Origin of the sequence: Pseudoxanthomonas sp. Soil82, from assembly GCF_040446535.1 — a bacterium.
In the GTDB taxonomy this organism is placed as follows: Bacteria; Pseudomonadota; Gammaproteobacteria; order Xanthomonadales; family Xanthomonadaceae; genus Pseudoxanthomonas; species Pseudoxanthomonas kaohsiungensis.
Map to the genome: position 1 here is coordinate 169,635 of NZ_JBEAAK010000002.1, position 56,040 is coordinate 225,674.

At 70.3% G+C, this 56,040-nt stretch carries 51 protein-coding genes and 1 pseudogene (1 of these 52 cut by a window edge); 27 read left to right on the plus strand and 25 right to left on the minus strand.

Annotated features, from left to right (window positions below; all coding sequences use genetic code 11):
- Positions 1-1,409: the 5' portion of a DNA internalization-related competence protein ComEC/Rec2 gene (locus ABKA19_RS06235; RefSeq protein ID WP_353688178.1), read on the minus strand. 961 nt of this gene lie to the left of the window's left edge; the window shows 1,409 of its 2,370 coding nt (coding positions 1-1,409); the start codon lies at positions 1,407-1,409; the stop codon falls past the left edge of the window.
- Between the two features lie 344 nt (positions 1,410-1,753).
- Between ABKA19_RS06235 and ABKA19_RS06240 the strand changes: the two genes are divergently transcribed.
- Together ABKA19_RS06240 and ABKA19_RS06245 are read left to right on the plus strand one after the other, a co-directional pair.
- On the plus strand, positions 1,754-2,041 hold the full coding sequence (locus ABKA19_RS06240) for an Rdx family protein (protein ID WP_353688179.1): 288 nt from the start codon (positions 1,754-1,756) through the stop codon (positions 2,039-2,041).
- Between the two features lie 131 nt (positions 2,042-2,172).
- Positions 2,173-2,403: a PspC domain-containing protein gene (locus tag ABKA19_RS06245; RefSeq protein WP_353688180.1), complete on the plus strand. Its 231-nt coding sequence runs from the start codon at positions 2,173-2,175 to the stop codon at positions 2,401-2,403.
- A 174-nt stretch (positions 2,404-2,577) separates the two neighbouring features.
- On the opposite strand, the gene lolD is transcribed toward ABKA19_RS06245, so the two are convergent.
- The 5 genes from lolD to ABKA19_RS06270 form a co-directional block, all read right to left on the minus strand.
- The gene (lolD, locus tag ABKA19_RS06250) at positions 2,578-3,324 is read right to left on the minus strand and encodes a lipoprotein-releasing ABC transporter ATP-binding protein LolD (RefSeq protein ID WP_353688181.1); all 747 of its coding nucleotides are present in this window, start codon (positions 3,322-3,324) and stop codon (positions 2,578-2,580) included.
- Positions 3,317-4,558 (minus strand): lipoprotein-releasing ABC transporter permease subunit, encoded by a 1,242-nt coding sequence (locus tag ABKA19_RS06255; RefSeq protein ID WP_353688182.1) that lies wholly within the window; start codon positions 4,556-4,558, stop codon positions 3,317-3,319. The genes lolD and ABKA19_RS06255 overlap by 8 nt, the downstream gene beginning before the upstream one ends.
- Positions 4,559-4,604: 46 nt before the next feature.
- Positions 4,605-5,027 carry a hypothetical protein gene (locus ABKA19_RS06260; protein WP_353688183.1) on the minus strand — a complete coding sequence of 141 codons (423 nt, stop codon included), beginning with the start codon at positions 5,025-5,027 and terminating at the stop codon, positions 4,605-4,607.
- Positions 5,011-5,280: an FAD assembly factor SdhE gene (locus ABKA19_RS06265; RefSeq protein WP_502945728.1), complete on the minus strand. Its 270-nt coding sequence runs from the start codon at positions 5,278-5,280 to the stop codon at positions 5,011-5,013. The genes ABKA19_RS06260 and ABKA19_RS06265 overlap by 17 nt, the downstream gene beginning before the upstream one ends.
- A 276-nt stretch (positions 5,281-5,556) precedes the next feature.
- A complete protein-coding gene (locus ABKA19_RS06270) occupies positions 5,557-6,900 on the minus strand; it encodes an MFS transporter (RefSeq protein ID WP_353688184.1) in 1,344 nt (447 codons plus the stop codon).
- A gap of 198 nt (positions 6,901-7,098) precedes the next feature.
- On the opposite strand from ABKA19_RS06270, the gene cyoA reads away from it, so the two are divergent.
- From cyoA to ABKA19_RS06305, 7 genes are read left to right on the plus strand one after another with little or no spacing between them, the layout of a single operon-like run.
- The gene (gene cyoA, locus ABKA19_RS06275) at positions 7,099-8,154 is read left to right on the plus strand and encodes a ubiquinol oxidase subunit II (RefSeq protein ID WP_353688185.1); all 1,056 of its coding nucleotides are present in this window, start codon (positions 7,099-7,101) and stop codon (positions 8,152-8,154) included.
- A 58-nt stretch (positions 8,155-8,212) separates the two neighbouring features.
- On the plus strand, positions 8,213-10,225 hold the full coding sequence (gene cyoB / locus ABKA19_RS06280) for a cytochrome o ubiquinol oxidase subunit I (RefSeq protein ID WP_353688186.1): 2,013 nt from the start codon (positions 8,213-8,215) through the stop codon (positions 10,223-10,225).
- On the plus strand, positions 10,218-10,862 hold the full coding sequence (gene cyoC, locus ABKA19_RS06285; RefSeq protein WP_353688187.1) for a cytochrome o ubiquinol oxidase subunit III: 645 nt from the start codon (positions 10,218-10,220) through the stop codon (positions 10,860-10,862). Before cyoB ends, cyoC begins: the two co-directional genes overlap by 8 nt.
- Positions 10,862-11,284 (plus strand): cytochrome o ubiquinol oxidase subunit IV, encoded by a 423-nt coding sequence (gene cyoD, locus ABKA19_RS06290; protein WP_353688188.1) that lies wholly within the window; start codon positions 10,862-10,864, stop codon positions 11,282-11,284. The genes cyoC and cyoD overlap by 1 nt, the downstream gene beginning before the upstream one ends.
- Before the next feature lie 29 nt (positions 11,285-11,313).
- Positions 11,314-12,135, plus strand: a complete 822-nt coding sequence (locus ABKA19_RS06295) for an SURF1 family protein (protein WP_353688189.1) — start codon at positions 11,314-11,316, stop codon at positions 12,133-12,135.
- Complete coding sequence (locus tag ABKA19_RS06300; RefSeq protein ID WP_353688190.1) at positions 12,125-13,465, plus strand: ATP-binding protein; 1,341 nt, start codon at positions 12,125-12,127, stop codon at positions 13,463-13,465. The genes ABKA19_RS06295 and ABKA19_RS06300 overlap by 11 nt, the downstream gene beginning before the upstream one ends.
- On the plus strand, positions 13,458-14,003 hold the full coding sequence (locus ABKA19_RS06305) for a response regulator transcription factor (RefSeq protein WP_353688191.1): 546 nt from the start codon (positions 13,458-13,460) through the stop codon (positions 14,001-14,003). The genes ABKA19_RS06300 and ABKA19_RS06305 overlap by 8 nt, the downstream gene beginning before the upstream one ends.
- A 787-nt stretch (positions 14,004-14,790) precedes the next feature.
- Here the strand turns inward: ABKA19_RS06305 and ABKA19_RS06310 are convergent.
- From ABKA19_RS06310 to ABKA19_RS06330, 5 genes are all read right to left on the minus strand, one after another.
- Positions 14,791-15,573: a succinate dehydrogenase iron-sulfur subunit gene (locus ABKA19_RS06310; RefSeq protein ID WP_162375707.1), complete on the minus strand. Its 783-nt coding sequence runs from the start codon at positions 15,571-15,573 to the stop codon at positions 14,791-14,793.
- Positions 15,574-15,671: 98 nt separating this feature from the next.
- The gene (gene sdhA, locus ABKA19_RS06315) at positions 15,672-17,462 is read right to left on the minus strand and encodes a succinate dehydrogenase flavoprotein subunit (protein WP_353688192.1); all 1,791 of its coding nucleotides are present in this window, start codon (positions 17,460-17,462) and stop codon (positions 15,672-15,674) included.
- Positions 17,463-17,486: 24 nt separating this feature from the next.
- Complete coding sequence (gene sdhD / locus ABKA19_RS06320) at positions 17,487-17,879, minus strand: succinate dehydrogenase, hydrophobic membrane anchor protein (protein ID WP_353688193.1); 393 nt, start codon at positions 17,877-17,879, stop codon at positions 17,487-17,489.
- Complete coding sequence (gene sdhC, locus ABKA19_RS06325) at positions 17,876-18,268, minus strand: succinate dehydrogenase, cytochrome b556 subunit (RefSeq protein ID WP_353688194.1); 393 nt, start codon at positions 18,266-18,268, stop codon at positions 17,876-17,878. The genes sdhD and sdhC overlap by 4 nt, the downstream gene beginning before the upstream one ends.
- Positions 18,269-18,322: 54 nt before the next feature.
- Positions 18,323-18,499 (minus strand): DUF1674 domain-containing protein, encoded by a 177-nt coding sequence (locus tag ABKA19_RS06330; protein ID WP_353688195.1) that lies wholly within the window; start codon positions 18,497-18,499, stop codon positions 18,323-18,325.
- A 41-nt stretch (positions 18,500-18,540) separates the two neighbouring features.
- Between ABKA19_RS06330 and ygfZ the strand changes: the two genes are divergently transcribed.
- A complete protein-coding gene (gene ygfZ, locus ABKA19_RS06335) occupies positions 18,541-19,419 on the plus strand; it encodes a CAF17-like 4Fe-4S cluster assembly/insertion protein YgfZ (protein ID WP_502945729.1) in 879 nt (292 codons plus the stop codon).
- 100 nt (positions 19,420-19,519) lie between these two features.
- Here ygfZ and ABKA19_RS06340 read toward each other — a convergent pair whose 3' ends face one another.
- On the minus strand, positions 19,520-20,599 hold the full coding sequence (locus ABKA19_RS06340; protein WP_353688197.1) for an ABC transporter ATP-binding protein: 1,080 nt from the start codon (positions 20,597-20,599) through the stop codon (positions 19,520-19,522).
- Between the two features lie 412 nt (positions 20,600-21,011).
- Between ABKA19_RS06340 and zwf the strand changes: the two genes are divergently transcribed.
- The 5 genes from zwf to eda all read left to right on the plus strand — a co-directional run bounded on the left by zwf (position 21,012) and on the right by eda (position 27,027).
- Positions 21,012-22,457 (plus strand): glucose-6-phosphate dehydrogenase, encoded by a 1,446-nt coding sequence (gene zwf, locus ABKA19_RS06345; RefSeq protein ID WP_353688198.1) that lies wholly within the window; start codon positions 21,012-21,014, stop codon positions 22,455-22,457.
- A 2-nt stretch (positions 22,458-22,459) separates the two neighbouring features.
- Positions 22,460-23,449, plus strand: coding sequence for a glucokinase (glk, locus tag ABKA19_RS06350; protein WP_162375715.1), 990 nt, complete (start codon positions 22,460-22,462; stop codon positions 23,447-23,449).
- Complete coding sequence (gene pgl / locus ABKA19_RS06355) at positions 23,446-24,174, plus strand: 6-phosphogluconolactonase (RefSeq protein ID WP_353688199.1); 729 nt, start codon at positions 23,446-23,448, stop codon at positions 24,172-24,174. The genes glk and pgl overlap by 4 nt, the downstream gene beginning before the upstream one ends.
- A 4-nt stretch (positions 24,175-24,178) precedes the next feature.
- Positions 24,179-26,092 carry a phosphogluconate dehydratase gene (edd, locus tag ABKA19_RS06360; protein ID WP_353688200.1) on the plus strand — a complete coding sequence of 638 codons (1,914 nt, stop codon included), beginning with the start codon at positions 24,179-24,181 and terminating at the stop codon, positions 26,090-26,092.
- Positions 26,093-26,367: 275 nt separating this feature from the next.
- The gene (eda, locus tag ABKA19_RS06365; RefSeq protein WP_353688201.1) at positions 26,368-27,027 is read left to right on the plus strand and encodes a bifunctional 4-hydroxy-2-oxoglutarate aldolase/2-dehydro-3-deoxy-phosphogluconate aldolase; all 660 of its coding nucleotides are present in this window, start codon (positions 26,368-26,370) and stop codon (positions 27,025-27,027) included.
- An 82-nt stretch (positions 27,028-27,109) separates the two neighbouring features.
- Here the strand turns inward: eda and ABKA19_RS06370 are convergent, their stop codons facing one another.
- The 8 genes from ABKA19_RS06370 to ABKA19_RS06405 form a co-directional block, all read right to left on the minus strand.
- Positions 27,110-27,790 carry a hypothetical protein gene (locus ABKA19_RS06370; protein WP_353688202.1) on the minus strand — a complete coding sequence of 227 codons (681 nt, stop codon included), beginning with the start codon at positions 27,788-27,790 and terminating at the stop codon, positions 27,110-27,112.
- Positions 27,791-27,873: 83 nt separating this feature from the next.
- Positions 27,874-30,960: a discoidin domain-containing protein gene (locus tag ABKA19_RS06375; RefSeq protein ID WP_353688203.1), complete on the minus strand. Its 3,087-nt coding sequence runs from the start codon at positions 30,958-30,960 to the stop codon at positions 27,874-27,876.
- Between the two features lie 478 nt (positions 30,961-31,438).
- A complete protein-coding gene (locus tag ABKA19_RS06380; RefSeq protein ID WP_353688204.1) occupies positions 31,439-32,275 on the minus strand; it encodes a carbohydrate ABC transporter permease in 837 nt (278 codons plus the stop codon).
- A 25-nt stretch (positions 32,276-32,300) separates the two neighbouring features.
- The gene (locus ABKA19_RS06385) at positions 32,301-33,179 is read right to left on the minus strand and encodes a carbohydrate ABC transporter permease (protein ID WP_162375722.1); all 879 of its coding nucleotides are present in this window, start codon (positions 33,177-33,179) and stop codon (positions 32,301-32,303) included.
- Positions 33,176-34,426 carry a sugar ABC transporter substrate-binding protein gene (locus tag ABKA19_RS06390; protein ID WP_353688597.1) on the minus strand — a complete coding sequence of 417 codons (1,251 nt, stop codon included), beginning with the start codon at positions 34,424-34,426 and terminating at the stop codon, positions 33,176-33,178. Before ABKA19_RS06390 ends, ABKA19_RS06385 begins: the two co-directional genes overlap by 4 nt.
- Positions 34,427-34,473: 47 nt before the next feature.
- Positions 34,474-36,105: a glucoamylase family protein gene (locus tag ABKA19_RS06395; protein WP_374321013.1), complete on the minus strand. Its 1,632-nt coding sequence runs from the start codon at positions 36,103-36,105 to the stop codon at positions 34,474-34,476.
- 133 nt (positions 36,106-36,238) lie between these two features.
- The gene (locus tag ABKA19_RS06400) at positions 36,239-39,220 is read right to left on the minus strand and encodes a TonB-dependent receptor (RefSeq protein WP_353688205.1); all 2,982 of its coding nucleotides are present in this window, start codon (positions 39,218-39,220) and stop codon (positions 36,239-36,241) included.
- Between the two features lie 57 nt (positions 39,221-39,277).
- Complete coding sequence (locus tag ABKA19_RS06405) at positions 39,278-40,321, minus strand: LacI family DNA-binding transcriptional regulator (protein ID WP_353688206.1); 1,044 nt, start codon at positions 40,319-40,321, stop codon at positions 39,278-39,280.
- 632 nt (positions 40,322-40,953) lie between these two features.
- Here ABKA19_RS06405 and ABKA19_RS06410 point away from each other — a divergent pair.
- From ABKA19_RS06410 to ABKA19_RS06420, 3 genes and pseudogenes are all read left to right on the plus strand, one after another.
- Entirely contained in the window at positions 40,954-41,868 is a 915-nt protein-coding gene (locus tag ABKA19_RS06410; protein ID WP_162375725.1) for a segregation and condensation protein A, read from the plus strand.
- A 37-nt stretch (positions 41,869-41,905) separates the two neighbouring features.
- Positions 41,906-42,581 (plus strand): annotated as a pseudogene (gene scpB, locus ABKA19_RS06415) (SMC-Scp complex subunit ScpB); the annotation flags it as partial.
- Between the two features lie 187 nt (positions 42,582-42,768).
- Entirely contained in the window at positions 42,769-44,334 is a 1,566-nt protein-coding gene (locus ABKA19_RS06420) for a pseudouridine synthase (RefSeq protein ID WP_353688207.1), read from the plus strand.
- 252 nt (positions 44,335-44,586) lie between these two features.
- Here ABKA19_RS06420 and ABKA19_RS06425 read toward each other — a convergent pair whose 3' ends face one another.
- The 5 genes from ABKA19_RS06425 to ABKA19_RS06445 form a co-directional block, all read right to left on the minus strand.
- Complete coding sequence (locus ABKA19_RS06425; RefSeq protein WP_162375728.1) at positions 44,587-45,033, minus strand: hypothetical protein; 447 nt, start codon at positions 45,031-45,033, stop codon at positions 44,587-44,589.
- An 86-nt stretch (positions 45,034-45,119) separates the two neighbouring features.
- Positions 45,120-45,620 carry an OsmC family protein gene (locus tag ABKA19_RS06430; protein WP_353688208.1) on the minus strand — a complete coding sequence of 167 codons (501 nt, stop codon included), beginning with the start codon at positions 45,618-45,620 and terminating at the stop codon, positions 45,120-45,122.
- A gap of 17 nt (positions 45,621-45,637) precedes the next feature.
- Positions 45,638-46,084: a thioredoxin TrxC gene (trxC, locus tag ABKA19_RS06435; protein WP_353688209.1), complete on the minus strand. Its 447-nt coding sequence runs from the start codon at positions 46,082-46,084 to the stop codon at positions 45,638-45,640.
- Between the two features lie 177 nt (positions 46,085-46,261).
- A complete protein-coding gene (locus ABKA19_RS06440; RefSeq protein ID WP_353688210.1) occupies positions 46,262-47,062 on the minus strand; it encodes an amidohydrolase in 801 nt (266 codons plus the stop codon).
- Between the two features lie 83 nt (positions 47,063-47,145).
- Positions 47,146-48,303, minus strand: a complete 1,158-nt coding sequence (locus tag ABKA19_RS06445) for a pyridoxal phosphate-dependent aminotransferase (RefSeq protein ID WP_353688211.1) — start codon at positions 48,301-48,303, stop codon at positions 47,146-47,148.
- Positions 48,304-48,377: 74 nt separating this feature from the next.
- On the opposite strand from ABKA19_RS06445, the gene ABKA19_RS06450 reads away from it, so the two are divergent.
- From ABKA19_RS06450 to ABKA19_RS06490, 9 genes are all read left to right on the plus strand, one after another.
- Positions 48,378-48,944: a DUF3293 domain-containing protein gene (locus ABKA19_RS06450; RefSeq protein WP_353688212.1), complete on the plus strand. Its 567-nt coding sequence runs from the start codon at positions 48,378-48,380 to the stop codon at positions 48,942-48,944.
- Positions 48,945-49,595: 651 nt separating this feature from the next.
- Positions 49,596-50,048: a helix-turn-helix domain-containing protein gene (locus ABKA19_RS06455; RefSeq protein WP_353688213.1), complete on the plus strand. Its 453-nt coding sequence runs from the start codon at positions 49,596-49,598 to the stop codon at positions 50,046-50,048.
- 168 nt (positions 50,049-50,216) lie between these two features.
- Positions 50,217-50,855 carry a heme ABC exporter ATP-binding protein CcmA gene (ccmA, locus tag ABKA19_RS06460; protein ID WP_353688214.1) on the plus strand — a complete coding sequence of 213 codons (639 nt, stop codon included), beginning with the start codon at positions 50,217-50,219 and terminating at the stop codon, positions 50,853-50,855.
- Positions 50,852-51,556 carry a heme exporter protein CcmB gene (gene ccmB, locus ABKA19_RS06465; RefSeq protein WP_353688215.1) on the plus strand — a complete coding sequence of 235 codons (705 nt, stop codon included), beginning with the start codon at positions 50,852-50,854 and terminating at the stop codon, positions 51,554-51,556. Before ccmA ends, ccmB begins: the two co-directional genes overlap by 4 nt.
- A 388-nt stretch (positions 51,557-51,944) precedes the next feature.
- Positions 51,945-52,694 carry a heme ABC transporter permease gene (locus tag ABKA19_RS06470; protein WP_353688216.1) on the plus strand — a complete coding sequence of 250 codons (750 nt, stop codon included), beginning with the start codon at positions 51,945-51,947 and terminating at the stop codon, positions 52,692-52,694.
- Complete coding sequence (ccmD, locus tag ABKA19_RS06475) at positions 52,691-52,867, plus strand: heme exporter protein CcmD (RefSeq protein ID WP_353688217.1); 177 nt, start codon at positions 52,691-52,693, stop codon at positions 52,865-52,867. The genes ABKA19_RS06470 and ccmD overlap by 4 nt, the downstream gene beginning before the upstream one ends.
- Positions 52,864-53,343 carry a cytochrome c maturation protein CcmE gene (ccmE, locus tag ABKA19_RS06480; RefSeq protein WP_353688218.1) on the plus strand — a complete coding sequence of 160 codons (480 nt, stop codon included), beginning with the start codon at positions 52,864-52,866 and terminating at the stop codon, positions 53,341-53,343. Before ccmD ends, ccmE begins: the two co-directional genes overlap by 4 nt.
- A gap of 99 nt (positions 53,344-53,442) precedes the next feature.
- A complete protein-coding gene (locus ABKA19_RS06485) occupies positions 53,443-55,365 on the plus strand; it encodes a heme lyase CcmF/NrfE family subunit (RefSeq protein ID WP_353688219.1) in 1,923 nt (640 codons plus the stop codon).
- A gap of 10 nt (positions 55,366-55,375) precedes the next feature.
- Positions 55,376-55,966, plus strand: a complete 591-nt coding sequence (locus tag ABKA19_RS06490; RefSeq protein WP_353688220.1) for a DsbE family thiol:disulfide interchange protein — start codon at positions 55,376-55,378, stop codon at positions 55,964-55,966.
- Positions 55,967-56,040: the final 74 nt, after the last annotated feature.

The following is a 56,040-nucleotide window of genomic DNA, read 5'->3' on the forward strand; positions in this document are numbered from 1 at the left end:
CAGCTCGGAGCGAAGCACGCGCCGGCCGCGCGCCAGGCCCATGCTCCCGCGCCGTCATGGACGGCTTCCAGCGCCGTGCCCAGCAGCGACAGTGGCACCACCACCAGGCTCCACCACGGCACCGCGAGCAGGTTGGCCAGCGGTCCGGCTAGCGACGCCTGCAGGAACAGCACTGCCCCCAGCGGCAACAGGCCGAGTGTGGCCACGCCCTGCGCCGAGAGGAAATCGCGCAGCCAGCGGCGGCCGCCTTCGGTGGGCAGGCACCAGACCAGCCAGGCCACTCCGGCGAAGCTGAGCCAGAAGCCCGCCTGCAGCACGGCCAGCGGATCGAACAGCAGGATTGCTAGCAGCGCCAGGGCGAGCGCCTGCCAGGCACCCAGCGGCCGGCGCGCCAGGCGCGCGCCGGCCACCACCGCGATCATCAGCGCGGTACGCACGGTCGGCAGGGCGAAACCGGCGACCGCCGCGTAGCCGGCGGCACCGGCCATCGCGGCCAGCGCCGCGGCATGCGGGCGCGGCAGGAACAGGCCCAGCCGCGGCCACAGCCACCACCCGGCCATCGCCAGCCAGGCGCAGAACCCGGCGACCAGGCCGACATGGAAACCGGAGATCGCGACCAGGTGGGTGAGCCCGACCGCGCGCAGCGTTTCCCAGTCGCCGTCATCCAGGCCGCGGGTATCGCCCAGCGCCAGCGCGCGCACGAATCGCGACGAGGCCGCTGGCACCTGCGCGTCGATCCGGGAGGCGATGCGCGCACGCCAGGCATCCAGCCCCGTTGCCGGCGCCAGTTCGCGCGCCAGTTGCGGGTTGCGCACGTAGCCGGTGCCGGCGATGCGCTGGGCCAGGGCGTGGCGACCGGCGTCGGCGCCCCCGGGATTGGCCAGTCCGTGCGGCGCGCGGAGCTTGAGCGGGAAGCTCCAGCGCGCGCCCGGCTCCAGGGCAAGCCGCGGTCCCGGACCGGTCGCGCCGAAGTCGTCGTACCAGGCCAGACGGACCCGCCGTCCCGCGACCGGGGCGGGTGCGTCCCCGTCGATCCGGAACTCGAAGCGGGTCCGCCGGGCCTCGTGCGATGGCAGGCCCAGTACCTGCCCGGTTACTTTCAACTCGCGTCCCTCCCAGGCGGGCGGCAGCCAGCTGCCCAATGCCCAGCCGGCGTGCAGCGCCACCCAGCCGGCACCCGCCAATCCCGCGGCCAACGCGCGTCCGCGCCAGCGCGCCGCCCAGCCGGCCAGGCCGGCGAGCAGCAGGAGCCCACCGGCTGCCGCAGGTACCAGCCAGGGGAGGAACAGGCAGGTCACCGTTCCGGCGAGCAGGCCGCACACGCAGGCCGGGCCCAGGGCGGGCGGCACCGTGGCGGCCGCGGTAGCGTGATCGCCCGATCCATGGTCGAGCGAGCCATCGGCGCTCACGACCAACCTCCGGCATCCCGCGCGCCCCCCGCCTGCGGCCGCCTGGTGCGTGCCCGCGGCGCACGGACCGGCAGGCGCCGGCCGCAGCCATCGCCCAACCACGGCCACACGCCCGCACTCCTGCCCGCGCCCGGATCGTTCATCGCCGCTTCGTCCCTGAAGCCGTCGTGTTCCATCGTGCCGCCGCCGGCCAGGCGCCGGCGATCGGACAAGCCTGTGCCGACGGCTCGGACTTCTCCGCGGGCTTCCCACTGGACGCGCTGGCGGGCCCGCGGCGACCATCGGGCGCGGCCGTGGGTCGCAGGCGCCGACGGGCCGCCGACGCCTCCCGAGGACCCGACCTGATGCACCGGATCGAGATCGTCTATTGCACCCGTTGCCGCTGGCTGTTGCGCGCGGCGTGGATGGCGCAGGAACTGCTGACCACCTTCGAGCGGGAGATCGCTTCGCTCTCGTTATGCCCTGGCGACGGCGGCATCTTCGAAGTACGGGTCGACGGCGCGGCGGTCTGGTCGCGGGCAGCCGACGGCGGCTTCCCGGACATCGCCGAACTCAAGCGGCGCGTGCGCGACCGGGTGGCACCCGGGCGGCTACTGGGCCACCTGGATCGCCCGGACGCGGGCCCGGGCTGACGCGTGCGCGGCGGTCGGCACGCCGATGCGCCGTTTCCTACGCCGCGTCGCGGCATCGTCCGACGGCGGGCGGCCGCGCGAGCGGCCACGCTGTCTGCGGACCGGCGCCACGCCGCCGGCGGGAGGCGGCGATGGAGTGGAATTTCAGGGACCTGCAGCGCTCGCGACGCGACGCATGGTTCGGCGGCGTGTGCGGCGGCTTGGGCGAACACACGCCCGTGCCTTCCTGGTTGTGGCGGGTGGCATTCATCGCCACCACTGTGGGCCTGGGCTGTGGCCTGGTGGCTTACGTGGCGTTGTGGATCCTGATGCCACGCGCGCCCGTGGCGCCGGTGGTGGTGGCGGACGAGCCGGCCCCCTAGCGATGCCGGCGCAGGCCGCCTGCTCCCCGGCTAGCAGGATTCCGGCGGACGCGGTGGGAGCGTCGTGCGACTTCGGGCCAGGCCACGCGCGATGGCCCCCTCGCAGCGCGGGCTCCTGGCAAGCGGACTGCCGCCGAAGCGTTCCACCCCGGCATCGGGGCGCCGCCCGGACAGTCAGGCGGCCTGCAGGTCGTGCGGCGACAGCTCGCGCAGTTTGCCCTCGTGCAGCTCCAGCACCCGGTCGAGCCGGCGCGCCAGGCGCCGGTCGTGGGTGACCAGGACCAGGCTGGTGCGCTGGGCGCGGTTGAGCTCGAGCATCAGCTCGAACACCGTGGCCGCGGTCTTCTCGTCGAGGTTGCCGGTCGGCTCGTCGCCGAGCACGCAGGCCGGACGGTTGACCAGCGCGCGCGCCACCGCCGCACGCTGCCGCTCGCCGCCGGACAACTCGCCGGGCTTGTGGCCGAGGCGATGCCCCAGGCCCACCGCCTCGAGCAGCGAGCCGGCGCGCGCGCGCGCATCGTCGACTTCGCCGCCGGCCAGCAGCACCGGCATCATCACGTTCTCCAGCGCGGTGAACTCCGGCAGCAGGTGGTGAAACTGGTAGACGAATCCCAGCGCGCGGTTGCGCAGTCGGCCGCGCTGCGCGTCCGACAGCGTCGACATCTTCTGCCCGGCCACGTAGACCTCGCCGGCGCTGGGCGTGTCCAGGCCCCCGAGCAGGTGCAGCAGGGTGCTCTTGCCGACGCCCGAGGCGCCGACGATCGCCACGGTCTCGCCCGCGTTCACATGCAGGTCCAGGCCGTCGAACACGTGGGTCTTCATCCTGCCTTCGGCGTAGGTCTTGCCCAGGCCTTCGGCGCGCAGAGCCTCGCTGGATTCGTGCACGGTGCCCGCTCCGGTGGCGTTGGGGTTCTCACTCATAGCGCAGCGCCTCCGCCGGCTGGGTGCGCGCGGCGCGCCAAGCCGGGTACAGGGTGGCGAGGAAGCTCATCACCAGCGCCACCACCAGGGTCAGGACCACGTCGTTGGTCTGCATGTCGGTCGGCAGGCCGGTGATGTAGTACACGTCCTCCGGCAGCAGGGTCACGTTGAACAGCGCTTCGATGCCGTCGAGGATCCGTTCCAGGTTCCAGGTCAGGGTCACGCCGCCGATGAAGCCCAGCACCGTGCCGATGATGCCGATCAGCGTGCCCTGGACCATGAACACCTGCATCACGCCGCCCGGGGTCAGGCCGAGCGTGCGCAGGATCGCGATGTCGGCCTGCTTGTCGGTGACCAGCATGACCTGCGAGTTCACCAGGGTGAAGGCGCCCATCAGGATGATCAGCGACAGCAGGATGCCCATCACCGTCTTTTCCATCTTCAGCGACTGGTAGAGGTTGGCGTTCTCGCGGGTCCAGTCGCTGACCCGGTAGTAACCCGGCAACTTCAGCGCCAGGTCGCGCGCCACCTCGTAGGCCTGGTTCATGTCGTGCAGCATCAAGCGCACGCCGCTGGCGCCGTCCATGCGCAGCACCCGCTGCAGGTCGGCCATGTGGACCACGGCCAGGCCGCGGTCGATGTCGTTGTAGCCTGCCTCGAACACGCCACTGACGGTAAAGCGCTTGTAGCGTGGCATCGCCCCGATCGGCGAGCCCTGGAACTCCGGCAGCATCACCGTGACCTGGTCGCCCAAGTCCACGCCCAGCCACAGCGCCAGTTCCTGGCCCAGGAGGATGTTGTAGCTGCCGTCGGCCAGGGTATCGGCCGAGCCGCGCTTCATCTTCTCCGCCAGCACCGACACCTGGTCTTCCAGCGCCGGCACGATGCCGCGGACCATCGCCGGCTGCTTGCGCGGGCCCGACAGCAGCGCCTCGGTCTCGATGAACGGCGCCGCGCCGGCCACGCGCGGGTCCGCGGCCGCCACGTCCAGCGCGTGCTGCCAGTCCTGCATCGGCACCCCGTCGGCGACCACGGTCGCGTGGGCGGCGAACTGCAGCAGGCGGTCGCGGATCTCCTTCTGGAACCCGCTCATCACCGCCATGGTGGTGATCAGCACGGTGACGCCCAGGGCGATGCCGAGGATCGAGGCCAGCGAGATGAAGGAGATGAAGCCGTTGCGGCGCTTGGCCCGCAGGTAGCGCAGGCCAATGGCCACGGGGACGGGTTTGAACATGGGCCGAGGGTGTCCGTTGCCGGCTCACCCCGGCGGTCGATGGCCGCTATGGTGCCATCGGCCGGTCGCCGCGCGAAGCGTCGCGCGCGGCGACGGCCAGCCGCAGTTCACGCCGCAGCGGCGGCGGCAGCGTGTCCGGCCACCACACCAGGCGCGCGTGGTGGCCATCGGCTTGCACGGCATGGACGAACGCCAGCGGTCCTCGCCACCGCACCCGGCAGTCGTGCAGGTGCTCGCCGTCCAGGCTGTCCGCCCCCCCTGCATGGCCGGCGAGGACCAACCGGCGATGGGGCCTGGCCGCTTCGCGCCGCAGCAGCCACAAGCCCCGGCACGCCGCAGCGGCGGCCAGCGGCCAGGCCCAAGCACCCGGCAGGTCCGATCCGAGTATCGCCGCCGGTGCCAGGCCGGAGATCAGCGCCAGCAACGCCAGCAGCCAGCACGAAGGGCGCCATTCAAGCCGGCAGGGCACGGATCCGGGCGATGAGGTCGGCGAGTTCGACATCCGGACAGGCCTCGTAGCCCATGAACCAGCGCCACAGCCTATCGTCCTCGCAATCGAGCAGCCTCAGGAAAACACCCCGCTGGGCGTCGGTCGCAGCCGGATAGGCGTGTACGAGCCAGCGCTCGAACAGCTGGTCCAGCTCGCGCATCCCGCGCCGGCAGCGCCAGCGGATGCGGCGCAGGTCGGCGGCGGGATCGATGTCGGGCGGAAGGTCGGTCATCGGAGCAGCGTTGCAAGCGAGCCACCATTGTGCCGGCGGCACCGCCGTTTTGTGTAGGCGCCCGCCTTCATGGGCGACACGTTGACGCCGAGCCCGCATTCGCCCACTTCATCATTGCGGGTGGCGACTCGCAGGCACGTGCGCGTCGCGCGCCGGCAAGCAACAGGCGCGAGCCTGCGCCCACCCGCGGCCGGCATCGACACCGGCGCGACGGCGCCTCGTACCACCACGAATGGCCACGTCACCGCTGGTCCGGCGCTTAGGCCTCGCCCGCGATCAGCCCTGCGCCGCCTCGCGCTGCTTGAGCCGGCGGTTGACCACCAGCGCCGCCAGCGTCGCCAGCGCACCCGACAGCAGGTACAGGCCCACGTACGGCAGGCCGAATTCGGCCGCCAGCACCAGCGCCACCAGCGGCGCGAACGCCGCGCCGATCAGCCACGCCAGGTCGGTGGTCAGCGCCGCCCCGGTGTAGCGGTAGCGCGAACCGAAATTGCGGGTCACCGCACCGGAGGCCTGCCCGTAGGACAGCCCGAGCAGGACGAAGCCGATCAGCATGAACAGCTGCTGCGCACCCGGACCGCCACCCAGCAGGGTCGGGGCGAAGCCGCTGAACACCGCGATCGCCACCGCTGTGGCGGCCAGGGTCTGCACCCGGCCCACCCGGTCGGCGATCACGCCGGAGGCCAGCACGCCGCCCATCGCCAGGAACCCGCCCACCACCTGCACCATCAGGAAGCGGCTGATGTTCTGCTCGGTGTACAGCTGGATCCACGACAGCGGGAAGATCGTGACGACATGGAAGATGGCGTAACTGGCCAGCGCGGCGAACGCACCGATGACCACGTGCCGGCCCTTGACCCGGAACAGCTCCGACACCGGCACCGGCTCGAGCTCGCGCTCGCCCATCTGCTGCTCGTACTCGTGGGTGACCACGATGCGCAGGCGCGAGAACAGCGCCACGACGTTGATCGCGAAGGCGGCGAAGAACGGATAGCGCCAGCCCCAGTCGTAGAAGTCGGCGTTGGACAGGCTCGAATACAGGAACGCGAACAGCGCGGCGGCGACGATGAAGCCGGCCGGCGCGCCGAGCTGGCCGAGCATGGCGTACCAGCCACGGCGGTGCTTGGGCGCGTTGAGCGCCAGCAACGACGGCAGGCCGTCCCAGGAACCGCCCAGGGCCACGCCCTGGCTGGTGCGGAACAGGATCAGCAGGACGATGGCCAGTGCACCCACCTTCTCGTAGCCGGGCACGAAGGCGATGCCGGCGGTGCTGGTACCGAGCAGGAACAGCGCGGCGGTCAGCTTGGTGCCGCGGCTCCAGCGGTCCTGGATCCACAGGAACAGTACCGTGCCGAGCGGCCGCGAGACGAACGCCAGGGCGAACACCATGAACGAATACAGCGTGGCCTGCAGCGGCTCGGCGAACGGGAAGAACACCTTCGGGAACACCAGCGCCGAGGCAATGCCGTATACGAAGAAGTCGAAGTATTCGGAGATGCGGCCGATGACCACGCCCACGGCGATCTCGCCGGGGGCGACCTGGGCATGGGACGCCGGATCCTGTCCGTGGACGGAAACCGTGGGAGAGGCGGCGGGGCTGGACGCGGGAATGGAGGACATCGCGATGGGAGTGTGCTGTGCCTGCGGGGGGAGGCTACACCGGGTTGCGTGGCGGAGGCGTGCGCCACCGGGCCGGGGCCGGCGGCACAGGTTCCCACCGATGGCCCGCCGCGACCATAGGACAAAACGCCCAATCGTCGTGTTAACGCGGCAGGAGTAAAGTGGCGGCCGCTGAGACCCCCACCAGCCCCTATTCAGATGTCCACCATCATGCACCTGCGCCGGCTCCTGCTGGCAGCCGGACTGGTCGCTCCGTTGGCCGGCTGCAACACCATCCTGCTCAACGCGCCCGGCGACATCGCCCGGCAGCAGGGCGACCTGATCATCGTCGCTACGCTGCTGATGCTGATCATCATCGTCCCGGTGATCGCCCTGACCCTGTTCTTCGCCTGGCGCTACCGGGCCTCGAACAAGGCCGCCACCTACAAGCCGGACTGGGACCACTCGCTGCAGCTGGAGCTGGTGATCTGGGCCGCGCCGCTGCTGATCATCATCGCCCTGGGCGCGATCACCTGGATCAGCACCCATACCCTGGATCCGTACCGCCCGCTGGACCGCATCGCCGAGGGCCGCCCGCTGCCGGAAGGCACCGAGCCGCTGGTGGTGGAGGTGGTGGCGCTGGACTGGAAGTGGCTGTTCCTCTATCCCGAACAGGGCATCGCCACGGTCAACGAGCTGGCCGCGCCGGTGGACCGGCCGATCCAGTTCAAGCTCACCTCGTCCACGGTGATGAACGCGTTCTACGTGCCGGCGCTGGCCGGCATGATCTACACCATGCCGGGCATGCAGACCGAATTGAACGCGGTCATGAACTCGCCCGGCGAGTACGAAGGCTTCTCGGCCAACTACAGCGGCGCCGGTTTCTCGGGCATGCGCTTCCGCTTCCATGCGCTGGACGGCGCCGGCTTCGACGAGTGGGTGGCCCGCGCGCGCGCCGGCGGCAAGCTCGACCGCGAGGCCTACCTGGCGCTGGAAAAGCCCAGCGAGCGCGAGCCGGTTCGGCACTTCGGCAGCGTCGAGGACGGCATGTTCGACGCCATCCTCAACCGCTGCGTCGACCCGCGCCGGATGTGCATGCACGAGATGATGGCGATCGACGCCGGCAACGGCCCCGGCCGCACCGGGATCGAAGGCCTGGAGGCGCGCCGCACCGGCGACCTGCGCGGCCGCCGCTACGTGCAGTCGGCCATGTGCGCCTCCACCGACGCCCCGGCCGCCGGCCTGAACACCTCCCTTTCCCGCCTCGCTCCCTGAGCGGACCACGCCGCCGCCCGCGCCCGCGCCGGCGGCCTGACGACGGAAACTGCAAGCGATGTCCTCCCCCCACTCCACTTCCGCGCCCTACAACCCGCTGACCGGCTACCTGGGCTGGGAATCGTTCCCGCTGCACGACCCGGTGATCCTGTCGGCGTTCATCGGCACGATGCTGGCCGGCATCGCGGTGCTGGCGCTGATCACCCGTTACAAGCTGTGGGGCACGCTGTGGCGCGACTGGTTCACCAGCATCGACCACAAGAAGATCGGCATCATGTACATGGTGCTGGGCCTGGTGATGCTGCTGCGCGGCTTCGCCGATGCGCTGATGATGCGCCTGCAGCAGGCGATGGCGTTCGGCGACAACCTGGGCTACCTGCCGCCGCACCACTACGACCAGGTGTTCACCGCCCACGGCGTGATCATGATCTTCTTCGTGGCCATGCCGCTGGTCACCGGCCTGATGAACTACCTGGTGCCGCTGCAGATCGGCACCCGCGACGTCGCCTTCCCGTTCCTCAACAACTTCAGCTTCTGGATGACCACCGCCGGCGCGGTGCTGGTCATGCTGTCGCTGTTCGTGGGCGAGTTCGCCAAGACCGGCTGGCTGGCCTACCCGCCGCTGTCGGGCATCGACTACAGCCCCGACGTGGGCGTGGACTACTACATCTGGGCGCTGCAGATAGCGGGCCTGGGCACGTTGTTGTCGGGCGTCAACCTGATCGTGACCATCGTCAAGATGCGCGCGCCGGGCATGACCCTGATGCGCATGCCGGTCTTCACCTGGACGGCGCTGTGCACCAACGTGCTGATCGTGGTCAGCTTCCCGGTGCTGACCGCGGTGCTGGCGCTGCTGGCGCTGGACCGTTACGTGGGGACCAACTTCTTCACGAACGACCTCGGCGGCAACCCGATGATGTACGTGAACCTGATCTGGATCTGGGGCCACCCGGAGGTATACATCCTGATCCTGCCGTTGTTCGGCGTGTTCTCCGAGATCGTGGCCACCTATTCGGGCAAGCGCCTGTTCGGCTACAGCTCGATGGTCTACGCCACGGTGGTGATTACCGTGCTGTCCTACCTGGTGTGGCTGCACCACTTCTTCACCATGGGCTCTGGCGCCAGCGTCAACTCGTTCTTCGGCATCACCACGATGATCATCTCGATCCCCACGGGCGCGAAGATCTTCAACTGGCTGTTCACCATGTACCGCGGCCGCATCCGCTTCGAGGTGCCGATGCTCTGGACCATGGGCTTCATGGTCACCTTCGTCGTCGGCGGCATGACGGGCGTGCTGCTGGCGGTGCCGCCGGCCGACTTCGTCCTGCACAACAGCCTGTTCCTGGTCGCCCACTTCCACAACGTGATCATCGGCGGCGTGGTGTTCGGCCTGTTCGCCGGCATGACCTTCTGGTTCCCGAAGGCGTTCGGCTTCAAGCTCGACGACTTCTGGGGGAAGATGTCGTTCTGGTTCTGGCTGGCCGGCTACTGGTTCGCCTTCACCCCGCTGTACGTGCTCGGCCTGATGGGCGTGACCCGCCGGGTCAGCCACTTCACCGATCCCTCGCTGCAGATCTGGTTCCAGATCGCCGCCTTCGGCGCGGTGCTGGTGGCCATCGGCATCGCCTGCTTCCTGATCTGCATCTTCGTCAGCTTCCGCAAGCGCGAGCAGCTGCGCGACGTCACCGGCGACCCGTGGGACGCGCGCAGCCTGGAGTGGTCCACCTCCTCGCCGCCGCCGGAGTACAACTTCGCCTTCACCCCGGTGGTGCACGACAACGATGCGTGGTGGGACATGAAGCAACGCGGCGCCAGGCGCCCGCTGTCCGGCTTCCTGCCGATCCACATGCCCAGGAACACCGCCGCCGGCGTGGTCCTGGCCGGACTGAGCACCGTGCTCGGCTTCGCCCTGGTCTGGCACATCTGGTGGCTGGTGATCGCCTCGTTCGCCGCCACCCTGGTCGCCACGATCGTGCACACCTTCAACTACAAGCGCGACTACCACATCCCGGCCGAAACGGTGGCCCGGACCGAGGAGCAGCGCACCGCCCTGCTGAACGCCCATGTCTGACGCGATCGCCCTGACCACCGCCGACGCCGTGCCGCCGGCCAGCCCACCGGTCCAGTACTACGACCTGTCCGGCGAACACCACCCGCAGCAGGGCACCCTGCTCGGCTTCTGGCTTTACCTGATGAGCGACCTGCTCATCTTCGCCTGCCTGTTCGCGGTCTACGGCGTGCTCGGCCGCAGCTACGCCGCCGGCCCGACCGGGGCGGACCTGTTCGACCTCCCGCTGATCGCGGTCAACACGGCGATGCTGCTGTTCTCCTCGATCACCTACGGCTTCGCCATGCTGTCGATGCAACGCCGCAACATCCCCGGCGTGCTGGCCTGGCTGGCGATCACCGGCCTGTTCGGCCTGGCCTTCCTCGGGATCGAGCTGTACGAGTTCTCGCACCTGATCCACCAGGGCGCCGGGCCCCAGCGCAGCGCGTTCCTGTCCTCGTTCTTCGCCCTGGTCGGCACCCACGGCCTGCACGTGACCTTCGGCATCGTCTGGCTGGTGGTGCTGATGGTGCAGGTGCAGCGCTACGGCCTGCACGCGGCCAACCAGCGCCGGCTGCTGTGCCTGTCCATGTTCTGGCACTTCCTGGACGTGGTCTGGATCGGCGTGTTCACCTTCGTCTACCTGATGGGAGTGCTGTGATGAGCCGTCCCGACGACCCGCACGCGCACGACGGCCACGGCCATGCCGGGCAAGCGCACGGCGACCATGGCCACGACGACCATGTCGAGGCCGCGCACGGCACGATGCGCGATTACGTCACCGGCTTCGTCCTGTCGGTGATCCTCACCGCGATCCCGTTCTGGCTGGTGATGAACGGGGTCATCGCCAGCGCGGGCATGACCGCCGCGGTGATCCTCGGCTTCGCCGCGGTCCAGATCGTCGTCCACATGGTGTACTTCCTGCACATGAACGCCCGTTCCGAGGGTGGCTGGAACATGCTCGCGCTGATCTTCACCGTGGTGCTGGTGGTGATCGTGCTATCGGGCTCGCTGTGGGTCATGTACCACCTCAACGCGAACATGATGCCGATGTCGCCGCACGAGGCGCGGGTCCAGCCCTGAACCGCGGCCTCGCCCTCGGACCGGCCCCGATGCCCGGGACGGGACAGCGCGGCGACGACGTGCCGCGCTCGCCGCGCGGCCCGTTCGCGCTGGCCCTGCTCGCCATCGCCTTCGCCTGCGGGCTGGCCCTGTTCGCCTCGCTCGGCGCCTGGCAGGTGCAACGGCTCCACTGGAAGCAGGACTTGATCGCCCGCGTGGACGCCCGCGTCCACGCCGAGCCGGTGGCCGCCCCCGATGCGGCGCGCTGGGCGGCCACGCCCGCCCGGGACCACGAATACCGGCGCGTGCGCCTGCGCGGCGAATGGATCGCCGGCGCGGACACCCGCGTGCAGGCGGTGACCGAAGCCGGCGCCGGGCGCTGGCTGTTGCGGCCGCTGCGGCGCGACGACGGCAGCGTGGTCCTGGTCAACCTGGGCTACGTGCCCGAAGACTGGCAGGCGCCCGCACCGGCGAACGGTCCGGTCGAAGTCACCGGGCTGCTGCGCCTGACCGAACCGGGGGGTGGCTTCCTGCGCGACAATGTGCCGGCGCAGGAACGCTGGTATTCCCGCGACGTGGCGGCGATCGCCGCCCATCGAGGCCTGGCCGGTGCGGCGCCCTACTTCGTCGATGCGGACGCGGCCTCGGCGGCGCAGGCCGGCTCGCCCTGGCCGCGCGGCGGCCTGACGGTGGTACGGTTCCGCGACAACCACCTGGGCTACGCGCTGACCTGGTTCGCGCTGGCCCTGCTGGTGGCCGGCGGCGCGTGGCGTTTCGCGCTCGAGGAGGTGCGCATCCGCCGGCGCTGGCGCTCGAACCGGGCCACGGAGGCCAACGATGCGGCGGACGGCGACAACCCGCGTGCCCGATAAACGCCAGGCGATCGAGTCGGCCCGCACCGATACCGCCCGTGGCGCCGGCGTGCGCAACATGCAGCAGCTGATCCAGTTGCGCTGGATCGCGCTGGTCGGGCAGCTGGCCACCATCCTGTTCGTCCATTTCGTGCTTGGGATCGCCCTGCCACTGGCGACGATGCTCGGCGTCGCCGCCTGCCTGGCCGCCTTCAACCTGGCCAGCCTGCTCTACTGGCGCCCGCGCCAGGACGTGGGCGATGCGGCACTGCTGGCGGCACTGCTGGTCGACGTGGCGGCCTTGACCGCGCAGCTGTACCTGAGCGGCGGCATCACCAATCCGTTCGTGTTCCTGTTCCTGCTGCAGGTGGCGGTCGGCGCGGTGCTGCTGCCGGGCTGGGCCGCCTGGGTGGTGGTGGCGGCCAGTTGCGCCGGGGTGCTCGGGCTGGTGGTCTTTCCCGGCCCGGTCACCATCGCCGCCAATCCCGAACAGGGCATCGGCGATGCCTACGTCCAGGGCCTGCTGGCCTGCTTCCTGCTCACCGCGGTGCTGGCCGGGCTGTTCATCGGCCGCATCGCCCGGATCCTGCGCGTGCGCGATGCGCGCCTGGCCGACCTGCGCCAGCAGGCGGCCGAGGAGGAACACATCGTGCGCATGGGCCTGCTGGCCTCCGGGGCCGCGCACGAACTGGGCACGCCGCTGGCCACGCTCTCGGTGCTGCTCGGCGACTGGCGGCGCATGGCCCCGTTCACCGAACACCCCGAGCTGCAGCAGGACCTGGACGAGATGCAGACCCAGCTGGCGCGCTGCAAGGCGATCGTCACCGGCATCCTGCTGTCGGCTGGCGACACCCGCGGAGAGGCGCCGGCACAGACCACCCTGGCGGTGTTCCTGGACGAGCTGGTCAGCGAATGGAGCGCCACGCGCCCGGTCGGCGTGCTCGACTACCGCCGCCACCTCGACCAGGACCTGCCGATCGTCTCCGATTCCGGGCTCAAGCAGATGATCGGCAACATCCTGGACAACGCGCTGGAGGCCTCGCCGGACTGGGTCGGGTTGGAGGTCAGCCGCCAGGGCGAGGACGGCGAGACGCTGCGCCTGAAGGTGAGCGATGCCGGAACGGGCTTCACCGCCGAGACCCTGGCCAACTTCGGCAAGCCCTACAATTCGAGCAAAGGGCGCCCGGGCGGCGGCCTGGGCCTGTTCCTCTCGCTCAATGTCGCCCGCAGCTTCGGCGGCCGCCTGTATGCGGCCAACCGCGTCCCGCGCGGCGCCGAGGTGGTGCTGGAACTGCCACTGTCCGCGCTGGCCCTGCCCCCGGAACAACTGGACGGATCGATCGATGGCTGAAGACACCACGCCGCGCCGCCTGCTGGTCGTCGAGGACGACGAAGCGTTCGCCCGCACCCTGATCCGTTCCTTCGAACGGCGTGGCTACGAAGTCCGCCACGCCACCGGCCAGGCCGAACTGGAGCAGGCGCTGCTCGACTTCGCCCCGGGCTACGCCGTGGTCGACCTGAAGCTGGCGGGCGGCAGCTCCGGGCTGAGCTGCGTGCAGGCGCTGCATGCGCACGATCCGGCGATGCTGATCGTGGTGCTCACCGGCTATGCCAGCATCGCCACCGCGGTGGAGGCAATCAAGCTCGGCGCGTGCCACTACCTGGCCAAGCCGTCCAACACCGACGACATCGAAGCCGCGTTCGGTCGCGCCGAGGGCAACGCCCAGGTCGGCCTGGGCGAGCGCCCCACGTCGATCAAGACCCTGGAGTGGGAGCGCATCCACGAGGTGCTGGCCGAGACCGGCTTCAACGTCTCGGAAACCGCCCGCCGCCTCGGCATGCACCGGCGCACGCTGGCGCGCAAGCTGGGCAAGCAGCAGGTCAAGTAGGCGCCCGATCGTCGCGGCGCCGCGCCGCTCGAAATCGTGGCGAATCCCCTGCCTCCGGTTAACGGCGCGTCGTCCGACTGGGCAGCTCGCATGAGTCAACGACGGAAGGCATAGGCTGTTCCATTCGGTGCAAGACGGTGCATGCGCCCTTTGTGGGTAGCTGGGCCAAGAGCAGCGGCGGGGTCGGCTCCGGAGGGGGCCGCCGCTCTGCCGCCATGGGGGTCGTCGCTCGCACCGGCGTCCCTGCCTCAGCTCGCGACCGCGGCACATCCCTGTGCCGCTCGACCCCCACGGCGACAGAACGGCGTCCTTTCGGCGCGTCAGGGACGTGGCTTCGATCATTGCAACGCTTCGAGCGATCAGGCTTTTCGCGAAGAATGAAGCAAACGGCAATGCGCTGTCGCTGACCAAAGTCACTCCATGAATCGAAGCCACGACCCCGAAGATCCCCGAGGACGCCGTGTCCTGGGGAGAGGGTCCAAGTGGCACATGGATGTGCCACGACCCGAGTAAAGACAGGATGTCGTCCCGAGGGATGGGCCCTCTCCCCAGGGCGCGGCGGCCCCTTCCGAAGCCGACGCTTCAACCAGCCAGCGCCAAAAGCCGCTACTCCGAGCAGCCCTCCAACGCCGGCGTTCGTTCGTTCAGGTCATGCGCCAAGGCTCCAGCCAGGCAACCAACAGCCCCGCGCTTCCAGCGTCGCCCGCCCGACACGCGGCCCGGAACAAGGCCCAAAAAAAAGCCCGGCGATGCCGGGCTTTTCCCAGTAGCTCGAATCAACCGCGCATCAGGCGCGGCGCGCCATCATCAGCTTCTTGATCTCGGCGATTGCCAGCGCCGGGTTGAGGCCCTTCGGGCAGGTCCGCGCGCAGTTCATGATGGTGTGGCAGCGGTAGAGCTTGAACGGATCTTCCAGGTCGTCCAGGCGCGCACCGGTGTCCTCGTCGCGCGAATCGATGATCCAGCGGTAGGCCTGCAGCAGGATCGCCGGGCCCAGGTAACGCTCGCCGTTCCACCAGTAGCTGGGGCAGCTGGTCGAGCAGCAGGCGCACAGGATGCACTCGTACAGGCCGTCCAGTTTCTTGCGGTCCTCCGGCGACTGCAGCCGCTCGCGATCCGGCGGCGCCGGCGTCTGCGTGCGGATCCACGGCTTGATCGAAGCGTACTGCGCGTAGAAATGGGTCAGGTCCGGGACCAGGTCCTTGACCACGCTCATGTGCGGCAGCGGGTAGATCGGCACCTCGGCCTTGCCGCAGTCGGCGATCGCCTTGGTGCAGGCCAGCGTGTTGGTGCCGTCGATGTTCATCGCGCACGAACCGCAGATGCCCTCGCGGCAGGACCGGCGGAAGGTCAGGGTCGGGTCGATCTCGTTCTTGATCTTGATCAGCGCGTCCAGGACCATCGGCCCGCACGCGGCCAGGTCGACCTCGTACGTGTCGGTGCGCGGATTGGCGCCGTCGTCCGGGCTCCAGCGGTAGACCTTGAAGGTGCGCGGGTTCTTCGCGCCCTTGGCCGGGAAGTGCTTGCCCTTCCGGACCGTGGAATTCTTCGGGAGACTGAACTCTGCCATGGCTGATCTCGTTGGCTCAGGCGGCCCGCGGTGCGAGCGTGGCGCGCGCGGTGCCGCGTGCGTCGTGGAGGGTGGCGGTCTGGCGCTGCATCGCGGCCTCAGTACACGCGCGGCTTCGGCGGCACCACGGCCACGTCGTCGCTGAGCGTGTACATGTGCACCGGCCGGTAGTCGAAGCTGCAGCCGCCCTTGTCGTCGACGGTGACCAGCGTGTGCTTCTGCCAGTTGGCGTCGTCGCGCTCGGGGTAGTCCTCGTGCGCGTGCGCGCCGCGGCTCTCGTGGCGCTGCTCGGCCGAGTTGATCGTGGCCACCGCATTGAGCAGCAGGTTGTGCAGCTCGTAGGTCTCGATCAGGTCGGAGTTCCAGACCAGCGAGCGGTCGGAGACCTTCACGTCCTCGAAGCTGGCGAAGATGTCCTTCATCTTCGCGCAGCCCTCGGCCAGGGTCTTGCTGGTGCGGAACACCGCCGCGTCGGACTGCATGGTCCGCTGCATCCGGTCGCGGATCACCGCGGTGGGGGTATCACCGTCGGCATGGCGCAGCTTGTCCAGGTGCGAGAGCGCCTTGTCGCAGGCGTCCGGGGCCAGCGGCTTGTGCGGGGCGCCCTTCCTGATCGTCTCGGCGCAGCGGTTGGCCACAGCGCGGCCGAACACGACCAGGTCCAGCAGCGAGTTGGAGCCCAGACGGTTGGCGCCGTGCACCGACACGCAGGCCGCCTCGCCGATCGCGTACAGGCCCGGCACCACCGCGTCGGGGTTGTCGCCGACCTTGCGTACCACCTCGCCGTGGTAGTTGGTCGGGATGCCGCCCATGTTGTAGTGCACGGTCGGGATCACCGGGATCGGCTGCTTGGTCACGTCCACGCCGGCGAAGATGTGCGCGCTCTCGGCGATGCCCGGGAGCTTCTCGTTGATCACTTCCGGGCCCAGGTGGGTCAGGTCGAGCAGGATGTGGTCCTTGTGCTCGCCCACGCCGCGGCCTTCGCGGATCTCGATGGTCATCGAACGGCTGACCACGTCGCGCGAGGCCAGGTCCTTGTAGTGCGGCGCGTAGCGTTCCATGAAGCGCTCGCCGCTGGAGTTGCGCAGGATGCCGCCTTCGCCGCGCACGCCTTCGGTGATCAGGCAACCGGCGCCGTAGATGCCCGTGGGGTGGAACTGCACGAATTCCATGTCCTGCATCGGCAGGCCGGCGCGCATCACCAGGCCACCGCCGTCGCCGGTGCAGGTATGCGCCGAGGTGGCGCTGAAGTACGCGCGGCCGTAACCGCCGGTCGCCAGCACCACGCCCTGGGCGCGGAACAGGTGCAGCGAGCCTTCGGCCATGTCCAGCGCCAGCACGCCGCGGCAGGCGCCCTCTTCGTCGAAGATCAGGTCCAGCGCGAAGTACTCGATCATGAAGCGCGCGTCGTGCGCCAGCGACTGCTGGTACAGCGTGTGCAGCATGGCGTGTCCGGTGCGGTCCGCGGCCGCGCAGGTGCGCTGCGCCGGCGGGCCCTCGCCGAAGCGCGTGGTCATGCCGCCGAACGGGCGCTGGTAGATCTTGCCTTCCTCGGTGCGCGAGAACGGCACGCCGTAGTGCTCCAGCTCGATGATCGCAGGGATCGCCTCGCGGCACATGTACTCGATCGCGTCCTGGTCGCCCAGCCAGTCCGAACCCTTGATGGTGTCGAAGAAATGGTAGCGCCAGTCGTCCTCGCCCATGTTGCCCAGCGCGGCGGAGATGCCGCCCTGCGCGGCGACGGTGTGCGAGCGGGTCGGGAAGACCTTGGTCAGGCACACCGTCTGCAGGCCCTTCTGGGCCAGGCCGAAGGTGGCGCGCAGGCCGGCGCCACCGGCGCCGACGACGACCATGTCGTACTTGTGTTCGGTGATCTTGTAGGCGGACATCGGGTCTGTATTCCTTTGCGCGGCTCAGCCGGCCAGCGCGATGCGGGCGACGGCGAAGATGCTGACGATCGCGCCGAGCACCGCGATGAACTTCACGCCGGTCTGCAGGACCAGGGCGAGCAGCGAATGGTGGATGTAGTCCTCGAGGATCACCTGGAGGCCGAGCTGCGCGTGCCAGAACATCGCCACCAGGAAGCCGACCAGCAGCACGGCATTCCACGGCCGCGACACCTCGTCGGCCGCGGTCAGGTAGTCGCTGCCGACCAGGCCGATGACGAACCAGACGAACCACAGGCCCAGCAGCGCCAGTGCGGTAGCGGTCAGGCGCTGGCGGATGAAATGCTCGGTGCCGGTCTTGGCCGACCCCAGCCCGCGCACGTCCTTCAGCGGCGTGCGGAACCTGTTGCCCGTACTCATGCGGCACCTCCATTCAGCGCAAGGGTCCAGATCGCGGCGGTGATCGCCAGGCTGCCGACCACCGACATCCAGCTGCTGCGGATGAAGGCCGGGATGCTGAAGCCGATGGCGAAGTCCTGCACGACGTGGCGGACACCGTTGCAGATGTGGTAGCTGAAAGCCCAGCTCCAGCCGAACAGGAACACCTTGCCGTACCAGGCGCCGGCCACGCCGGTGAAGCAGGCCCAGGCATCGGGGCCGAGCATCAGGGACAGCAGGCCTGCAGCGATGACCAGGGCACCGACGGCCAGAACCATGCCGGTGGCGCGGTGCAGGATCGAGGTCACCATCTGGATCTGCCAGCGGTACACCTGCAGGTGCGGTGACAGGGGGCGTTCGCGGCTGCTCATCGGCAGGTTCGTCTCGGCTGTGCGGCATCGGGCCGCGTGGCTGTTGGCGCGGCGTCAGAAGTCGACGCAGCGTCCGTTCTTTTCCCAATCACCGTAGCGGGTCGGCTCCGGTCCGTCGCGCCCGCCGAACTCCCGCGGCCTGGACTTGCCCGCGTCGCGGTCGGCGGGCGGCAGTGTTCCATCCTCCGGCGCGCCGGCAGGCTCGGGAACCGCGGGGCTTTGACCTATCATGGGACTCCTTGCAACGCACAAAATTTTAAGCCCCGGTCAACGTGCCTGACAACCAGCCTTTCGTATCCCCCTTGAATCCGCCGGGTTTTTTCCCGCTCGACGACCATTCGGTGCTCGCGCTGGAGGGCCCGGAGGCGATCGCGTTCGCCCACGCGCAGTTTTCCAGCGACGTGGCCGCGCTCGCCGTCGGGCACTGGCAATGGAGCACCTGGCTCACCGCCAAGGGACGGGTCCTGGCCGTATTCGCGCTGCTGCGCACCGGCGAGCATGCGTTGCGGCTGGTGCTGCCGGACGTCGATGCGGCGGAGCTGGCCGATGCGCTTCGTCGCTACGTGTTCCGGCGCAAGGTCACGCTCGCCGCCCGGCCCGACCTGCGCGTGGCCGGCGCCTTCGCCGCGCCCGCGCAGGCGCGCGGACCGCTGCTGGCCGGCGACGAAGCCAACGGCCTGGAGCTGGACTACGGCACGGCCGCGCTGCCGCGTACGCTGCGCCTGGCGGGCGGACCTGGCGCCACCGAACCAGCGTCGACCGAGGCCTGGTCGGTCGCCGACCTGCGCCTGGGCCTGCCGCGCCTGCCGCCGTCGCAGCGCGAACAATGGACCCCGCAGCAGCTGGCCCTAGACCGGCTGGCGGCCTTCAGCGTGAAGAAGGGTTGCTATCCGGGCCAGGAGATCGTCGCCCGCACCCATTTCCTGGGGCGGGCCAAGCGTGAGCTGCTGTTGCTGCAGGTGGCCGACGCCGCCGAGCCGGGCGCCGCGGTGGTCCAGGCCGGCCAGGCGATCGGAAGCCTGGCCAGCGCGGCGGGCCGGTCGCCCCGCTACGCCCTGGCGGTGGTGCCGCTGGAGCGCGCAGACGTCCCGCTGCAGGTGGGCGATGCGGAAGCGCGTGTGGAACCGTTCGTGGAAGGGCTGGCGCGCTGAGCGACCCGGAGCGGCGGGCCTGCCCCGCCGGTCGCGGGCAGCGGGCCGTGCCCACCGCATGACGTTCGGATGCAGGCCGCCTGGCGCGGCGAGAAGACGCTCAGGCCGCCAGGCGCAGGCCGCTGCCCGGATCGAAGAAGTGCAGGTGCGCCGGATCGGCGCGCAGGCTCAACCGGGTGCCGGGTTCGGGCAGGCCCTGGGGCGGCAGGCGCGAGACCAGCGCGCGGCCGGCGAAATCCAGGTGCAGGAAGGCCTCGCTGCCGACCGGCTCGACCACGTCCACCCGCGCCTGCAGTCCCTCCCCGGCCGCCGGCAGCAGGTGCTCCGGGCGCACGCCCAGGGTCACGCGCCGACCGAGCCAGGCGCCGGGGACCTCCGCGCCCGGCAGCGGCACGTCGCCCTGCCCGTCCAGCACCAGTCGCAGGCCGTCGGCCGCGCGCAGCTCGCCCTCGAGCACGTTCATCGCCGGGCTGCCGAGGAAGCCGGCCACGAACAGGTTGGCCGGCCGCTCGTACAGCGCCATCGGCGTATCGATCTGCTGGATGCGGCCCGCGTCCAGGACCACGATCCGCTGGCCGAGGGTCATCGCCTCGACCTGGTCATGGGTGACGTAGACCATGGTGGTGCCCAGGCGCTGGTGCAGCCGCGCGATCTCGGTGCGGGTGGAATGGCGCAGCTTGGCGTCGAGGTTGGACAGCGGCTCGTCCAGCAGGAACACCGACGGCTCGCGCACCAGCGCCCGGCCCAGCGCCACGCGCTGGCGCTGGCCGCCGGACATTTCCCGCGGGCGCTTGCCGAGCATGTCCTGCAGGCCCAGCATCGCCGCCGCGTCGGCTACCCGCCGGTCCAGCTCGGCGCGCGGGGTGCCGCGCAGCTTCAGGCCGAAGGCGAGGTTCTCGGCGACGGTCATGTGCGGATACAGCGCATAGCTCTGGAAGACCATGGCGATGTCGCGATCCTTCGGCTCCACGTCGTTGACCACCCGCTCACCGATGCGCAGGGTGCCCGACGTGATCTCCTCCAGCCCGGCGATCATCCGCAGCAGCGTCGACTTGCCGCAGCCGGACGGACCGACCAGCACCATCAGTTCGCCATCGGCGATCTCGAAGGTGGCGCCGTGCACCGCCACCTGGCCGTTGCCGTAGACCTTGCGGACCTGGTCCAGCTGAAGACCCGCCATCGTGACCTCCCGGGAATACGTATGCATGGCCCGCGCGCGCGACCTCCGCCCGGCCGCTCCGATGATGTCACGCGGCAGCATCCGCTGGCGACCGGACGCACCTGGCAGCGCAATGGCGAGCTACCGCCGCTGGCCCGCGCGACAACGCCTGCGCATCGACGACCCATCCCTGCGGCGGCGCGCTACGGGCCCGCGAAGGACCTCGGCGACCATGCGCGGCAGGATGTTGGCTACCGTTTCCGTGGACACGGTTTTGACCACTGGACAAGAAGCGCGGCGGACCGCCATATTTCCCAAGTTAAGGCACGGCCGCACGGAGCACCCGGACGCCCCGCCACCACGCCCGTCCCCGGGCACGCCCCCACCGAAAGAAGCCACGGAACCGATGCCACACGCCACGGAAGCCCACCGGATGCATGACACCCTGCTGCTGTTCGGCGCCACCGGCGACCTGGCGCAGCGCTACCTGTTCCCCTCGCTGCTGCGCCTGCAGGGCGACGGGCTGCTGCCGGAGGACTTCCGCGTGCGTGCGCTGGCGCTGTCGCCGCACGACACCGGCAAGTTCCGCGAGATCCTGCGCGAGCGCTTCGCCAACCTGGCCCACTACTCGCCCAGCGACGATCAGGTCGAGCAGTTCCTGGCGCGCGTGGACTACCGCTCGGTCGACATGCGCACGCCCGAATCGGTGGCCGACGCGGTGCGCGACATGGTCGACCGTCCCTGCGTGAGCTACCTGTCGATCCCGCCGGGCCTGTACATCAGCACCTGCGAAGGCCTGGCCCTGGGCGGCGCGTTCAAGGCGCCGAACCGGCTGATGCTGGAGAAGCCGATCGGGCACGACCTGGATTCGGCGCGCGAGATCAATGCCACCATCGGCCGGCTGATCGACGAGGACCGGATCTTCCGCATCGACCACTACCTGGGCAAGGCGGCGGTGCAGAACCTGCTGGCGCTGCGCTTCGGCAACACGCTGCTGGAAGCGGTGTGGAACCGCAACTACATCGACTCGGTCAACATCCTGGTCTCCGAGACCGAGGGCGTGGACGGCCGCAACTCGTACTACGCACGCTCCGGCGCGCTGCGCGACATGGTCCAGAGCCACATCCTGCAGCTGCTGTGCCTGGTGGCGATGGAGCCGCCGGCCTCGCTGGGCGCCGACCGGATCCGCGACGAGAAGGTCAAGGTGCTGCGCGCGATGCGTCCGTTCAGCGCCGCCGAAGCGCAGCGCCACAGCGTGCGCGGCCGCTACATCGCCGGCACGATCGATGGCGCCCCGGTGCAGGCCTACACGCCTCCGGATGACAGCGATGTCGAAACATTCGTCGGCGTCACCGCCCACATCGACAACTGGCGCTGGGCCGGGGTGCCGTTCCACCTGGTCACCGGCAAGCGCATGGCCGAGCGGTCGACCGTGGTCACGGTGACGCTCAAGCCGGTCACCCACTGGCTGTTCGAGCGTCCCGACGGCGCCCATGCCGCGCCCAACCGCCTGACCTTCCGCCTGCAGCCGCAGGAGGACATCGAGCTGGGCCTGATGAGCAGCCTGGCCGGCCCCGAATGGGGCACGCTGGAGCTGCATCCGCTGGAGCTGGAGCTGTCCTCGCAGCCGGGCCACAACCGCCGCATCGCCTACGAGCGCCTGTTCCTGGACGCACTGCACGGCAGCCACGCCCTGTTCGTGCGCAACGACGAGGTCGAGGCGGCCTGGGCCTGGACCGACAGCGTGGTCGACGCCTGGAAGAGCGGCCACGTGCCCATGCAGTACTACCCCGCCGGCACCTGGGGCCCGCACGACGCCAACGCCTACCTGCCGGCCGAGTTCGACGCGGTCGGGCGCCCGGCCAGCCGCGGGACCTGACCATGTCCGCCACGCTGCTGATCGCCGACATCGGCGGTACCAATGCCCGCTTCGCCCTGGCCGACCCGCACGCGGCGACGCCGCTGCTCGACGACAGCGTGCGCGAGTTCGCGGTCGCCGACTTCCCGTCGCTGGCGGACGCCGCGCGCCACTACCTGGACCAGGCCGGCGCGCACGCCGACCGCGGCGTGTTCGCGGTCGCCGGCCGCGTCGATGGCGACGAGGCCCGCATCACCAACCATCCCTGGGTGATCTCGCGCAGCCGCACCCGCGAGATGCTCGGCTTCGACCAGGTGCACCTGCTCAACGACTTCGCCGCGCAGGCGATGGCCATCAGCCTGTACCGGCCCGAAGACCTGGTCGCCATCGGCGGCGTGGCCTGGAACCCGGCGCCGGCCGACCAGCCACGCACCTATGCGGTGCTGGGCCCGGGCACCGGCCTGGGCGTGGGCGGCCTGGTGGTCCGCGACGGCCGCTGCTACCCGCTTGAGACCGAAGGCGGCCACGTGAGCTTCCCGCCGGGCACGCCGGAGGAGATCCGGATCCTGGAGATCCTGTCGGCGCAATTCGGCCGTGTGTCCAACGAGCGGCTGATCTGCGGTCCGGGCCTGGTCAACATCCACCGCGCCCTGTGCGAGCTCGCCGGCCTCGACCCGGGCCTGCTGGAGCCCAAGGACATCACCGCACGCGCCGCCCAGGGCGATGCCCTGGGGATGCGCGCGGTCGACGTGTTCTGCGCGGTGTTCGGCGCCATCGCCGGCGACCTGGTGCTCACCCTGGGCGCCTGGGATGGCGTGTTCCTGACCGGCGGCCTGGTGCCGAAAATGCTCGACTCCCTGCGCCACAGCGGCTTCCGCCAGCGCTTCGAATACAAGGGGCGCTTCTCGCCGACGATGGCCCGGGTGCCGTCGCTGGCCGTGGTCCATCCGCGCGCCGGCCTGCTCGGCGCAGCCGCCTATGCGGTCGACCTGCTTCGCCGGGAGGCCGCATGAAGCGCAACCCGCCCGTGCGCGACTCGCGCGTGGAATGGATCGAGCACGGCGATCCGGAAACCTGGATCCACGGCATCGTCGCCGACATGGAACGCATGCTCGCGGTCGAGCTGGCGATCCGCGGCCGGGCGCGCATGCTGCTCTCCGGCGGCACCACGCCGGCCCCGGCCTATGCACAGCTGGCCGTCGCGCCGCTGGACTGGTCGAAGATCACCGTCGGCCTGGTCGACGAGCGCTGGCTTTCGCCGCAGGACAGCGCCAGCAATGCGCGCCTGGTACGCGAGAGCCTGCTCGACCGCGCCGACGTCGGCCGCTTCGAGCCGCTGGTCCGCGAAGGCCTGACCCTGGCCGAGTCGGTCCACGCCGCCAACGTCGAGGCCGAACACGCCCAGGAAGCCTGCGTGGCCGTGCTCGGCATGGGCAACGACGGCCACACCGCCTCGCTGTTCCCCGGCTCGGCCGACCTCGACCGCGCCCTGGCCAGCCCGCTGCCGTACGCGGCGCTGGACGCCAGCGGCTGCCCGGTCGCCGGCGACTGGCCCTTGCGCATCACCCTGACCCCGGCCGGCCTGGCGCGTACCCGCCACCGGCTCCTGCTGTTGCGCGGCGAGACCAAGCGCGAGGTATTCCTGCGCGCGCTGCAAGGCGACGACGTGCGCGAACTTCCGATCCGCGCGGCACTGGGGATCGGCCTGGAACCGGTGCGCGTGCACTGGTGCGAGTGAAGACATGAGCCTGCATCCGAAGATCGAAGCCATCACCGCGCGCATCGTCAAGCGCAGTGCCCCCTCGCGTGCGGCCTACCTGGCCGGCATCGACCAGGCGGTCCGCAACGGGCCCAACCGCACGCCGCTGAGCTGCGCCAACCTGGCCCACGTGTTCGCCGCCTGCGGCGACACCGACAAGGCGCGCCTGCGCGCCGACGCGACGCCCAACCTCGGCATCATCACCGCCTACAACGACATGCTCTCGGCGCACCAGCCGTACGAGCACTACCCCGAGCGCATCCGTGCCCTCGCCCGCAGCCTGGGCGCGACCGCGCAGGTCGCCGGCGGCGTGCCGGCGATGTGCGACGGCGTCACCCAGGGCCGCGGCGGCATGGAGCTGTCGTTGTTCTCGCGCGACGTGATCGCCCAGGCCGCCGCGATCGGCCTGAGCCACGACGCGTTCGACGCCGCGCTTTACCTCGGCATCTGCGACAAGATCGTGCCGGGCCTGCTGATCGGCGCGCTGGCCTTCGGCCACCTGCCGGCGCTGTTCGTGCCGGCCGGGCCGATGCCCGCCGGCATCCCCAACAAGAAGAAGGCCGAGGTGCGCGAGCGCTACGCCGCCGGCGAAGCCACCCGCGAGGAGCTGCTCGAGGTCGAGGCGCAGTCCTACCACTCGGCCGGCACCTGCACCTTCTACGGCACCGCCAATTCCAACCAGGTGCTGCTCGAGGCGATGGGCGTGCAGCTGCCGGGCAGTTCCTTCATCAACCCGGGCACGCCGCTGCGCACCGCGCTCGACGACGAAGCCGTCCACCGAGTGCTGAAGATGACCGCGCTGGGCGACGACTACCGCCCGCTGGGCCGGTTGATCGACGAGCGCGCCATCGTCAACGCGGTGGTCGCGCTGATGGCCACCGGTGGCTCGACCAACCACACCATCCACTGGATCGCCGTGGCGCGCGCCGCCGGCGTGGCCCTGACCTGGGACGACATGGACCAGCTCTCGCAGGTGGTGCCGCTGCTGGCGCGCGTCTATCCCAACGGCGAGGCGGACGTGAACCGCTTCCAGGCCGCCGGCGGCGTGCCGTTCGTGTTCCGCGAACTGCTCGATGCCGGACTGATGCACGACCTGACCACCGTCGTGCCCGAGGGGATGCGTGCGTTCACCCGCGAACCGCGCCTGGAAGGCGGCGTGCTCACCTCGGTGCCCGCACCGGCCGCTTCCGGCGACGAATCGGTCGTGCGCACTGCGGCCGCGCCGTTCGAAGCCCAGGGCGGCCTGCGCCTGCTGCGTGGCAATATCGGGCGCGGCCTGATCAAGCTGTCCGCGGTCAAGCCCGAGTACCGCTATATCGAAGCGCAGGCGGTGGTGGTCGACGCGCCGCAGAAGCTCAACAAGCTGCATGCCGCCGGCGTGTTGCCACGGGATTTCGTCGCGGTGGTGACCTACCAGGGCCCGCGCGCCAACGGCATGCCGGAGCTGCACTCGCTCGCCCCGTTGCTGGGCATGCTGCAGAACCAGGGCCGCAAGGTGGCGCTGGTCACCGACGGCCGTCTGTCCGGTGCCTCGGGCAAGATCCCCGCGGCGATCCACGTCACGCCCGAAGCCGCGCGTGGCGGTGCGATCGGCAAGGTCCGCGACGGCGACATCGTTCGCCTGGACAGCGAGGCCGGTACGCTGGAAGTGCTGGTCGACGCGGCCGAGTTCGCGGCCCGCGAAGTCGCCGCCAACACCAGCCCCGCGCTGCACGACCTCGGCCGCAACCTGTTCGCCAACAGCCGTGCGCTGGTCGGTCCGGCCGACCAGGGCGCGCTGTCGATATCCTGCGGACCGCCGGCGCACGATGGCAGCGCCTGGGACTACGACGCCGAATACGAGCTCGGCTGCGATGCCGACGCGGCGCTCGCCCCGCACGAGGCCAAGGACGCCTGAGCCGGCCGCACACCGGCGCCGCGGCTTGCGACCCGCTTGTCGTAGGGCGGGGCTTGCCCCGCTGCTTCCGACCGGGCGAGGGAAAGTGCAGCGGGGCGAGCCCCGCTCTACGAAAAGCCGTGCGGGGAAGGCACGGCGGGGGCAAGCCCCAGCTCTACGCAAAGTCCGGCTCTCGGCGGATGGACAGATTGGATGCATCGGCAACCGAAGCGTTGGCGCGCGGGCGCTCCGGTTAGAATCGCTGTCCGCACGAACACGCACGGACCCCGCACCCCATGAGCATCGCCGATACCCAGGCCCAGGCCGAACAGCTGCTGCGCAAGTCCGGCATCCTGCCGGTGGTCACCGCCGACAGCGTGGACGAGGCGCGCAGGCTGTCGGCCGCGCTGCTCAAGGGCGGCCTGACGGCGATCGAACTGACCCTGCGCACGCCGGCCGCGCTCGATGCGCTGGTCGCGCTGAAGAAGGAACTGCCCGGCATCGCGGTCGGCATGGGCACGGTGCTGACGATCGAGCAGATGCAGAAGTGCATCGAGCTGGGCGCCGACTTCCTGGTCACCCCGGGTACGCCCGCGGAGCTGGCCGATGCGCTGTCGCGGGCGCCGATCCCGGTGGTTCCCGGCGGCGCGACGCCGACCGAGTTCCTTTCGCTGATGGCGCGCGGCTTCCGCGTGTGCAAGCTGTTCCCGGCCACCGCGGTCGGCGGCCTGGCCATGCTCAAGGGCCTGGCCGGCCCGATGGCCGACCTGAAGATCTGTCCCACCGGCGGCATCACCGAGGATACGGCGGCCGAATTCCTGTCGCAGCCGAACGTGGTGTGCATCGGTGGCTCGTGGATGGTGCCGAAGAACTGGCTCAAGGCCGGCGAGTGGGACAAGGTCGAGGCCAGCGCCGCCAAGGCCGCGGCGATCGTCGCCGGCGTGCGCGCGCGCTGAGGGCGCTGCGCGCCTCGTAGAGCGGGGCTTGCCCCGCTTCCCGGCCATCGATCGCCAACGGCGCAGGCGGGGCAAGCCCGCTCTACGCAGCCTCGAACGACAGGTGCAGGCGTTCATGGCGCCAGCACCAGGCCTGCACCACGTACCACGCGGCCAGCAGCAGCCCCAACTGCCACTCCAGTGCATTCTCCAGCCGGTCCTGGCGCGCGCGATCCTGCAGCAGCGCATCGCCGAGCACGTTGCCCACCCCCAGCAGCAGCATCGCGACGCAGATCGCGGCCATGGCCTGCCACTGCCGCAACGCTATGCCGGTCATCGCGCCGTTGCGCCAGCGCCGCAGGAACACCAGCTGGGCAAGGAAGCCACAGCCGAAGAACACGGTGATCCCATAGCGGCGCAGGAAGCCGTAGGCGACGCCCTCGGTGCCCAGGAATGTCGCGTACACGCCCAGCGCCAGCGCGCAGGCCAGCCCGAGCATGGCCAGCGTGCGTGACGCCATGCCCTTGGCCTCGAGCCAGCACGAAGCCAGCCACCAGTGGATCGCCACCAGCACCGCGCACGGAAGCATCAACAGTCGGAACAGGTGGTTGCCCAGCCCGTGCCGGGCCGCGCGGCTGATCGAGGTACAACCATCCCAATAGGGATTGCAGGCCTCGACGTGCCCACCTTGCAGCGACAACCACCATGCCAGGTGCACGGCCACCCCCATCACCAGCGCGATCGCCAGCGGACATGCCCACAACGTGATGGTGGTACGCGACATGGTCCGGCTCCGTTCGCCTGCACCCGATCCAAACCCGATTCCAGGCCGACCGCATCCGCCACGGACGCGGCGCGCCGCCGCGGTCAGGGCGCGGCGACGCGCACGCTTGCACCGGGCCGGGCTATGCGCAGCTCGCCGTCGCGCCACTGCGCCGGCTCGCCGTCGATGGTGGTCGCTCCCGGCGTGCCCGGGTACGGCCAGGCCAGCACCAGCCCGCCCGGCGGCAGGCCTGCCTCGGCGGCCACGTCCAGCTGCAACTGCCCATCGCTACGCCGCAGCGAGTAGCCCAGTCGCCCGTGCGGCGTGTACAGCCCTTCGATCGCGACGCCCTCGCCGTCCAGCCAGTCCAGCGGCACGCCAGCGGCCAGCACCAGGCTGTCGTCGCGTTCGCGGGTATAGGCGAACATGTCCAGCGCCGAGCGCAGGAAGTCCGAAGCCACCCACGCATGAGGCAGGTCGCCGACGAAGAACGGCTTGCGCGGCGTGCGCGAGACCACCTCGGCCCACTGGTTCCAGTCGGCCGGCGCGCGATCCCTGAAGAAGTACTCCGTCGCCTCCCAGGCACGCTCGCGCCAGCCCAGGCGCACGAACGCGGCCACGTTGCGCCATTCGTACGGGGTGTAGTCCTTCCATTCGCGCTGGCCGTCGCGGCGCTGGACGAACTCGCGCCAGTAGCGCTCGAAGGTGTTCTCCAGCAGGTCGCGCGGCAGCCAGTCCTGCTCCCCGCCCGGTGCCAGCGCGATCGTGGTCGAGGTCGGGTCGAAGTCGCCCAGTTCGGCCGCGCCGGGCAGGTAGTCGATGCCGTGGCGGCGGGTCGCCGCGCGCAGCGAGGCCGCCAGGTCCGCGCGGAACTGGTCGCGCGCCCGGGCCATCCGCCGCGCGTCCTCGTCCCTACCCAGCGCCCGTGCGATCTCCACCGCGTCCTTGTAACCGCGCAAGGCCCAGAAGTTGTCCCAGTACGAATGCATCGGCTTGGCCGAGTAGCCCTCATGGCTGATCGACGCCGGCATCATCCCGTAGAACGCCGGATCCAGCGCCCGGTTCGCCACGGTACGCTCGCTGGCGCGCAATTGCTCCATGTAGCCGAACGCGCCGGCCACGTGCGGCCACATCGTCTCCAGGAAGGCGCGGTCGCCGGTGTAGCGCCAGTACTCGGCGATGTTGAAGATCAGCTCGCCATGGCTGTCGTTCTCGGGCACCGGGTCGCTGCCGCGGTCGTCGACGCAGCACGGCACCTTGCCGTTGTCGAACTGGTACGGCGCGTACCACTCCAGGTAGTCGCGCACCACCTCGGGCCGGCCCAGGCGCAGCAAACCTTCGGAAATCATCGCCCCGTCGCGGATCCAGCTGCGCGAATACGAACGCGTCCCCGGCTGCAGGCGCGGACCGATCCTCGAGACCAGCATGTGCGCCAGCGCGGTATGCACCGTGTCGGAGAACGCCTGCGCCTGCGGCGGCAGGCGCAAACGCACCTGGCCGAGCAGGTCCTGCCATCGCGCCTGCGCGGCCTGCTCGGCCGCGGCCAGGTCGAACCCCTCCGGCATCCGTGCCGGCCCGTCCAGCGGCGCCACCAGCGCGATATCACGCGTTTCACCCGGCGTCAGGCGCACGCGATACAACAACATGCCCGAAGCCAGTCCGGTCGGATCGACGACCGAACGCGTTGCGGGGACATCGCCCCCCGCCAGGCGCATCACCTCGAGCCCGGCATCGAATGGCGTGGCGAACGCCGCGTCCGGTTCGGCCACGGCGAACACCCGTGGCCTGCCGTCCACCACGACCGTGCTTCCCTCCAGCGCAAGCTGTTCGATCCGGCTCACCCCACCCACGGTGTTGAGGAACTGGCTGGGCGGATTGACCTGCAGCGGCCGCACGGCCAGCGCCAGGGTAACCTCGCGCGGTCGGTCGCTGGGGTTCTCCAGTCGATAGCGCATCACCAGCTGCGAATTCCCCGGCGTGCCCTGGGCGAAGGCGAGCACATCCAGCAACGGCGCAGGCGCATCGCCGGATGCGTCCCCGGCGGTCCAGCTCACGTTCGGCATCGGAATGCCGCCCGGACGCAGGCCCTGCCCGGTGCGCACATCGGCCCAGCTGCGCAACTGGCCATCCTCGAGCAGGAACGGCTCGACGCTGAAACCACCGCGCGATACCTCGACCGCGCCGTCCTCGCCGATCAGGCCCTGCTCGTGGCCGCCATCGATGCCGACGATGGTCCAGTAGGGCTGCTCGCCACTGAAGCCCCGCGGCAACCAGCCGCGCGGCAGGTCGGCCGCCACGGCCTTGATGAAATCGTTCGGATGGGCGGAGAACGACAGCGGCTGCACCTGCGCCTCGGCCAGCGCATAACCTCCACCATCGAAGTCCAGCGCGATCCGACGCGACTCGGCTTCGGGCAGGGCCAACCAGTCGGTGTCGCCGCGCCCCTCGTCCACGCGCCGCACTTCGCGCCAGCCCTCGCGCGGATCGTCCAGCAGCACGGCATAACGCGTCGGCCGCCGTTCGGCAGCCGACCAGTGCAGGCGCAGGCCGCCGAACTCGCGCACCTGGCCCAGGTCCAGCACCAGGCGTTGCCTGCCGCTGGCCCGCCAGGCGGTGGACAGGTCGCCGTCTATCGCCAGCGCCGCGGTACCACGCGAAGCGGTGGCTTCCGCCGCCACGGCCCGGGGTGGCGCCGGGGGGTCCACCGGCAGCGACTCGAAGGTCAGCCCGTCGAAGCACACCGAGCCGGCACCGCCCGCGTTGTTGTAGATGGTGAACTCGATCTTCGCGCTGCGGCGCAGGACCTTGTCCGCGTCCGGACCCCAGGCCTTGGAGATGTGCCGCTGGCGATATCGCACTTCGCTCCAGTCGCGCGGGAACTCGTACTTGGGCCGGTTCACCCACCACACGTTGTCGCCGCTGGCATCGACCAGCTTGAACTGCAGGTCGTTGGCCGGCGAATCGCCGCGCAGCCGGAAGGCGAAGCGGAAATTCTCCGGATACTCCAGCGGCAGGTCGCGCTGGATGCCGGCGTAGCCCGACACCCCGTTGAAGTCGTAGTCCAGGCACAGCGCCTTGCCGTCCACACCGTCCACCTGCCGGAGCGTGCCGCTGACTTGGTTGGAAGTGACCACGCGCCACGGCGAAGTGTCTTCGAAATCGTCGAGCAGACGCGGCTGGGCGTTTGCCACACCGGCGACCAGGGTCAATGCAAGACCGACCGCGCATGCGTGCCGAGGGGCCAGGCCTGTGCCCCCTTGGCGAAACACGCCGTAAATCCATCCATGGAGGCTCGACGGCGCCATCCATGGCGCCGACGGTTTCGCCAAGGGGGCACAGGCCTCGCCTGCCAGCGTGGGCAGCGAGCTGGTGGCAAACGCGAAAGCGACAGTACCCTCGGCTCCCCTGACAGCCACTTCACCGGATTCTCGAAGAGCAGGGTATCGACCCGGTCGCGGCATGCAGGTGCTTCTGCCCTCAGCATACCGCCAGGATCGGAAGGCCGGCGCGATGCCCCGGGGCGGGACCGTTGGCGCCATGGATGGCGCCATCGAGCCCCCATGGATGGGTTCACGGCGTGTCCCGGCGCGGGGTATCGCGTCGGCCTCGCGACGACGCACGCACGCACGCACCAGACCCACCAGCTGATCCATCACCATCACTACCACCTCACCCCTTCACGCTCCCGAGCAACAGGCCCTGGATGTAGTAACGCTGCAGCAGCAGGAACAGCAGCAGCACCGGGATCACCGTGACCACCGCGCCGGCCATCATCATCTCCACGTCCATGATGTGCTCGCGCGACAGCGAGGCCAGCGCGACCGGCAACGTGTAGTGCTCCTGGTCGGTCAGCACGATCAGCGGCCACATGAAATCGTTCCAGGCGGCCATGAAGGTGAAGATCGCCAGCGTCACCAACACCGGCTTGAGCATCGGCAGTACGATCTGGAAGAAGATCCGCCACTCCCCCGCGCCGTCGATCCGTGCCGCCTCCAGCAGCTCGTCCGGGATCGAACGCGCGTACTGGCGCACCAGGAAGATGCCGAACACGCCGGCTAGCGCCGGCACCACCACGCCGGCGTAGCTGTTGACCAGGCCGAGCTGCTTCATCAGCAGGAACAGCGGCAGCATCGCCACCTGCGCCGGGATCACCAGCGCGGCCAGCAGCAGCTGGAATACCCGTTCGCGTCCGGCGAAGCGCAGCTTGGCGAACGCATAGCCGGCCAGGGTGTTGAACAGCAGGGAACCGAGGGTGATCGCCACCGACACCAGTACGCTGTTGGCGAAGTTGCGTGCCATGCCGGTGCGCCCGAACATCTCGCGGTAGTTGTCCAGGCTCAGCGCGGATGGCAGCAGGGGCGGCGGGAAGCGGCTGGCCTCGCCAGCGGGCATGAACGATACCGACATCATCCACAGCAGCGGCGCGATGCTGACCAGCGCCATCGCCAGCAACGCCGCGTTGACCAGCAGCCCGTGCCAACGCGACTGCCCGACCTGCGCGCTCATCGCCCCTCCTCCCGCGCCCACCGCCTCATACCAGCTCCTTGCGCCGACCGAAGCGCAGCATGGCCGTGGTCACGCCCAGGATGATCAGGAACAGCAGGAACGCCACCGCCGAGGCGCGGCCCAGGTTCCACCATTTGAAGCCTTCCTCGAACATGAAGTACAGCACGCTGACCGTGCTCTGCAGCGGGTCGCCGCGGGTCATCACGTAGGGCTCGGCGAACAGCTGGAAGTAACCCGACACCGTGATCACCCCGACCACCAGCAGTACCGGGCCGAGCTGCGGCAGGGTGATGTGCAGGAATTGCTGCCAGCGCGAGGCGCCGTCGATGCGCGCCGCCTCGTAGAGGTCCTGCGGAATCGCCTGCAGCCCGGCCAGGAAGATCACCATGTTGTAGCCGAAGTTCTTCCACACCGCGAACAGGATGATGGTCGGCATGGCCCAGCGCGGGTCGCCCAGCCAGTCCACCGGCGAGATGCCCACGTGGCCCAGCGCCCAGTTCACCAGCCCGTAACTGGTATGGAACAGGTAGCGCCAGATCACCGCAACCGCGACCAGGGTGGTCACCACCGGCGCGAACAGGGCGGTGCGGTACAGCGCCTTGAACCGCGCCGCCGGCGCGTTGAGCAGCAGCGCCGCGCCCAGCGACACGGCGATCGACAGCGGCACGCCGACCACCACGAAGTAGGTGGTGTTCCAGAGCGACTTCCAGAACATCGGCGTGCGCAGCAACTCCAGGTAGTTGTCCAGGCCGATGAAGCGCAGGTTGCTTCGGTCCGCCAGGGCGTAGAGGTCGAAGTCGGTCAGGCTCAGGGCCAGCGCCGACAGCACCGGCAGGCCGAAGAACACGCCGATCACCAGCAGCGCCGGCCCGGCGAACATCCATCCTGCGAGCGAGCGCTTCATGGGGCCTGCTCCGCCGCGGCATCGGCATGGTCGCGCTCGTACATCCAGCGCCGCTTCTCGAGGATCGCGTCGACCCGCCGGTCCAGTTCCGCCAGCGCCTGGTCCTGCGGCTGTCCGCCACGCACCACCCGCTCGGTGGCGATGCGCATCTCCTGCACGATCCGCTCCCACTCCAGCACCTTCGGCGTGGGCTTGACCCGCTCGAGCTGGTCGCGGAAGGCACGGGCGAACTCGTCCTGCGCCAGCGCCGGATGCTCCCAGGTGCTGCGCCGGGGCGGCAGGTCCCCGATCATCGCGTGGAAACGCTGCTGGATGTCCGGCCGGGACAGGAACTCGATCAGCTTCCAGGCCTGCTGCTGCCGCGGCGAATCGCGGAAGATTACCAGGCTGGTGCCGCCGGCGATGCCCGCGCCGGGGCCGTCGGGACCCGGCAAGGGCATCGTGCCCCACTGTCCTTCCAGCCCCGGCGGCTGGCGCTTGCGGAACTCGCGGATGTTCCAGGGACCGGACAGGTAGAAGGCATAGAACCCGTTGAAGAACTCGTCCCAGACGTTGGAGATCTGGGTTTCGGACATCTTCGGCGCCCAGCCCTGCTCGAACATGTTGGCGTAGAACGCCAGCGCGCGGCGGAAGCCGGGGCTCTGGAAGTTGCCGCGCGTGCCGTGGTCGCGCAGCAGCGGATCGTCCTGCTGCAGGGCGAAGGACAGCTGCTGCTCGAATTCGTTGAGCGGCATCAGGATCGCGTAGCGGTCCGGCCCGACGTGGCCCTTGACCGCGGCCATGGCCTGCTCCCATTCGGCCCAGGTCCGGGGCGGCCGCTGCACGCCGGCCTCGCGCAGCAGGTCCTTGCGGTAGAACAGCAGGCGCGTGTCCACGTACCAGGGGATGCCCAGCAGCTGGCCGTCGATCACGCTGGTGTCCCAGATGCCCGGGAAGAAGTCGTCCGGGTCGACCACGCTGGAGGCATCGACGAAAGGCTGCAGCGGCTCGAGCACGCCCAGCGCGGCGAACTCCGGCAGCCAGGTGTTGCCGAGCTGGCACACATCGGGCAGCGCCTGCGCGGCGAAGGCGGTCAGCAGCTTCTCGTGCGCCGCGGTCCACGGGATCTGCTGGATCTCGACCTCGATGCCGGTCTCGCGCTCGAACTCCGGAATCAGTTCGGCGACCACTTCCGCTTCGCGGCCCATGGCCCAGAAGCGCAGTGGCTCCTGCCGGTCGCGCGTGCAGGCGGACAACAGCACGACCAGAGAGGCGACCGCGCAGGCGGACGCCCATCGCCAGCGTCGCCTCGCGCTCACGGGGGTGGCTGCGCCCGGTTGCTGGCGGGCTGCTCCTGCTTGGCCTGTGCCTCGGCGGCCGCGGCGCGCGACTCGGCCATGCCCAGCGCGCGCGCGTCGCCGGCGCCCGGCACGGACGACCCGCCCTGCCCGGCTTCCTCCTCCGGGGTGAGCCAGCCCCCGCGGAACCCGGCCTGCTCCAGGCCCTTGCGGATGTACGGGCTCTTCTTCATCACGGTCCAGACGAACTCGTTGCGGTAGTTGGCGATCATCGCCAGGATCGGCCCCTGGTCGATGCCGATGTAGTCGCTGGCCACCCAGCCCTTGCCCGGCACCAGGCGGCCGGTCTTGAGCGGAATTTCGAAGTCGAAGCTGGGATTGAACGAATCGAGGAATCCGTAGCTCGAGTACAGGTAGTCGCCGTAGCGACGGTGCATCTCCTCGGTGGCCGGGATCACCACCTCGGGCGCGAACACGATCGAGGAGATCGCCGCGGTCGGCGCGATCGTGCCGTCGTCGAAGTTCTCGCGCAGCCCGGCGCCACGCGAGGAATAATGGCGGAACTCCCGCTCTTCGCCGCGGTAGATCTGGCGGGTATTCTGCGGGCCGTCGCTGGCGGTCAGGCCCCAGACGTTCTCGCCGTAGTCCTTCCACTTCATCGGATTGGCGATCGCGTACTCGCGGTGGGCCAGCGCCGCGCGGCGGCTGTTGAGGAAGTAGTCGATCCCGCGCTCGCGCATGTACTGGTCCTGGATGTCCCGGTAGTCGATCCAGACATGGCTGTACTGGTGGCCGAACAGCGGCCCGAACGACAGGTACTCCTGGCCGTAGTAAACGCCCCAGTCATGGTCGTAGGTGCGCGTCCACACGGTCCACGCGTCCGGGCTCACGGGGTGGGTCGGCGAGCCGAGCGCCAGCACGTAGAGCAGCATGGCCTCGTTGTAGCCCATCCAGTCATGGACGATGAAGCCGCTCTCCGGGAACCAGCCCATCGAAATCAGCGGTTCGCGCTGCTGCAGCCAGGTCCAGTCCACCTTGCGGTAGAGCTGGTCGGCGATGCGCCGGATCTCCCGCTCGCGCGGATCGTCGCTGTCGTAATACGCCTGCGCGAAGAGCACGCCCATCATCAGCAGCGCCGTGTCGACGCTGGACAGCTCCACCCAGCTGTCGTAGCGATGGCCCTGCTGCATGTCCAGGAAATGGTAGTAGAAGCCCTTGTAGCCGCCCTTGCCGGTCCGCTGCGGTCCCTGCGGGATGTCGCGCAGGAAGCGCAGGGTGGTCAGGGTGCGGTCCACGGCCTGGGTCCGGCTGACCCAGCCGTTCTCGATGCCGATCGGATAGGCCGTCAGCGCATAGCCGATCGAGGCGACGCTGGCGAACGGACGCGACGGGTAGCGGTCGGGCGTCAGGCCGTTGCGTTCGTTGGTCGTGTCCCAGAAGAACTGGAAGGTGCGCTTCTCGATGTCGCGGAACAGCGGCGGCAACTCGGGCCGCGGCGGCCGCTCCGGCAGCACGGGCTCGATCAGCACGACATCGGGCTTGGGCGCGGCCGGCTCCGGCGGCGGGGGCGGCGGCTCCTGGCCGCACGCGGCCAGCAGCCAGACCGCCACCGCCACCAGTACCCCGATCTTCAGCTGCCGCCCGCTCACGCCATGCTCCCCTGTTTCCCGCCCCGTTGGATTTGCCCGCCCCGCCCCCGCCCGGCGCCTGCCGGCGCACGGGCGGGGTGAAGCGCGACGGGCCTGCCTGGCGGGAGAGGTGACCCGGCAGGCCGTCGTGACCTCACCAGTCGATACCGATCGACAGCTTGAAGGTACGCGTCGGCAACGCGATGGCGTTCGGCGTGCCCCACAGCGGATTCTGCGGCTCGCCCGCACCGCCGCGCCAGTCTTCGTAACCGGAATAGTTGGTCCAGTCGAAAATGTTGAGCACGTCGAAGCGCAGCCGCAGCGCCACGTTGCTGCCGGTATCGAACACCTTCTCGACCGCCACGTCGACCTGCTTGAAGTCGTCGTCGGGCGTGTAGCTGTCGAAATAGCAGTAGGCCCAGGCCGAGACGTTGCAGTTCTGGTAGTAGCGCGGCGTCGCGTCGGACCACACGCCCTTGCCGGAGAAGGTCAGGTCCCACGGACCATCCCAGATGCCGGAGGCCACGACCCGGTTCTTGGGGACCTTGCCCGGGAACCAGCCGTAGTCTTCGATCCGCTCGGCGTTGAACGCACCGGGGAACCCGTCGATCGGACTGTTCTGCTCGGAGTCGGTGTAGGTATAGGCGAAAGTCGCCGCCCAGCCGGACGCCCGGGTATACGGCTTCTCGAGCTTGAGGTACACCGAGTTGGTCTTCGTCTCCAGCGCGTTCTGTCCCAGGATCAGGTTCGAGAACGGCGCGAAGCCCTGCCCCCACGGCGGCGGATCGGTCGCGTCCGGCGGCGTCGGCGGGAAGAACAGCCCATCCGGGCGACGGTTGCCGAGCAGGAACGCGATGCCGTCGTGGCTGCGCACGTAGGAATACATCACCTCGGTCTGCCAGTCATGCCCGAGGACTTCGAACGCGTTGCGCATGCCCAGGCCGAACTGGTCCGAGTACGGCACCACGAGGTTGTTGTCCATCAGGAACACCTCGCGGCCGGCGCCGCTGACGCTGGTGCTGCGCAGGTAGTCCGGGTCGAGGTAGCGCGGATCCCATTCGCGGCAGGGCGCGCTGGTGGCCGTGTCGCAGGGATGCAGCGCGGTGTTGAAGTCGTAGACGTACTGGCCCCAGCTGGCCTTGGAGATCTCGTTCTGCAGGTAGTCGAACAGGTTGCGGTCGTAGGACCTGCCGGCGCCGCCGAAGATCACGTGGCGCTGGTCGGCGTTGAGGTCGTAGGAGAAACCGAAGCGCGGGGCCCAGTTGTTGCGGTCCGGGTCGCGGTTGCCGCCGGTGCTGATGTAGTCGTTGATGTCGACGCCGGAATTGGGCAGGTTGGTGTTCGAATTCTGCAGCGCCGTGACCACCTCGGCCGGGGTGACGTAATCCTCGTACGCCGGCGTGCTTTCCACGTCCCAGCGCACGCCCAGGTTCAGGGTCAGGTGGTCGTTGACCTCCCAGTCGTCCTGGATGTAGATCCCGAACTGGCTGTTGTCCGAGCTCGCCGTTCCGTCGCCGAAGCCGGCCACCGGCGCACCGAACTGCACCCGGACCGGGACCGTCAGGCTCTCGTTGACGTCATAGAAGAACTGCGGGTTGTACCGGTTCTGCTCCAGCGTTTCCAGGTCGACGCGCTTGTACTTCACGCCCATCTTGATGGTGTGGCCGCTGATGCCGGTGAAGGTCAGGTCGTCCTGGATCGACCAGCCCTTCTGGCCCTTGTCCTGGTAATTGTCGCCACCGCCGCTGCGGACGATGAGGGTGCCGTCGCGCGAGGTCCCGCCATTGCCCGTGACCAGGTAGTAGCCCGGGATGAAGTTGGCCGGCTCCGGACTCCAGAAAGCGTCCTCGTAGGTGATGTGCGCGTCGTTGAGCCAGTCGCCCGCCGTCAGCTGGTAGCGCAGGTCCACTCGCGTCTCATCGTTGGTGTTGTAGGTGCCCGCCGGCGGCAGGCGCTCGTCGCCCACCTGGATGGTCTCGCTTTCGTCGCGGTACTTGCCGGTCAGTTCGAAGTAATGGTTCTCGCCCACCAGCCAGTCGATCTTGCCGAAGTACAGGTCCTCCTTGAACGGCGACGTATAGGTGCCCGACCCGAACTGCGCCTGCAACTCCGGCGGCAGGTCGCCGACGTCGTAGCCGCCGCCGATCCGGAAGGTCTTGGGGGTGCTGAACTCCTTGGCCTCGTAGGCCAGGAAGAAGTGTGCGCGGTCCTGCACAATCGGCCCGCCGAAGGACACGCCGTACTGCTCCTGCTTGCTCTCGGCCTTGGTGGCGCCGGGCCGCTTCTCGAAGTCGGTGGCCGCGCGCCAGTCGGTCATCGTGTAGTCCCAGAAGAAGCTGCCCTGGAACTCGTTGCTGCCCGAACGGGTCGCGGCCACGACCGCCGCGCTGCTGAGCTGGTCGTACTCGGCCTTGTAGTTCTGGGTGATGACCTTGTACTCGCCGATCGCCGACTGCGGGAACGGATTGCCGCGGCTGGTGTCCTGGCCGCTGATGCCGCCGGTGGTGACGTAGTTCTTCTGGCCCACGCCATCGATGAACACGTTGACCGCGTTGGCGCTCTGCGCGCCCGAGCGCAGCCGGGTGTTGCCGCTGGCGTCGGTGATGAATTGCACGCCGGGCACCGTATCGGCGAACGCCAGGAAGTTGCGGCTGTTCTGCGGCAACGCCTCGATCTGCTTGTTGCTGATGTAGGTGGCCACCTCCGAGGTGCGCGTCTCCACCGCCGCGCCGACCACCTGCACCGCGTCCAGCGTGGTCGCCTCGCCCGTCGTTGCGGTTTCGGCCACCCCGCCCACGCCCAGGTCCAGGGTGGCAGTCTGGCCGACCTGCACCGTCAGCTCGCGGGTGGTGGTCTGCCCGCCCGACTGCACTTCGATGCGGTAGGTGCCCGGTGGCAGGCCGGCGACCGCGTAGCGGCCGTCCTCCGACGCCTGCACGGTCCTGCGCAGTCCCGTGGCCGGGTTGACGACGATCACCTGGGCGTTGGCCGCCGGTGCGGAATCGGCCATCACCTGGCCGCGGATGGTGGCGCCGGTGCTCTGCGCCATCGCCGGCGCCGCGCCCAGCGCCAGGCCGCCTGCCAGCGCCATGGCCAGCAGGCTGCGCGCGGGTGCGCCCTTGTAGTTGCCTTTCATCGATCTTCCCTCCCAGGACGATGCAGCGTGGGTGCTCGGCTTCGAGCGTTTTTCTGGTTATCCGTCCGAACGTTTCTTCCTGGCGGGCGCGGTTGCCGCCCTCCCGCCGCTCGACTGGCGCACGACCAGCTCGGGCGTCAGCACGTGGCGCTCGGCTGCCGCCGCTTCGTCGGCGTCGATCTGCACCAGCAGGCGCTTGAGCGCACTGGCGCCGAGTTCGGCGATACTCACCCGCATCGTGGTCAACGAAGGGTGAACGAAACGCGCGAGCGGGATGTCGTCGAACCCCGCCAGCGCGATGTCGTCCGGTACCGCGAGCCCTGCCTGCGCGAACGCGTACAGGCAGCCCAGCGCCATCATGTCGTTGGCCGCGAACACGGCGTCCGGCCGCTGCGCCAGCGCCAGGATCTGCCCGCCGGCGCGATGGCCCGAGGCCTCGTCGAACTCGCCGTCGAATTCGCTGCCGCGTACCCCTTCCTGCGCCGCGATCGCATCGCGGAAGCCGCGCAGGCGCTCGCGCGCATCATGGTTGTGTTCCGGCCCGCCGACGAAGGCGAGGTGGCGGTGGCCGAGCGAGAGCAGGTGGCGGGTCATCGCCAGCGCGCCGGCATGGTTGTCGACCTCGAACACCGGCCAGGCGGGCGCGTCCTGTTGCGTGTTGATCAGCACCACCGGCAGTTGCGGCAGGTTCTCGGCGAGGAAGCCCGGTTGCCCGGCGTAGGGCGACATCACCAGCAGTCCGTCCACGCGGCCGCGCATCGCGCGAAGCGCGGCGGCCTGCTCTTCGGGATCGCCGTGGTAACTCGACAGCAGCAGGTGGCGGCCGGAGGTGCGCGCCAGCGAGTCGATGCCGCGGATCAGCTCGGAGAAGAACTCGCCATGCACGTCCGGCAGGACCACGCCGACGGTCTGGGTACTGCGGCTGCTGAGGCTGCGCGCGGCGGCGTGGGGGCTGTAGCGCAGCCGGTTGGCCACCTCCAGCACCTGCCGGCGCACCGGCTCGGCGACGTTGCTGTGCCCGTTGAGGGCACGCGACACGGTCGCCACGGAGACATTGGCCTCGCGCGCGACATCGCGGATCGTGACCGCCTGACGCCCCATCCCGCTCCCTCCCGATCGCAGGGAGGCGACCGGCTGCGGCACTGTAATCGTTTTCAACCCGACTTGAAAGCCCGCAACGCGCGCGGGAATATCCCTTGGATCAATACGATACCTGACATGCTTCATGTTGCGCTGCACAAATCCCGATGCTATCCACGTACGGCCGCCAGCCTGGCCGCGCGGGACGTGGACGGGCCATGCGTTCGCCCCTCACGGACGGGTCGTCGATGTCCGGTCCAGTTCGGCGGGTGGCCGGTCGGCTTGCCTGTACGGCGACCGTCCGCGCATCCCGCATGTCCCCGGGCCGCTGGACAGCCGCGTGCGCCAGCGCTTACCCTTGCTTCACACGTTGGCCGGAAGCAGCGGCCCGCCGGCAAGGGAACCCCGCCGGACACCCCGCCAAGAGGGTGCCAGCCACCCACGGCGACCGATCGCTGCCCCACCCCGCCACACGCAGACGACCTCCCGGCTGTCGGCCGCCGCCTCCCCCGCGGTGCCGCGCCCGTATTTGATGTGCATGTAGCGGCGCCCGTCCCGTTGACCCGGCGACGTCCGCCTCCAGCAGGTGGCACCACGTTCCCGCCCGCGGGCACGTCCCGGTGCGCCCCGTCCCGGGCATGGCTTTCGAGCAGATGAGTTCCGAACCCGCGCAAGACGCGACCTTGACAGTGCAGGCGACCTCGAACCCGCAGCAGCAGGAAATGCCGCTGGCGATGGTCCATGGCCAGCCGCTGCTGCAGATCCCGCAGGACCTGTACATCCCGCCGGACGCGCTGGAGGTCATCCTCGATGCCTTCGAAGGCCCGCTGGACCTGCTGCTGTACCTGATCCGCCGGCAGAACCTCGACATCCTGGACATCCCCGTCGCCGAGATCACCCGGCAGTACGTGGACTACATCAACGTCATGCGCGAGCTGCGCTTCGAGCTGGCGGCCGAGTACCTGCTCATGGCCGCGATCCTGGCCGAGATCAAGTCGCGGATGCTGCTGCCGCGGCCGGTGAGCGAGGACGGCGAGGAAGCCGACCCGCGCGCCGAACTGGTCCGCCGGTTGCAGGAGTACGAGCGCTTCAAGCAGGCGGCCGAGGACATCGACGCCCTGCCCCGCCAGGACCGCGACACCACCCCGGTGCAGGCGTTCGTGCCGGACCGGGCGGTGGTCCGCCTGCCGCCCCCGGTGGACCTGCGCGAGATGCTGCTGGCCCTGCACGACGTGCTCAAGCGCGCCGAGCTGTTCAGCGGCCACCACATCAAGCGCGAGGCGCTGAGCGTGCGCCAGCGCATGGGCGACGTGCTGCAGCGCCTGGACGACGGCCGCTTCCACCGCTTCGAGGCGCTGTTCTCCCCCGAGGAAGGCAAGCTCGGCGTGCTGGTCACCTTCCTGGCGCTGCTGGAACTGGCCAAGGAGCAGCTGCTGGACATCGTCCAGGACGCCCCGCTGGCGCCGATCTACGTCAAGTCGCTGGCGATCGGCAACACCAACGAACCGCTGCAGTTCCACAGCGAGTTCGACGACGGCGATGCCGCCAACGAACCGGCCGCGGGCTGATGCCCGGCCGCCCCTTCCACCAGAACCTGCGGGATCCATGGACCAGGCGCTGATCAACCGTATCGTCGAGGCCGCCCTGCTGGCGGCCAACCAGCCGCTGGCGCTGGCCCAGCTGCACGCGCTGTTCCCCGAGGACGCCCCGGCGCCGCCGGGCAGCGTCGAGGCGGCGCTCGAGCACCTGCGCGAGGCCTGCGCCGACCGCGGCGTGGAGCTGGTGGAAGTCGCCTCCGGCTTCCGCTACCAGGTCAAGGCGGACGTGCACGGCTGGGTCGCCCGGCTGTGGACCGAGCGCAAGACCAAGTACACCCGCGCCACCCTGGAAACGCTGGCGCTGATCGCCTACCGGCAACCGATCACCCGCGGCGAGATCGAGCAGGTGCGCGGCGTGGCGGTGAGCAGCAACATCATCCAGGCGCTGGAAGAGCGCGAGTGGATCCGCGTGGTCGGCCATCGCGACGTGCCCGGGCGCCCTGCGCTGTACGGCACCACCCGCGGCTTCCTCGACTACTTCGGGCTCAAGCGCCTGGACGAGCTGCCGCCGTTGTCCGAGCTGAAGGACATCGGCGAACTGGAACCCCAGCTGCCGCTGGATCCCGACCAGGCGCCGGCGCAGGCCGGCATTGCCGGCGCCGACCAGGACCACGCCCAGGACCAGGACGACGATGCGGACCGGGAACCGGCGGGCGATGACGGCCTGGCCGCCAACGATGCCGATGCCGACGGCGACACCACCGGCCAGGTCGATCCCGCCGGCCACGCCGACATCGACGCCGGCGGCCGGGCCGAGGCCGCCGGCGACCACGACGAACACCCCACTTCAACCGCGCCGGGAGCCGATGACGCCTCCAGCGATCCCGAAACACAGGCCGACGAAGAAGACGCCGGCCGGAGCAAGATCCAATGACTGATCCAACCCCCCGCAAGCCCCTGGGCAAGCTCTCGCTCAAGCGCGCAGACGACACCGCAGCGCCGGCGGCCAAGGCCGAAGAACGCCTGCACAAGGTCCTGGCCCAGGCCGGGCTCGGCTCGCGCCGCGCCCTGGAGCAGCGCATCGCCGATGGCCTGGTCAAGGTCAACGGCGAGGTCGCCCAGGTCGGGCAGAGCATCCGCAGCGGCGACCGCGTCGAACTGGACGGCAAGGCCTTCGTCGCCTCGGCCCTGACCGAACCGGCGCGCGTGCTCGTCTACAACAAGCCCGAAGGCGAGGTCACGACCCGCGAAGACCCCGAAGGCCGCCCGACCATCTTCGAGGCGCTGCCGCGCCTGAAGGGTGCGCGCTGGATCGCGATCGGCCGCCTGGACATCAACACCACCGGCCTGCTGCTGCTGACCACCGACGGCGAGATCGCCAACGCGATGATGCATCCCTCGCACGAGGTCGAGCGCGAGTACGTGGTGCGCGTGCGCGCGCCCGAAGGCCAGGACAGCGTGCCGGACAACATCGTCGACCGCCTCGCCCGCGGCGTCGCGCTGGAGGATGGCCCGGCCAAGTTCGACAGGATCGAGCGCATCGGCGGCACCAGCGCGTCCGGCGAGGGCCGCCACGACTGGTTCAGCGTGGTCGTCAAGGAAGGCCGCAACCGCGAGGTGCGGCGCCTGTGGGAATCGCAGGGCTGCCAGGTCAGCCGCCTCAAGCGCGTGCGCTATGGCAGCGTGTCGCTGCCGCGCGAACTGCTGCGCGGCCAGTCGCAGGAGCTGCCGGAGGCCCAGGTCGAGGCGCTGCGCAAGGAACTGGCGCTGGAGGACAACAGCGACTCCACCCTGACCCTGCAGCCGGTGATCGGCCAGCGCCGCGCGGCCAAGGCGACCGTGCACGTGGGTCGCGAGCGCGGCCCCGGCCAGGCTTACGTCAACGGCCACAACACCGCCGACGAAGGCCGCGAACTGCGTCGATTCGACCATGTGCGCGAGGACCGGCGTGGCGGCCGCGGCAACAAGAAGCCACACGGCGGGCTGACCGTCAGCGGCGAGATGGCGGCCAAGCAGTCGCAGAAGCCGTTCAAGCAACGCAAGGACAAGGGCGCCCGGGCGCTGCCCGAGGGCAATCCCGCCGCGTTCCGCACCTGGTACGTGCCCGAGGGCGTGGACACCGGCCCGAGCGGCCATCGCAACGCCGGTCCGGGCGGCAAGCCGCGCTACGGCAAACCCGGCGGCAAGCCGGGGGGCCGGCCCGGCGGCGGCGGCCAGGGCCAGTCCCAGGGCGCCGGTGCCGGGGCGCGCAAACCGCGTCCCTACGGGCATCCCGGCAACGCTCCGCACTTCCCGTCCGACCACGCCACTCCCGGCGCGCACCCCGGTCCGCCCCGCGGCCCGCGCGGCCCGCGTCCGGGCGGCAATGCCCAGGCCCGCCCGGGCGGCCGTCCCGGTGGCGGCGGCAATGCCCGTCCCGGCGGCGGTGCGCGTCCCGGCGGTCGCCCGGGCGGCGCGCCGCGCGGCGGCAACCGCGGTCCGCGCGGCCAGGGCTGAGGCAAGCCCCCCCGTAGAGCGGGGCTTGCCCCGCTGCACCCCGCTGCACCCCGCTGCACCCTGCTGCACCCCGCTGCACCCCGCTGCACGCAGAGCCTTCCCTGCTTCGGCGCTAACAACAATCGCAGCAGCCGCACCGACGGGGGTCGGGCGCACCCCGCCCCGTTCAAACGCAAAGCCCCGCGTCACGCGGGGCTTTGCTGTTTCCGGCGGGGCAGGACCGCCAGCCGGGCCGAGCCCGGCCGGCAGGGCTCAGCGTGGCTCGATCACGAAATTGCCGAAGGCCACGCCCAGGTCCCAGCCCTGCCCGGTGCCGGCCAGGGCCAGTGACACCTCGCCCTTGGTCATCACCTGGGCCTTGCTCGACTTGACCGCGCCGGCATGCGCTTCGGCCGCGGCATAGGTGCCGAGCGTTTCGCGGATGCTGGAAACGCCGGAGAACTCACCGACACCGTTCTCGATCTTGGACTTGCCGAAGGTGATGCCGCCGCCCTTGGCGCTGATGCTCACCGGCAGGCTGCTGCCGTCGTCGCAGGTGATCGTGCCGGTGCCCTTGGCGGTCTTGTAGAAGGCCGACCAGCCCTCGAGGTTGAAGCGCAGCTTGCAGTCGACATTGCCGGCGGCCTGTGCGGCCGGCGCGAGCGCGATCAGGAACGGCAGTGCGGCGCACAGGATCGTCTGGCGGGAAAGAGTGGACATGGCGGCCTCGCGTTGGGTAACGGCGGAAGGTGGGCCGAGCATATAGCAGCCCGGTGCGGCTGCATCGTGAGGATCCGCTCCGGCGTTCAGGCGCCCGTCGCCGTCGCCGGCTCCGCGCGCGTACCGTGCAGCAGCAGGCCGCCCGCGTCGCTGACGCTGACCGTCACCGGCACGCCCTGGCGCACGCTTTCGGTGACCAGGCAGAAGTCCTCGAACTGGGCCAGCAGCCGGTCCAGGCGCTCATGCCCGGCGGCGGCCTCGGCCAGCTGCAGGTCGGCCTGGATGTGCGCCACCCGCCAGCGGCCTCCCGCATTGCGGGCCAGGGTCGCGGTGGCCCGGGTCGTCAGCGGCCCGGGCGCGTTGTGGAACTTGCGCATCGCGAACAGGAGGCTGGCGCTGAGGCAGTTGGCCACCGCAGCGGCGAGCAGGCGCGCGGGATTGGGACCGGCGCCCGCGCCCAGCGGCGGCAGCTCGTCGGTCAGCAGGTCGGGGATGGCGGTGTCGTCGAAGGCCACGCGGAACAGGTAGCCGGAACGTTCATCGGCTTCCTGGCGGAGGGTAAGGCTGAACTGCTGGATCTGGTCCATGGCGGTGCTCCGGGGCATCAACTGGGCAGGTGCTGGCGGGTCCACTGCACGATCGCCTGCAGCGGCAACGCCCCGGCCTGTCGCGCCAGCTCGCGGCCGCGCAGGAACAGGGCCAGGGTGGGAATGCTGCGGATCGCGAAACGCGCGCCGAGCGCCGGCTCGGCTTCGGTGTCCACCTTGGCCAGGCGCACGCGCGGTTCCAGCAGCGCGGCGGCCTGGGCATAGGCCGGCGCCATCGTCCGGCACGGCCCGCACCAGGGCGCCCAGAAATCCACCAGCAGGGGCAGGTCCGAGCGCTGCGCGTGGGCATCGAATCCGGCGGCCCCCAACACGAACGGCGCGCCCGGAAACAGCCGCGAACGGCAGCGTCCGCAGGCCGGGGCGTCGCCGACCTTCGCCGCCGGCACGCGGTTGATCGCGTTGCATTGCGGGCAGGCCAGCTGCAGCGGATCGGGCGTGGTCATGGCGAGGCCTCCTCGGATCGACCGGGCCGCCATCGGCGACCGGCTATCAATATTGCACCACGTAGAGCGGGGCTTGCCCCGCTACCCGCTCGAATATCGCATCGCGTAGAGCGGGGCTTGCCCCGCTACCCCGCTCGCGAACCGACGTGGGCAACCCGCAGCGGGCCAAGCCCCGCTCTACGGGCGCAGCTCGAACGCATCGGCGTCCAGCATCGCCGGGAACCGCTCGCGGTGCGCGGCCAGCGCCGAGGCCGACAACGTGGTGGTCAGCACCTGCTCGCGCCCGTGCGCCTCGACCTGCGCCAGGCCGAGGTAGTCGATCACCGCGCTGTCGCCGTCATAGGCCAGGCCGTTGCCGTCGGTGCCGACCCGGTTCACCGCCGCCACGTAGCACAGGTTCTCGATCGCCCGCGCGCGCAGCAGGGTCTTCCATGCGTGCGCCCGCGCCGAAGGCCAGTTGGCGACGAAGAGCTGCAGGTCGAAATCCATCGCGCCCGGCCGCTCCACGTCGTAGCGGTTGCGGCAGAACACCGGAAAGCGCAGGTCGTAGCAGACCTGCGGATTGATCCGCCAGCCCTTCAACTCCACGCACAGCCGCTCGCGGCCGGCGGCATAGCGCTTGTGCTCGCCGGCGTAACGGAACAGGTGGCGCTTGTCGTAGTGCGCCAGGGCGCCGTCGGGCGCGGCCCACAGCAGGCGGTTGAAGACGCCTTCGGCCGTGCGCAACTGGACGCTGCCGGTGACCACGGCATCGAGCAGGCGGGCCTGCCCGCGGATCCAGGCCACGGTCGGTCCGTCCATGCCCTCGGCCTTGTCGATGGCGTCATTGGAAAAGCCGCTGGTGAAGGTCTCGGGCAGCACCACCAGGTCGGTCGCGCCGGCCAACGGCGCGACCAGCGCGCCGTAGTAGTCGCGGTTGGCCGCCGGATCGTGCCAGCGGGTGTCGCCCTGGACGAGTGAGATGCGCAGGTCGTTCATTGATACCTCCGTAGAGCGGGGCTTGCCCCGCTGCCCATCGTGAACCCGGCTCCGGTGGACGGAGCAGCGGGGCGAGCCCCGCTCTACAGGTGGCGTAGCCGCTCGATCGCCGCGTCCAGGGTCGCTTCGTTCTTGGCGAAGCACAGCCGCGCCAGCCGCTGGCCCGGCGGCGGGCTTTCGTAGAACGGCGACAGCGGAATCGCGGCCACGCCCTTCTCCACCGTGAGCCACTTCGCGAACTCGTGGTCGGGCAGGTCGCTGACCGCCGAATAGTCGACCAGCTGGAAATAGCCGCCCGGTACCGGCAGCGGTTTCAGCCGGGTGCCCAGCAACTGCTCGCGGAAGCGGTCACGCTTGGCCTGGTAGAACGCGCCCAGCTGCTCGTCGTGTTCGGGCTCGTCGCGGATCATCGCGGCGAACGCGTGCTGGGCCGGGGCGAAGGTGCAGAACACGTTGTACTGGTGGACCTTGCGGAACTCGGCGGTCAGCGCGGCCGGCGCGATCGCGTAGCCGATCTTCCAGCCGGTGCAGTGGTAGGTCTTGCCGAAGCTTGACACCACGAACGCGCGCTCGCGCAGCTCCGGCCAGCGCAGCACCGACTCGTGGCGGCGCCCGTCGAACACGATGTGCTCGTACACCTCATCGGAGATGAGCAGGATACCGGTGCCGCGCAGCAGGTCGGCCAGCGCGCGCATGTCGTCGGCCGAGAGCATCGCCCCGGACGGGTTGTGCGGGCTGTTGACCATCAGCAGCCGGGTCTTAGGCGTGATCGCCGCGCGCACCCGGTCCCAGTCCACCGCGAAGGTCAGCGGATCCAGCGGCACGTGCACCGCGCGCGCACCGGCCAGGTCGATCGCCGGCTCGTAGCAGTCGTAGGCCGGATCGAGCACGACCACCTCCTCGCCCGGGCGTACCACCGCGTGGATCGCGTTGAAGATCGCCTCGGTGGCGCCGCTGGTCACGGTGACCTCGGAGTCGGGATCGACCTGCGCGCCGTAGCAGCGCAGCGCCTTGCCGGCGATGGCCTGGCGCAGCACCGGCACCCCGGTCATCGGCGCGTACTGGTTGTGGCCGGCACGCATGGCCGCGTCCAGCTCGTCGACCAGGCGCTGCGGCACCGCGAAGTCGGGAAAGCCCTGCCCTAGGTTCACCGCGCCGTGCTCGGCGGCCAGCTGCGACATCACGGTGAAGATGGTGGTGCCCACCTTGGGCAGCTTGGTCGGCGGGATCTGCAGCGGCATCGCGGGTCCGGTGGGGGAGCGTGGGGATCGAGCGGCCGAGTGTACGCAAAGGCGATGGCCGGCGATCATGGGCCATGGCGCAAAACAGCATCCCGCGCAGGGCCCCGGCAACGGACAGGCTGCTGGCCGCCTACCTCGGCGCCCGTTACCAGGTGTGCCTGGATGGCCGAGCCTGGTCGGTGCTGGAGATCGGCCAACCGGCACCGGCAGCGTTGGCGGAGTTCCTGCCGGCGACTCCCTGCAGCCTGGTCACGGCATGGAATCCGCAGTCCGTGACGCGGAGCCGCGAAGCCAACGAGGCGGCCGACGCCGCCTTGCGTGCGGAGCTGGACGGGCTCGGCGTGCCGGTGCTGCGTGCGCTGGCAAGCCAGGCCGAAGACGGCTTCGTGCCGGACTTCGGGCGCGCCGGACCGCGGCGGGACGCGCCGGGGCCCTGCCCGAGGCAGGACTGGTCGGAACCGGGCTGGCTGCTGGGCGGCCTGGACACCGCGGCGACCGACGCCCTCGCCCGCCGCTACGGCCAGGCCGGGATCCTGCACTGGCGACAGGGCGAGCCGGTGCGCCTGCGGATGTACCGCCCGCCACCGGCCGGACACGACCGGCATCGGTGGGTCGACTGGGTGCCGGTCCGGCCCGCCTAGCGACTGGCGCCGGGCCCTCCTCCGGTCCGGATCGGCCGCGTTCCACGCCACCGCCGTGGAACATGGCGACTCCGCCTGCGGTCGCGGAGGCCGGCCCGTCGACGTGGAAGGCACCGCCGCCGGTGCCCGGAAGCCTCGGCGCCGGTGCCCAGGAGCCTCGCGATCGATGCTCCCGAGCACCGAGGCCGGAGCAGAAGGCCTCGCCGTCGATGCCCGTCAGCACCGGCGCCGGGGCGAAAAGGCCCGCGCTCGATGCTCCAGGGCGTCGTGGCCGGAGCGAAAGGCCCCGCCGTCGATGCCCCGCAGCAGCGGCGCCCGCATGAAAAGCCTCGCGGCCGATGCACCAGAGCACCGCGGACGGAACAGAAGGCCTCGCCGTCGACGCCCGGGCGCACCGGCGCCGGCGCGGAAAGCCCCGCGACCGGTGCTCCGTACAAGAGCGTGACTGGAGCAACAGGTCCCGCACTGGCATCGGTTGCCCGCCGGGAGCCCGGCTCGCCACGCGGAGGCGGCCGCGCCGGGAGACGCGGCCAGGGCGGGCGGCTGGCGGCCCGATGGCGGCCTGGCGACGTGGTGCTGACGTTGCAATCCCGGGGCCTTGCGGCACTCTGGGCGGGCCGGGATTGTCGGCGCCAACGAACGGGACGGACGATGCAGATCCACGCGGACGGGGCACAGGTCAGGCGCTGGCGCGACGCGCGCGGCTGGTCGCAGGAGCACCTGGCCGACGCGGCCGGGATCAGCCTGAGGACGGTCCAGCGGATCGAGCGCGGCGAGAAGGCGGCACGCGAATCGATCATGGCCCTGGCCGCGGCCTTTGGCGTCGATGTCGCGGCTTTGACCGTCGATGCGGAGGCGGAAGCGGCGGCGACCGCGCGCGGGAACAGGTCGAAGGACCTCGCCAGGCTCCGGCTCTCCGTGCTCATCCACTTCGCCGGCTACCTGTTCGGAATGATGGTCTTCGGCGCCATCGGCGTGGGCATGGACGACACCACGATCATGCGCTGGCCGACGATCTGGTGGACGGTGGCAATGGCTGGCCACGGCCTGGTGCTCGCCGTGGTGGAACTGGTGGCGCGCCACCGCGGGCTGGAACAGGGCTGACCGGAGGCGCGCGTCCGGGCGGATCGACGCGCCAGCGGCGCAGGCCTGCCCACCGGCCGTCGCGGAGGATTCCATCGGCGAGCAGGCCGGCACGGGTCGGTGGCCGCAGGTGTTGCCCGCGATGCCGCGCGGCCCGGGACCGCGGGCACCCCGCTACAATCCGCGGCGATGACCGACGCCTCCCCTTCCCCGCTGCTGGCCGCCCATGGCCTGGCGTTCGCCCGCAACGAGGAGCCGGTGTTCGGTCCGCTCGATTTCGCCGTCGATGCCGGCGAGGCGCTGCTGGTCCAGGGAAGCAACGGCAGCGGCAAGACCACCCTGCTGCGGGTGCTGGCCGGGCTGCTGCGCGCCGACGCCGGCCGGATCGAGATCGAGGGCCGCCCCGCCGCACCGTCGCTGCGCGCGCACGCGATCGCCTACCTGGGCCACCTGCCGGCGCTGAAGGGCGAGCTGTCGGTGCTGGAGAACCTGGACTTCCTGTGCGGCCTGCATGGCCGCCGGCCGAACCAGCATCCTGCTGACGCCCTGGCCATCGTCGGCATGGCCGGCTACGAGGACGCCCCGGCGCGCCAGCTGTCGGCCGGGCAGAAGAAGCGCGTCAGCCTGGCCCGGATGTGGCTGGCGCCGGCGCCGCTGTGGCTGCTCGACGAGCCCTACGCGAACCTGGACCTGGACGGCATCAACCTGGTCAACCGGATGATCTCCGCGCACCTGCGCGAGGGCGGCGCCGCACTGGTGACCACCCACGGCGCCTACGCCGCCCCGCCGGTGCGCACGCGCATGCTCGAACTCGGGGTGGCTGCGTGAGCACGGCCCCGGCGGATTCCGCCCCCTCCCTGCTCCAGGCCGGCCGCGCCCTGCTCCTGCGCGACCTGCGCCTGGTCTGGCGCCGCCGCGGCGACGCGCTGCAGCCGGCGCTGTTCGCGGTCCTGGTGGTGGTGATGTTCGCCCTGGCGCTGGGCGGCGGCCGCCAGGTGCTGCGCGATTTCGTCGCCCCCTACGCGATCTGGGTGGCGGTGCTGCTGGCCGGCCTGCTCTCGCTGGACAGCCTGTTCCGCGGCGATGCCGAGGACGGCTCGCTGGAGCAGTGGGTCCTGGCGCCGGTGCCGCTGGCCTGGCTGGTGGCGGTGCGTACCTTTGGCCACTGGCTGACCACTGCGGTGCCGCTGCTGCTGGTGGTGCCGGTGCTGGGCGAATTCCTGTACCTGCCGCACGCGCAGCTGCCCCTGCTGATGCTGACCCTGCTGCTGGGCACGCCGGTGCTGAGCCTGCTTGGCGCGGTGGTCGCGGCGCTGACCGTGGGCCTGAAGCGCTCGGGCATCCTGGTGGCGCTGCTGGCCCTGCCGCTGTACGTGCCGGTGCTGGTGTTCGGGGCCGGCAGCGTGGCGGCGGCCGCGCAGGGACTGGATGCCAGTGGCTCGCTGCTGCTGATGGCGGCAATGCTGGTCGCCTCGGCGGCGCTGGCGCCGCTGGCGGCCGCGGCGGCGATCCGGATCGCGCAGGGCTGAGCACCTGGTCCCGCAGATCGGGGCTTGCCCCGCTGCTCCTTGCGTTTTGCGGTCTCCCGGGCGGCTCAGCCGGGCAAGCCCGGCTCTACGGGACAGGCATGCCTTCCGCCGTGTCGCCCGCAAGGCGGATAGCCGGAGATTGCGTGCGATCAATGCGACTGCCGGCACGCCGGCGCAACATGGCTGCCACCGGACGGACGGCAGCCGGACGCTCCCGTGCGCCTGGCCCGCGCCAGCCCGCCCTGAACGGGTCGGACACTTTGACCAGGCGTTTCGCTTGGCCCGGGGGGCGGAGTCTGGAAAAATGCCCTGGATACCAGCACGTCCAGCCTGTCCGGCCGGCCCCCATGGCCTGCCGGCGCCAACCGCGAGCGATGCAATACCTCCCATGAACCCGGTGATCCGCTGGTTCCACCTCCTCGGCTCGCCGCCGTACTTCGACCGCTTCGCCGCGCGCTGGGCGCCGTGGTGCTGGCTGGCGGCGGTGCTGGTGATGGCCGTGGGCCTGTGGCAGGCGCTGTTCGTGGTCCCGGCCGACTACCAGCAGGGCGACAGCGCCCGGATCCTCTACATCCACGTGCCGGCCGCCTGGATGAGCATGTTCGTGTTCGCGCTGATGGCGCTGTACGCGGCCATCGCCCTGGTCTGGCGGATCAAGCTGTGCGAGATCCTGGCCATGGCCTGCGCCCCGGTCGGCGCGGCCTTCACCGTGATCACCCTGGCCACCGGTTCGATCTGGGGCAAGCCGATGTGGGGGACCTGGTGGGACTGGGACCCGCGCCTGACCACCGAGCTGATCCTGCTGTTCCTGTACCTGGGCGTGATCGGCCTGTACCACGCCGGCGACGACCGCCGCGCCTCGGCGCGCATGGCCGGCCTGCTGGCGATCGTCGGCGTCGCCCTGCTGCCGGTGATCCGCTATTCGGTGGAGTGGTGGGATTCGCTGCACCAGGGCCAGACGATCCGCGTGTTCGGCGAGTCGAGCATGGACCCGAGCATGGTCGCGCCGCTGTGGTGGATGGTGGCCGGCACCAAGTTCTGGTTCGCCGGTTCGCTGCTGTCGCGCGCCCGCGCCGACAACCTGCACCGCGAGTCGGGCAAGGACTGGGTGCGCAAGCTGGCCGAGGAGAGCGCGTGAGCTACCTGCCCTACCTGGTCGGCGCGTACGCGGTGTTCGTGCTGGTGTTCCTGTGGGATTTCCTGGCGCCGCGGCTGCAGCTGCGGCGCGAACTGCGCGCGGTGCGCCTGCGTGCGCGCCGCGAACGCACGCCGGCCACGCGTGCCGACCCGGCCGCGGAGCTGAAACGATGAACCCGACCCGACGCCGCCGCCTGGCCTTCGTCGCCCTGCTCGTGCTCGCCTCCGGCGTTGCCACCGCGCTGGTGGCCATGGCCCTGCAACGCAACGTGGCCTACCTGTACACGCCGGCCGAGGTGCTGCGCGGCGAAGCCGGCGCCGAAGTCGCTTCAGGCCAGGCCCGCTTCCGCCTGGGTGGCATGGTGGAGAAGGATTCGTTCCAGCGCGCGCCCGGCTCGATGAATGCGCACTTCAAGGTCACCGATGGCGACGCGCAAATGCCGGTGGTCTACACCGGCATCCTCCCCGACCTGTTCCGCGAAGGACAGGCGGTGGTGGCCACCGGGCGCATGCGGGATGGCGTGTTCGTCGCCGAGAACGTGCTGGCCAAGCACGACGAGACCTACATGCCCAAGGAAGTGGCCGACAAGATGGGCAAGGCCCACCAGAAGCACGACGTGCAGGCGCCGGCGGCGGAGTCCGCGCCTTGACCGGCACGATGCGGGCCGGAAGCGGCCGTGGCGGTGCGCGCGCCGTCCGCCATGCGGTGACGGGCCGCGCCGATGGCCGTGATGTCGGGGGAGGCGAGGATGCTGCCTGAGCTTGGCCAGGTACTGCTGGCGCTGGCGTTGCTGGTGGCACTGCTGCAGGCGGGGCTGCCGCTGGCTGGCGCCCATCGCGGCAACCCGGCCTGGATGGCCGTCGCCCGCCCGTCCGCCTATGCGCAGTTGCTGCTCATCGGCGGCGCCTACGCGATCCTGACCTGGGCCTTCGTGGTCCAGGATTTCTCGGTCCGCTACGTGGCGGTGAACTCCAACACCCTGCTGCCGATGGTCTACCGCTACACCGCGGTATGGGGCTCGCACGAGGGATCGCTGCTGCTGTGGACGCTGATCCTGGCGTGCTGGAACGGCGCGGTGGCGCTGTTCTCGCAACGCTTGCCGCAGCCGGTGGTGGCGCGCGTACTGGGCACGCTGGGCATCGTCGGCTTCGGCTTCCTGGCGTTCCTGATCTTCACCTCCAACCCGTTCGTGCGCCTGCTGCCGGCGCCGCTGGAGGGACAGGACCTCAATCCGCTGCTGCAGGACCCGGGAATGATCATCCACCCGCCGATGCAGTACATCGGCTGGGCCGGCTTCTCGGTGCCGTTCGCCTTCGCCATCGCCGCGCTGCTGGACGGACGCGTGGATGCGCGCTGGCTGCGCTGGACGCGGCCGTGGACGAACGTGGCGTGGGCCTTCCTCACCGTGGGCATCGGCCTGGGGAGCTGGTGGGCGTACTACGAGCTGGGCTGGGGCGGCTGGTGGTTCTGGGATCCGGTCGAGAACGCGGCCTTCATGCCATGGCTGGTCGGCGCGGCGCTGATCCATTCGCAGGCGGTGACCGAGAAGCGCGGCAGTTTCGCCGGCTGGACCCTGCTGCTGGCGATCGCCGCGTTCTCGCTGTCGCTGATGGGCACCTTCCTGGTGCGCTCGGGCGTGCTGACCAGCGTGCACTCGTTCGCCGCCGACCCGTCGCGCGGCCTGTTCATCCTGGTCTTCCTGGCGCTGGTCATCGGCGGCTCGCTGCTGCTGTACGCGCTGCGCGCCGGGCGCCTGCAGGCCGGCGCCGGGTTCCAGCCGGCCTCGCGCGAAACCCTGTTGCTGCTCAACAACCTGCTGCTGACCTGCGCCTGCGCCATGATCCTGCTGGGCACGCTGTACCCGCTGATCGCCGATGCGCTCGGCCTGGGCAAGATCTCGGTCGGACCGCCGTACTTCGGCCTGCTGTTCCTGGTGCTGATGGCGCCGCTGGTGGCGCTGGTGCCGTTCGGGCCGTTGACCCGCTGGCAGCGCGACCAGCCCTCGCGCGTGCTGGCGATGCTGCTGCCCTGGCTGGGCGTCGCCCTGGGCCTGGGCGTGGCCGCGTTCTTCACCGCGCCGCAGGGCCCGTGGAAGACCGCGCTGGGCGTGGCTGGCGCGGCCTGGATCGGGCTGGGCACGCTGCGTTTCGTCTGGAGCCGGCTGGGCAATGGCGGCCGCATGACCGCCGAGATGTGGGGCATGACCCTGGCCCACCTCGGCATCGGCGTGTTCCTGGCCGGCGCGCTCCTGGTGGAGGCGCAGAACGTGCAGCGCGAAGTCGCGCTCAAGCCGGGCCAGTCGCTGCAGGTCGGTGGCTATACGTTCGTGTTCCAGGGCGTGGACCAGACCCAGGGGCCGAACTACCTGTCCGACCGCGGCCACGTGCTGGTGCTGCGCGGCGGCCGCGAACTGGAGCTGCTGCACCCGGAAAAGCGTGCCTACGCCAGCGGCGGCCAGGTGCTGACCGAAGCGGGCATCCGCCCGGGCTTCACCGGCGATGTCTTCGTGGCGCTGGGCGAATCGCTGGGCGAGGATGCCTGGGCGGTGCGGGTGCACCTGAAGCCCTTCATCCGCTGGATCTGGGCCGGCGCGCTGCTGATGGCGCTCGGCGGCCTGCTGACCGCGGCCGACCGCCGCTTCCGCCGGCTCCCCCAGGAGACCGCCACATGAGGACCTGCGCATGAACGCACCGCACGGCGGCGACGCCCAGAAGCCCCAGGGACTGCCGGTGGTGGCCGTGGTCATCGGCGCCCTGTTCTTCATCGGCCTGCTCGGCCTGATGGCCTACGGGGTGATGCGCTCGGGCGATGCCGACCGCGACGTGCTGCCCTCGGCGCTGATCAACCGGCCCGCGCCGGAGTTCGTGCTGCCGGTCCTGCACGATCCCTCGGTGACGATCACCGCCGCCGACCTGCGCGGCGCGCCCTACCTGCTCAACGTGTGGGGCAGCTGGTGCGCGGCCTGCCGCGACGAGCACCCGGTGCTGACGAAGTTCGCCGAGACCCGCCGCGTGCGCGTGGTCGGCTACAACTGGAAGGACGAACCGGCCGATGCGTTGCGCTGGCTGGAGCAGTTCGGCAACCCGTTCTTCGTCGTGCTCGCCGACCAGGAAGGCCGCTATGCGCTGGATTGGGGCGTGGCCGGCGCGCCGGAAACCTTCCTGGTCGACGGCAGCGGCATCGTCCGCTGGAAGCACACCGGGCCGCTGACCGACGAGGTCGTCGCCACGCAGTTGCTGCCGGCGCTGGAACAGGTGGAGCGCGCGCAGTGACCCGACGCCTGCCCGCGCTGCCTCCGGCCGTACTCAGGGGCGTCCTGGCCGCATTCATCGTCCTGGCCTGCGCA

Bases quoted from the DNA above. Each gene is read 5' to 3' on its own strand.
- ABKA19_RS06240 (WP_353688179.1), top strand. From the start codon at position 1,754: ATGCACCGGATCGAGATCGTCTATTGCACCCGTTGCCGCTGGCTGTTG.
- ABKA19_RS06245 (WP_353688180.1), top strand. From the start codon at position 2,173: ATGGAGTGGAATTTCAGGGACCTGCAGCGCTCGCGACGCGACGCATGG.
- lolD (WP_353688181.1), bottom strand. From the start codon at position 3,324: ATGAGTGAGAACCCCAACGCCACCGGAGCGGGCACCGTGCACGAATCC.
- ABKA19_RS06255 (WP_353688182.1), bottom strand. From the start codon at position 4,558: ATGTTCAAACCCGTCCCCGTGGCCATTGGCCTGCGCTACCTGCGGGCC.
- ABKA19_RS06265 (WP_502945728.1), bottom strand. From the start codon at position 5,280: ATGACCGACCTTCCGCCCGACATCGATCCCGCCGCCGACCTGCGCCGC.
- ABKA19_RS06270 (WP_353688184.1), bottom strand. From the start codon at position 6,900: ATGTCCTCCATTCCCGCGTCCAGCCCCGCCGCCTCTCCCACGGTTTCC.
- cyoA (WP_353688185.1), top strand. From the start codon at position 7,099: ATGTCCACCATCATGCACCTGCGCCGGCTCCTGCTGGCAGCCGGACTG.
- cyoB (WP_353688186.1), top strand. From the start codon at position 8,213: ATGTCCTCCCCCCACTCCACTTCCGCGCCCTACAACCCGCTGACCGGC.
- cyoC (WP_353688187.1), top strand. From the start codon at position 10,218: ATGTCTGACGCGATCGCCCTGACCACCGCCGACGCCGTGCCGCCGGCC.
- cyoD (WP_353688188.1), top strand. From the start codon at position 10,862: ATGAGCCGTCCCGACGACCCGCACGCGCACGACGGCCACGGCCATGCC.
- ABKA19_RS06295 (WP_353688189.1), top strand. From the start codon at position 11,314: ATGCCCGGGACGGGACAGCGCGGCGACGACGTGCCGCGCTCGCCGCGC.
- ABKA19_RS06305 (WP_353688191.1), top strand. From the start codon at position 13,458: ATGGCTGAAGACACCACGCCGCGCCGCCTGCTGGTCGTCGAGGACGAC.
- ABKA19_RS06310 (WP_162375707.1), bottom strand. From the start codon at position 15,573: ATGGCAGAGTTCAGTCTCCCGAAGAATTCCACGGTCCGGAAGGGCAAG.
- sdhA (WP_353688192.1), bottom strand. From the start codon at position 17,462: ATGTCCGCCTACAAGATCACCGAACACAAGTACGACATGGTCGTCGTC.
- sdhD (WP_353688193.1), bottom strand. From the start codon at position 17,879: ATGAGTACGGGCAACAGGTTCCGCACGCCGCTGAAGGACGTGCGCGGG.
- sdhC (WP_353688194.1), bottom strand. From the start codon at position 18,268: ATGAGCAGCCGCGAACGCCCCCTGTCACCGCACCTGCAGGTGTACCGC.
- ABKA19_RS06330 (WP_353688195.1), bottom strand. From the start codon at position 18,499: ATGATAGGTCAAAGCCCCGCGGTTCCCGAGCCTGCCGGCGCGCCGGAG.
- ABKA19_RS06340 (WP_353688197.1), bottom strand. From the start codon at position 20,599: ATGGCGGGTCTTCAGCTGGACCAGGTCCGCAAGGTCTACGGCAACGGC.
- zwf (WP_353688198.1), top strand. From the start codon at position 21,012: ATGCATGACACCCTGCTGCTGTTCGGCGCCACCGGCGACCTGGCGCAG.
- glk (WP_162375715.1), top strand. From the start codon at position 22,460: ATGTCCGCCACGCTGCTGATCGCCGACATCGGCGGTACCAATGCCCGC.
- pgl (WP_353688199.1), top strand. From the start codon at position 23,446: ATGAAGCGCAACCCGCCCGTGCGCGACTCGCGCGTGGAATGGATCGAG.
- edd (WP_353688200.1), top strand. From the start codon at position 24,179: ATGAGCCTGCATCCGAAGATCGAAGCCATCACCGCGCGCATCGTCAAG.
- eda (WP_353688201.1), top strand. From the start codon at position 26,368: ATGAGCATCGCCGATACCCAGGCCCAGGCCGAACAGCTGCTGCGCAAG.
- ABKA19_RS06370 (WP_353688202.1), bottom strand. From the start codon at position 27,790: ATGTCGCGTACCACCATCACGTTGTGGGCATGTCCGCTGGCGATCGCG.
- ABKA19_RS06380 (WP_353688204.1), bottom strand. From the start codon at position 32,275: ATGAGCGCGCAGGTCGGGCAGTCGCGTTGGCACGGGCTGCTGGTCAAC.
- ABKA19_RS06385 (WP_162375722.1), bottom strand. From the start codon at position 33,179: ATGAAGCGCTCGCTCGCAGGATGGATGTTCGCCGGGCCGGCGCTGCTG.
- ABKA19_RS06400 (WP_353688205.1), bottom strand. From the start codon at position 39,220: ATGAAAGGCAACTACAAGGGCGCACCCGCGCGCAGCCTGCTGGCCATG.
- ABKA19_RS06405 (WP_353688206.1), bottom strand. From the start codon at position 40,321: ATGGGGCGTCAGGCGGTCACGATCCGCGATGTCGCGCGCGAGGCCAAT.
- ABKA19_RS06410 (WP_162375725.1), top strand. From the start codon at position 40,954: ATGAGTTCCGAACCCGCGCAAGACGCGACCTTGACAGTGCAGGCGACC.
- ABKA19_RS06420 (WP_353688207.1), top strand. From the start codon at position 42,769: ATGACTGATCCAACCCCCCGCAAGCCCCTGGGCAAGCTCTCGCTCAAG.
- ABKA19_RS06425 (WP_162375728.1), bottom strand. From the start codon at position 45,033: ATGTCCACTCTTTCCCGCCAGACGATCCTGTGCGCCGCACTGCCGTTC.
- ABKA19_RS06430 (WP_353688208.1), bottom strand. From the start codon at position 45,620: ATGGACCAGATCCAGCAGTTCAGCCTTACCCTCCGCCAGGAAGCCGAT.
- trxC (WP_353688209.1), bottom strand. From the start codon at position 46,084: ATGACCACGCCCGATCCGCTGCAGCTGGCCTGCCCGCAATGCAACGCG.
- ABKA19_RS06440 (WP_353688210.1), bottom strand. From the start codon at position 47,062: ATGAACGACCTGCGCATCTCACTCGTCCAGGGCGACACCCGCTGGCAC.
- ABKA19_RS06445 (WP_353688211.1), bottom strand. From the start codon at position 48,303: ATGCCGCTGCAGATCCCGCCGACCAAGCTGCCCAAGGTGGGCACCACC.
- ABKA19_RS06450 (WP_353688212.1), top strand. From the start codon at position 48,378: ATGGCGCAAAACAGCATCCCGCGCAGGGCCCCGGCAACGGACAGGCTG.
- ABKA19_RS06455 (WP_353688213.1), top strand. From the start codon at position 49,596: ATGCAGATCCACGCGGACGGGGCACAGGTCAGGCGCTGGCGCGACGCG.
- ccmA (WP_353688214.1), top strand. From the start codon at position 50,217: ATGACCGACGCCTCCCCTTCCCCGCTGCTGGCCGCCCATGGCCTGGCG.
- ABKA19_RS06470 (WP_353688216.1), top strand. From the start codon at position 51,945: ATGAACCCGGTGATCCGCTGGTTCCACCTCCTCGGCTCGCCGCCGTAC.
- ccmE (WP_353688218.1), top strand. From the start codon at position 52,864: ATGAACCCGACCCGACGCCGCCGCCTGGCCTTCGTCGCCCTGCTCGTG.
- ABKA19_RS06485 (WP_353688219.1), top strand. From the start codon at position 53,443: ATGCTGCCTGAGCTTGGCCAGGTACTGCTGGCGCTGGCGTTGCTGGTG.
- ABKA19_RS06490 (WP_353688220.1), top strand. From the start codon at position 55,376: ATGAACGCACCGCACGGCGGCGACGCCCAGAAGCCCCAGGGACTGCCG.